Genomic DNA, 57,671 nt, shown 5'->3' with positions numbered 1-57,671 from the left:
TAACGCAAGCCTGCGAAAATCATCAACCGCCTGTCTGTTCGCATTCATAGTTTCAGTGATTGCGTTTCTGAGAGCAAACAAGGCTTCTTCGCTTTCCTCTTCGTCTTCGTTCACTACCTCCAAAATTCGCATAAGCATATTCCATCTCTGGAACGGAGGTATCTCTATCTCTTTAAGTTGAGATATATAACTCTCGATAAATTCGTTCGTCAGCGCCTCCTGCGATTTGCCGCCGCACCCCGAAAGAAGAACCAAACCGGTGAAAAAAACCAAAAAACCGATTACCCAAAATTGCTTTTTCATAAAGTCTCCTTAAAAAATTTACATATAAAATATGTTTTGCGCCTCCCTATGTTTGGATATTATTTATTTTTCGATGAAGAAATGGAGATTTTTACTTATAAGAGAAGACGAAAATTAAAGTTTTGCTACTTCTTTCCGAATAAGAAATTTACGCCAAGGTTTAAAGATAATTGCCTTAAACTAAACGGATAGCGTTCGATTATTTCTATCGGGGCACAGCCGGAAAAGCACTCGTAGTAATTATAACTCTCAACTAATTGTGATTTTTGATAACTGTAGCCCATTCCGACGTCAAACAAAACACTTCTGTTGCCAATAGAAATTCCAAACATCGGTTCAAAGAAAAATTCGCCGTCAAAAGAATAATCGGTAAAAATCGCATCCATTGTCAACGGAGACAATGACCCGCCCATTCTGAGACTAACAAACATTCGCAACAAATCTTCATATATCGGAAATTGCCCGCGGACTTCGCCGAAAATTGGGATGTAAAACATAGCGGTAGAAAAATCGTTATAACTCCCAAACTCATAAGAAACGTTTAATTTGCTTACACTTACCCCGCTTCCCAAGCCGAGAGACAGATATTCGTTAATATTATAACGAAGAACGAAAAGAACGCGACCGCCTTTGACGTTTGGGTCAAAATCGTAATCTTCGTGTTCTTCTCCGTCGAGGACTGCTTTTCCTGTTAAAAAAGAGTGTTCCCACAGAAGAGAAAACCCCGTTTTTGCCCAAGCGAATGATGCTGAAAATAGGATCAGCGTTAAGACTATTAGTGTTTTAGCGTTCATTGTTTGTTACTCCTTTTTTTTAATTTTCATATAAATCAATTGTTTCAAAGCTTAATCTTGATTCCTGCCTTCTTTGGTTTCTTGCTTCTGTTTTTTCCTAAAATTGAAAACCGATTTCAGTAAAAAACGGAAACTTAAACGAATCTACAACAACTTTATCGGCAAGTGAATCTCCTCTGTTTAGATGTCTTGCATTACCGCCTAATGTTGTTGTAATAGCACCACCGCCTTTTATAATGAAATTCCTTAATTTAAGACCGACAACAAGCGGAACGGATAAATCGGGAACCAATAAGTCGAATTTTTCATATTTATTATAACCGTGTGCGAAGTTTGCAGGGTCAAACATACCGCCGCCAAGTTTTCGATAATGAGTTAATGAGATTTGCGGACTTGTAAATAATTGAAAATAAGAATCGTTGTTTGTTTTTTTTCTTGTTCCTATGGCTACTCCGAGATAATAAGCGAAAAGGTCTTTGTCGGTTGCTGTGCGAAGATTAGCGTGGAGATTAGACCAGTCGTAACGAAATCTTCTGAACTCAAACTGAGCAAATGATGAAATCGCTATATTTCTAAACAGTCTATTTTCGCCTTTATTTATATGGTTAAATTTGGGGCGAATTTTAATATCACGGCGCAAAAAACCTAATAGTGAAACCGATAATTCTAATTTTTCGTTTGGAGCGCCAAATATTAAATAAGCGTCCATATAAGCAACGGGAAGAAATAGTGTCTCATATTCAAACGGTGTTAAATAAACGGTGCTTGAATACATAGAGTATCTATCTCCTGTTGCTGCCTTTTCATAGTGATGAATTACTGATAAGTCGTTATAAAATCCTCTCAAACGTAAAGATATGCCTCTATCTATGTAAGGAGAGACGTATGCTGTGTAAAGCGCAGAGTTGGCTGTACTGACAACAAGAAACAATAGCGCTGATAATATCTTCGCGTTCATAATCTACCATTTGCCTCTGCTATTGTGTATGTAAATCTCAGTTCCGCATTTTCTAAGCCATTACTAATCGGAAGAATTGTAAAAGTTCTGTCGCCACACTTAAACGAAGACTCTGCCCAATACTCAGGATTTCCTTTTACTAAAATTACCGGTTGTTCACTGAAAAAAGACGGAAGCATATAGCGATTTTCAAAACCACTATCCCACCACCATGGCGGACTTACAACTATCGGCATTCCGAATTTATACTTGGTTGCACTTAAAACCGGTTCATTATCTTGCAAGGGATTTATATACACGACGAGTCGAAAAGAATCTTGCCGATTTCTATATTTATCACCATAATTTGCAAAAACAGATAATCTGCGTCGAGTAGTTGCTTCATCAATATATTTAATCAATTCTTCCTTTGAAGAAATTTGTTTTTTTTGCACATCTATAATATCTCCAGTAAACAATACAGATTCAACGAATCCGTCGGGATATTTAATGTCGCCGCACCCAAAAAAAAATGTTGCGAAAATTAAGAAAACAAATATCTTCATTTAATTCCTCCTTCTTATGTGCAACTGATTACATCGGCGAAAAAACAAATGAGTTCTTTGAGACAAACACAAGGTTGTGAAAATACCGTGGATATAAACATTGCAAGCAAAAATAAGGCTAACGAAAAATTGGCGTTTTTCGCTGTCAAAGATTGCCTTTCCCGCTAAAAGCGAATATTCCGACAAAAGGGAAAACCCTGCTTTCGCCCAAGCGAGTGAAGCGGATAGCAGGATTATTGTCAAAGCAATCAGTTTTTTAGTGTTCATTGTTTGTTACTCCAATCGAATACTTCCTACTCTCATCATTGAAATTCCTGTTCTAACAACCGTATCGTCATTTTCTGTTAACAATATTGATAAATCATTGCTTTGAAGCGACAATATTGCATTGTCGTTATCTACAACTTTGAGAATTATTTCATAATCTATTCCGGGCAAAAGTCCTATGTCTATCAATTCTTGATATGTTCGGACTTCATTTGCGCCTGAAATATTTCCTTCCCAATTCGGATTAGTCAAAGAAATTGGGCTTAAAAAAGGATTGTTTCTATCTCTAACCCCCCAATAGTATGCTAAACTTCCGCCGACAATATCGTCTTCATCGGTCGCAGAAGCATAGAAATACATCGCTGTTTCTGCGTTTTCCGACGAAACAACTAATATAGTTTCTGTTTGCCCAACACGCCTTTCTGCTATTTCTCCGCTACATAAACATCTTGTCCCAATTTCAACCGAATCGATTCTCGGCGGCGCAAGAATAGGTAAAGGTATAGTGCCGATAACCGACGAATTTTCGTTGTCGGTTACCCTGTATCTTATCACATGATTTCGGTTTGGGCGTAAATTGTTGTGATATATAAAAGAATCAACGGGAGAATGAGTATTGTTCCAAGTAGAACTCAAATAATATGTGTTCGAATTGCCTTTTATTCTTCCGTTTTCTTCTGTAATCAACTTAAATGAAGATCTTAGAACAAATCTGTCTTCAAACCCGTCAAAGCCATGGCTATTAGGAAATCTTCGTGATTGGTTTATTCCGGGCAAAGCCCATTCAAATACTCCATTATTATAAATATCGTATTCAATTTTCACAATTTGGTCACTCTCATTTCCATCAGGATCCCAAGAGGGAAGTCCACAAATATAAAGCGGCTCAAAATCTGTAACGCCGCGAAATCCCGAATGAACACTATACCCATTAGCTTGTCTATGCTCTCCAAAGTCTTTTCTTTGAACGAGAAGGATGTGTGGATTGCTTATTCTTTGATTTCCTCTAAAAAATTGAAAATTCGCTTCAGGAAGACGGTTGAAAACGCTGATGTTTCGGGAAATGAAAGCGGTATCACCCTCATCGTCTTGGAATCGTGCCGTTATTGCAAATTGGCTGTTTTCAACTCTTATCGTAGTATTCAAAGTATTACCTGCTCCATCGCTTAATCGAACTCCGAGAAATCCGCTTTTCTTATCTTCTTCGCCTGTTATACCGGAAGAATCAATCACAGTCATTACCAATGAATCTGTTTTTGTTTGAACGCTCGGAAAGCGTACCGTATTGCCGTCTTTATCGGTTAACCGCCACTGATAAAACATGTCGTGCGCGTTAGGGTCGTGTTGAATTCTGTAACGCTTTGCAGGATCACTTTGAGTCCCGTCTCTTAATTCAAACCTTATGGCATCCGGGTCTCTTGCGAAAGCTGTAAATTTTAAACTTGCTCCATAATCCAAGCCGATGTTTGTAGCGCTTGGCGTTATCCTCATATCTTGTAGCGGCAAACGCGCCAGTATTGCGTCAATCATAATAAATCGACCGACTGCCATTGCGCTACGAGTTACACCATAGACAGGCTCTCCGTTGTGAAAAATTGTTCCGTTTCCATGTATAAGTGTCTGAAATTGGTCGTAATACGTAACCAAACAATTGGCTGTCCCAACAAAAGGTATAAAACATGGTTCACCCAAAGATGGTTTAGGAATGTTTATCCTAGCCCATTCAAGAGCCACTCGCGTTCTTTTTTCATAAAGATCTATCGCGTCATAAATTGTGCCGAGAAAATAAGTTGTCATTAAATTTTGACGATTAGATCTATTGGATATGGGGTTGTTTATATAATCACTTATTGCTAGTTCGTTTGCAAGTTCTCTTGCGTCAACATTACCACTAGCTTCCAGATAATCGCTTAATGCATGCCCAAAAGCTGTGCCTGCGTCTCCAATGTTGTGTATAATTTGGCGAAACGCTTTTTTTAAAGTTGTGGTATCTTTATAGTTTAAATATTCACGATAGAATTCATGGTTGCGCAAAGTCCTCATAGATTTATGAGTTCCTTTTTCTGTTACCATAAAAGTTTTCCAGGAGGAGTGAAGGTAGTCTTTAAAGCGAGAATTTATAAAAGCCTTTTCTCTTGAAAGCCCTACCGCTCTTAATGAAATGAATCCGAAAGGTAAGTGCCTCTTTACATAATGGCTAACAAAAGGATCATCTGATAACATATAACTTACTTGTATGTGTGATATAGGTGCCATTCGTACTGAACGAGAAGGAATAGGAATATCATAGTTATCGACAAGATGCCATACAAATTGCTCGTTGCTATTGACTTGATACGGCATTGTACCTTTGTCATCAAATTCGGCAAAATATTTTCTACCCTGAAACAATACAACCTCACCTGCATTATAATACGTATTTGCGTTCCAAGTGCAAATATTTGTTTCTTCTCCGAACAACAATGTCAACACGCACGTAATAACTGCCACAACTTCCTTAACTTTCATAACAAATCCTCCTCTTCTTGATTTAACTTCCACTCCTGCCTTCTCTGCTCTCTTCTCTCTCGCCTTTCTATGGCTCTTTTCTGCTTTAATTCTCTTTGCAATATTATTTCATCTCGATTTTCCATTTTTCTCTCTTTTCTTCTTTCCGGTATCGTACTATTTCCGAAATGAACGCCTATTTGCGCAAAAGCAGAAACACGAACACGAGAACTCTCAAACCATTTATCCGTAATATAACTACGGCTCCTCTCTCGAAAATCGTCGCTGATAGAAAAAACAATATCGTTTTTCGGCTCCAAATCCTTTTTAAGCGCGTCATTAGCAATAACAAGAGTTGGCGTTATTCCGCCGGTGAAAGAAAAACGTTGCGATTTTCCCCCTACCGCTCCGGAAATTACGCGACTTGCGACAGGAACGCTGATTTCGACTGTTTGGGCTATAATCTCTACAATGGGTGGTACGATATAATCCCCATTATATGACGGGTTGAGATTATCGTATATGTACCGAACAAAATTTAAAGACGGCGAAAAAAACAATTCACAAACATTGTTCGATTTCCTTCGAATTCTCGTCCCCAAAGAAGCACCAAAATATACTTGGCTTGTTGCCGCGCCTGTAAAAAAATTAAGTCGTGAAATTCCGCCAAATAACGACATTGCTGAATTGTCAAACAGTTTGACTCCGTCGCCTCTTTCATAAATACGAAAATTTATTATAAATTTATCCATAGGAGAATCGGCAAACGGAGCGAATGTTGCGGGAGGTATAGCTAAAGTAAAGAACCCCCATTCAAATCTATTATATCCAAAATTAAAGAACCCGCCGGGACGAAGCTGCGTCAAACCGACATTTATCATCTCGAAAAAGGTACTGTCGCCGGGTATAACTTCTGTATATGCATGCGAAAGTCCCAACCGATTCGATGGAAAAGTATAGCCGGCAGAAAAACTAATAGAAAAACCTTTTATAATATACGGCGAAACCACGGACTGCTCGGGAAATGTTGCAAATAAAAACGAGATATTTAACAGCAATAGCAATATAATGTTTTTGCAGTTAAAGCGCATTATCTTTCTCCCGAAGCATTAATATTAAAAGGGTATATTACCTTTATACTAAATGCAGAACGGCTATTGTCGGACGTTCTCGGACTTACCGGAAGAATTATGTGTCCTCTATACGAAGAATCTGCTAATTCAACGTGCCCCCATACAAGAATTAACGGCAGAACGTTTCTATAAACATTGCCGTTTCTCACAAGATTTACAGGCATTCCCAGCGAAAAAAGTTCTCGCGGCAATACCTCTTGTCCGTTGTAAAAAGTTTTTACGTGAACTAAAATATTATCTTGATCGGGTATCGGCGGATTTTCTAATATGATTTGCGCCAAACTGTCGAGAATACGGATTGCGTCCGTATTGCTTGAGTTTGCGTATCCTACTAAATCGTCTTTCGTTATTTCGGAATATGGTTTTTCCCAGTCAGAGGTTGAGACTATCCATCCACGAGTGAAAGTATAGACGGAATTTTGCTCGTCTTCAAAAAAAGAACAACTAAAAAACAAGAAAATCGGAACTACAAAGAATACTTTTTTCATAAAATTTTCTCCTTAAACTTTATTCATTTTCAAAAAACAATCAAATGAATTTCTTTGCCGCAAATCATCTCCCGCCTCCTTTGGCATGAAGTTGGTTCCATTGTTGAAAAGTTAAATGAACGTGATCGATGTTATTGTTTTCCGAACCGTCTCCATTTGTATTCATCAAATTATAATCGCTGTCTCCTTGCGAAACTCCCATTATGTGAGCAACTGCGTAAGAAAATCTTTTCAAGAAAGCGCCTTTTTCACGAGAATCGACTTTCCATGGCGGCACCGACGGATCATCATATTGATATTCCCAAACATACAAGCTACTGAAACGAAGATTCGCGGCAACGATTCTATTGCTACGATGCGGGTTGAAAATATTGCCTTCATCGTCTAAAAAATCTATGCTTCTTCTATGAACGCCGCTAACGTTTTGCCCTAAATTTATTCTGCAATCATATTCTTCTTCAGCCAATTCCAAACGAACTATCGCTTGATTAAAAACATTATCGTTAGCCCATTTTATAAGTTCGGCATAATCGTCTTTTTCGCCGCCTTCTATTCTCACTCTTATGGTTCTCCAAGTATAAGGAACAACAAAAACCGTATTTTCCCCTAAAAAATAGCGTTGCAAAGTATCTAATTGCAGTAATGTTCTTTCCGCTTCTTGTTCATCGGTAAAATGCTCTTTTGTAAAAGATATTAAAACAATGTTTTCTTGACGATAAGGTTTAAACTTGCCTCTTATACCTATTTGAAATACTTGTTCCTGATCACCGGTAACATTCATTTGCATATTTTCATTTGAGCCGTTCAGAAGCAATGAAAAGTCAGGAGAATCTCTGTAAGTCATAAGCATGAGATTAGACGTTCTTCGCTCCGGCGTTACAATTGCATCAAAATAGGTAGATACATTATCTTCATTTGCCGGAATGGATACTATGGCATACGTTCCTTCCGAAGCAAACCTAATTCTTGAAAAGCCATACCTTGTTCGGTTAGTGCCGGAAGTAATGTTTCGAAATACTATACCGTTATTATTTCCAACGCGAATCCTTTTATCGCTTCCTCTGTCTATGGTGCCCGACGAACAAGCCGCAAACAAAAATAAAACTGCAAAGCACAAAAAAAATCGCTCTTTCATATTTAATGTCTCCTTTTACTTAGTATGTAATTACTACGTGAATAGTCCCGGATATATATTCTTGGTCTGATGAAATATTGTCGGCGACCTTTAATACCCGAAACGGATCTCCGGGGTGAGCGTCAACATCTCCTGCAACCATAAATATAACGGGACCGACAACTCTGCCGTCCACAACTCTTCTTGAAGTAAATGCACGATGTGAAGATGTTTCAAGAGCCCTGTTGCGGAAAAATTGCACATCAATTCCTCTGCCGACATCTCTGCCGTTTTCATCTCTAAAAACTACTCTTGCCGTTCTGCTTTCAATATCCGTATGCTTGTTCTTTTCAACAAAAACACGAAGCGTAAGCGCTGACCTTGTGAAAATTTTTCGGTGTAAATCTCTTCGCGTCAATCCGACCATAATGTCCCCAATGCCTTCTCCGCGAATAAATTCGTTGTTGGAAGTTAAAATTCCAAAATCAACAGTTTGGTCGCCATCTTTAAATACGGGAACTTCAAACGCTCCCATATCAAATCCGTTTTCAAGCGGACGAGAGGTTTCAATAAAATCGTATAAAATATCAAGCATTTCTTTACCGGCGTCAATAGCCGGACTGTTTGTTTTTAAAGATAAACCATTATTTAGCCCTAACCAAAAACCGTCGCCCCCTTTAGGATTATCCACATTGACAAACAACGGGTCATCATCAATATTTCCCTCGCCCGCAAATCCGCCTCTCACTGCCGAAAACGAAACATCAAACCCGTCGCCTTCAAGTTCTCTGCCATCGTTCCAAAGAATGGTGTTGATAATTCTCACCCTCGAATTCTGCTCAGAATAAACCCCTGTCAAGTTTTTTACAAACGTGCAATGAAGCAAATCCAATCTCGAGTTTTCGGCAATAATTGCAGTATAGTTTCCGTAGAAAATTGAGTTTATGAAAGAAATACCCGTGTTTTGCAACAACAATCCATCTCCGGAATTTGTCGAGATTATCACCCTTTCAGCCCGTGTTTCTCTCGACGAAGTCGAAGCGCCACCGATATAAAACGCATTTCTTCCGCTGTTGTTTTCCACCAAAACCATGTGCATATCCTGAATGCCTCTCGGCGCGTAAATACCGGCGCCGCTTTCTGCCGTGAAGTTATTTTTGACGATAAGTTCTTCAAATTTTGGTATTACATTAGGGCTAAAAATTCCCGCGCCATTTTTTACAGAAACTCCGTCTTGAATTGTTATTCCCTTGATTTTCACTGATTTAGCGCCTGCAAAGCCGTTTATGGTTAGCGCACGGGATTTATTTCGTCCTGTAATTATTGTATTATACGGGCTTCCCGTCGGCTCTCCGTCTATTTCTCCGCCTAAAAATCCGCCGATAATTTTTGTTCCTTGTCCAATTTCAACGCCGTCGTAAGTTCCCTCGACTACTTGGATTCTTCGTCCCGTTATTTGGGCGATTTCCACTGCTTCTTTTAATGTTCTTACCGCCCTGTCCCAAGTTAAACCGTCGCCGCCGGCGCTTGCATTGCCGTTTACAAAAACCGCGGGGTTGAAAGAGCGTTCAAACTCAATAGTATAGTAAGAAACCAGATTGCTGACGGTGTCTTCTATCGCAAACAAATGCTTAAACCCGTTATTGGTTTCGGTAATTCTGAAGTTATCGAGGGCGTTTACTCTTACAAATTCTATTGTGGAGTTAATATCTATCATAGAGAAATAATCGTTTGTAAGTATATCAAAAGCAGGGGCAAAGTGATATTCGGAATGGAAAATGTCCGTTATATATGGAACACTGTTTATTACCGCACCGTTGATTACCTCTATCTCCCTTGCAAAAATCGCGCCGTTCACTATTGTGTTATTATTGACAACCACTCTCGCATTTGGAGCGGTAATTATCGCGTTAATTTCGGAGTGATCGTGAATAATTAAATCGTGTGTTTGATTTGTATGAATTCTGAAAGACATTGGAGCGGTATTTCCCGAGAAATTAATCTTTGTGCCACTTCCGAATTGAAGATTGTCTTGCACATTTAGCTGAATACTTTCTCCCGCGGCAATGTTTAAATAAATCGGAATATCGGCGCTATTTAAAGACAGCGACCTTAAGTTGTAAACTCCGCTTGAAAGTTCCAAAGCGCCGCCGTCGCTGACTGAAACATTACCGTAAGTTCCGGGGGCAAGAACTACTCTGCGTTGCCAAGCACCGGCTACATTTTGGCTTGAGGTAGAGATTGTTTTCGTCGCAACATTGAAATCAAATTCGTGGTCGATTATCAACGCGCCGTTGTGTTTTGCTTGCCAGCCGAGCTGTAAGGATTTTGCGAAAATATTACCGTTGATTACGGCTTCGGCGGTAGTCGAAACTGCGTGTTTGGAATAAATATCGCCGTTGACCATAGTTTTCCAGCCCGCCGCTATATCGCCGACCGAAACGCTACCATTTGCGCCGATGTTGCCGACGATTGTTATGCCGCTGTTGAGAAGTAGATTTTCTGTGGCAAAGAGTAAGAATTGCGATATGCTTTGCGCGGCTTGTCTTTCTTGAGGAGTGCTTAAGTCGATTATTATTTCTTCTTGACATTGACCTAAGGCTCGCCAACCACCCCAATTCTGAACTCCGGGGACTTCGCGAGTACTCCAATTGGCAACGAAATTTCTGCCGTTATGACTTACCTGAGAACCGGTGAAGTAGTCTCGGTTCGGCTCGAATGGCGGAAAGCAGGGTTGTGAAAAAATTTGTGCCGAAAACGCGAACATCACCATTAAAATCCAAAATACAATTTTCATAAGAACCAACCTTTTAAAAAATTTTCTCAAGCTTCAGATTTTTTTTGTGCAACCCCTAATAAAAAACATAGTAAATAAAATTCATTTTCGCTCATTTTTTTGGGTTTTGTTTGTTTTTTATATTTTTTCAAGAAAAACCTACAATTATATACTATATTTTATATGTAGGCTAAGTGAACTTTTTTATTTTAAAGGGTGGTTTTTTATGAAAAAATTATTTTTGTTAATCTGCTGTGTATTTACTGTTATTTTGGCGCTTCCGAACGAAATCATTATTCAAGAAGGCGAAGCTAGAATATTGCGAAATATGGTTTTTGAAGGGTTTTCAGGAGATTTTGTTATAACGAATCACGGAACTCTGATTGTGGAAAATTGCACCTTCCGAAACAATATTTTGGGAAGCACGGGCGACAGCGCTCAAATCGGCGTGGAAAAAGTTGTTGCACCGATTATAAATCACGGGAAATTGACTATTATTAACAGCGTATTTGGAAATAATTATTCGCGAAACACAGCTTTAACGGACAACTTTGTCGCGCAACCCGCCGCAGGGGCAGTGGTGAATTTCGGTGAACTCACTCTGTTTGATAACAATACTTTTCAAAATAATTTGCATCAACAAGGACATTTTGTGATTATTCGCAACGAAGGCGTTCAACGAATTGCGTATCTCGGAAACGATACTATTTTTAATTTGGGAACGGTTGAAAATATAGCACAAAACGCGGCGCAAAACAATGTCGTAAATACGCTTTTTGAAGCGGCTGTAATGGAAAATCCCGTATCGAATACCGCTCGAATTTTAGTAAACACAACCACGCCTGCAAATGTAAACATAGCAATCTTAAATCATACGGGAAGCGTGGTGTTTTCAACGAATGCGCAAGTGCAGAATTCGCGCATTTTTGAATGGGATTTGAGAAACACCGCAGGACAGCGCGTTCCGCCCGAAACGTATTTGGTGAGAATTCAAGCAGGTAATTTTATGGAAACATTACGACTTGGCGTAAGTTGGTAAGGAGAAAACTACTCGATTTATTAATTTAAGAAAATTGACTAACGAGCGGTATTTTATGCAATTCAGCGAAGCAAAAGAAGCATTTTTGAACAATCTCGAAAAGCAACGGGGCTATTCGATTAACACGACTGACGCATACAGGCGAGATTTAGACCAATTTGCCGAAGTTGTGCAAGTCAGCGAACAAACGGAAGTTGCCGACATTTTTGTAAAAGGAAATATCCGAAAATATGTATATTGGCTGAAAGAAAGCGGACAAAAATCCAAAAGCATAGCTCGAAAACGTTCTTGTCTGCTTTCTTTCGGAAAATTTTTGGTGAAAAGAGAAGCGCTGTCGTCAAATCCCGTGCGGCTTATTTATGCAATAAAAATTGATAAAAATATTCCCGCAATAATTACCCAGCCTCAAATGCAGGATTTGGGAGATGCTTACGAAGAACCAACGCCGCAAAATTCCGAAATCGAAAACATAAAACCCACGAGTGTGCGCGACAAACTTATTATAGAATTCCTTTACGGAAGCGGCATTCGCGTTTCGGAACTTAGCAATTTGATGAAAAGCAATATAAACAAACACAACCAAACTATGCGCGTAATCGGAAAGGGCAACAAGGAGCGGATTGTGCCGATTACAGATGCGGCTCTGGCGCTTTTGGAAGAATTTCTTAAAGAAAATCCGCGAGGCGTTTTTATATTTGACAGAACAGCGAAAAGCGGACGAAAAGAAAGCAAAAATTATGAAGCAATGTCAAAAAGCCGCAGAGACTTACGCAACAAAGAACGCTCGCTTTTGTCCATCAGACGAATTAGGCAAATCGTGGAAAGGGAACTAAGCGCAGTTTCGGCGGCAAAAAAAAGAAGTCCGCACATTTTGCGCCATTCTTTTGCCTCGCACCTGCTCGACAACGGCGCCGATATTCGCGTGGTAAAAGAAATGCTTGGACATTCGTCGCTTGCTTCCACACAGGTTTACACGCACGTAAATATAGAAAAAATGCTGAAATCTTTCAAACAGGCGCATCCTCGGTCGGGGCAATAGTATTTTGATGGCAAAAAGGAGCGATTATGCCGATTATTAACTTCATAAAAAGACGAATAGAAAGTGTACGATACGCGCTGAACGGCGTCTTTGTCATAATAAAAACGCAAAAAAACGCGTGGATCCACGCAATGATGACGTTTATAGTCGTCGCTTTGGGATTTTTTCTTAACGTATCTTCAAGCGATTGGAAGCTTCTTATTCTTGCAATGATGTCGGTCTGGGTAGCCGAGGCGCTAAACACCGCCTTAGAATGCTTAGGCGACGCTTTCTGCAAAGAATTTAATCCGCTTATAGGCAAGGCAAAAGACGTTGCCGCAGGCGCCGTTTTAATCGCGGCGACAGGAGCGACGATTATCGGGTGTATTATATTTCTGCCGAAGATTTTGGCGATGTTTTCGTGAAATTGCCTATAAATGCGGAAAACCGTTATTTACATTCGGGGTGAAATTTCTACTTTGTTGTCTCTTTTCTCAGATTTCGTATATTGTAGCGTAAAACCCTTTTCCATAAAATAATATTTGCCGCACGAAAAAAGTTAATATCAGACATTTTCTCTCTTTGCAACAAAAAAAGCACCAAATGTCAGCTGTTTTCAAAAAATCCCTCACATCACCGCGAACAAAATATTATTTTCTATACTAACAAGTAAATTAAAGGAAATAAAACACAGAAACAAAGCAGGCGTTGACCCGTTGCCCGAAAAAGATATGAGGTCGGTAAAGAAATTTATCAAAAAATATGCTATGAACATTGTAGATAAATGGGTTAAATATTTTATATTGAAAGAAAAAGTGAAAATTACAAAAATAACCGAAAGGATTTGATTATGCGCAGATTAAAAATAGTCAAAGCCGAATACAACGGCGAATACAAGGTTGAATTAACGTTCAACGATGCGGCAAAAAAAATTGTCGATTTCGGCGTTTTTCTTAAAGAGCATCCGCATCCTCAGCACAACAGATACAAAAAGCGGGAGAATTTCAAGAAATTCAAATTAGAAAGCGGAAACATTGTTTGGGGCAAAAACTGGGATTTGATTTTTCCGATTGAACAGCTATATGAAGGTAAAATCAACGCTTAGATTATTAAGGAAACCGTCGTTGAATTAGCGTAGCAGAGAGTTATTCAAACACAAAAAAAGCACCAAAACACCGCTGTTTTCAAAAACTTCCCATATTACCAAAAATAAATATTATTTTACCCACGCAACAAATAGTGTTTTGTCGGGATTATATCCTTGCAAATCACCCTTTTCTCTCAAGTAAATTTGAGAGAGCAACCTTATGTGTGAGATTGTTCTTGTTTTCTCTCTTTTTTACTTAAAGTTGGATGATAATCACTATTTGTTGCAAAATATGAATTATTTGGCAGAACAGCCTATTGCTGTTTTTGTCTTACATTAAATTTTGCAGGAGAAGGTAAACTCGCGAGTTTGCTCTTTTTTGTTTTAATAAAAACACCAAATTCAACATTTTCCCACTTTACAGCAAAGGCATAAATTATTTTTTAGCCAAAATAGAACTCCAACTTCTAATTTGTCCGAACAGGTGGTAAGTGTATGATTAACAGGTGTTTATCAAATGAAACATTAAAAGTTATTTATAGCGGAAAACAAAAACTAAATCGTTCTACCGTCTTTTCTCTCTCCCGTGAAAAAACTTAATCAACGGCTCAATATACCCCGTCTCTGTCGAAAGCGAAATCTGGTCTATTTTTTTTGCCAAAAAAGTTGCCGCTAAATCGTCTTTTCTTTTTTGTCTTTGCGATTTGTATTGCTCTCTAAACCTTTTACTTCCCGTATCTACAAGCATTCTGTCGCCTGTTTCGGCGTCGTATAATTCCAAAAGTCCGACGTTGACAAGTTCGTTTTCGCGGGGGTCGTCTATGCTTACGGCTATAAAATCGTGCCTTTTGGCGGTGGTCGAAAGAAGTTTTTCAAAGTTTTGTTCGCAGATGAAATCCGAAACGCAGAAGATTACCGCTTTTTTCTTTTGTATTTGGTTTATGTGCGCCAATGCTTGAGCGATGTCGGTTTTTTTGCTTGTGGATTTGTAGTAAAGCAGTTCGCGGATAAGCGCTAAAATTGCTTTTTTGCCTTTTTTCGGCGGGATAAATTTTTCGATTTTGTCGGAAAATAGCAAAAGTCCTACCCTGTCGTTATTTTTTATCGCCGAAAACGCCAAAAGCGCGGTAAGCTCGGCTATCATTTGGCTTTTGAACTGTTTTTTTGTCCCAAAATCGGAGGAAGCGGACATATCGACCATCAAAATAACCGTTAATTCGCGCTCTTCTATGTTGCGTTTTATGAACGGCTCGCCTGTTCTTGCGGTTACGTTCCAATCAATCATCCTGACGTCGTCGCCCTCAAAATACTTGCGCACATCGGCAAATTCCATTCCGTTGCCCTTAAAAACAGCTTTGTACTCACCCCCCATAATCGAGTTGATGATTTTCCCTGTTTTTATTTCGATACGTTTCACGGCTGAGAGGACTTCACTTGGTATCATTTTTATGCTCCTTTTGTATTTTTATAAGGTAAAATACGTTTTGCCGCAAATAAAAAGAGCCAAGGCATGCCTTGGCTCTACAAAATTAACCGAAAACAAAAATATTTTACTTGTTTACTCCAATTCTTGCCGAATACGAAAATCGTCTGCCGCTGATACTTGTTGCTTCCACCACAATCAGATAGGTGCCGTTGGCGACGTATCTGCCTGATTGGTTGGTTAAATTCCAGACAATTGCGTTATCTGCGGCGTTTGTATGGGCAGGTTTTAAACCCGCCCGTACGGTGGTTTCCGAAAATACAACATTGCCCAGATTATCTATAATTCGCAGGGTTATTGTTGCTGGTTCGGGGGTGATTACCGAGATTTTTGCCACATCGGAGACGATGGCGTTTTCGAGGAGAATGCCGTGGCGAGTGTCGCGAGAAGTGTTATTGCGAATAAAGGTTGCGTAGTTCTCTTCTACCGCAATTCTTATGTATATCCCGCCAATAAATTCTTGGGGGACGATTACGTTTTCGTCTGTTGCTTCCATTGTTAGGCGGTACAATCTGTATTCACCGGAGGAACGCGGAGCGTTTTGTGTTTGCGGCTCTATCGGAGTAAGCGTTATTTTTACCAAGTTTCTTGAAAATTCGTTTTCTTCGCCATCAAAAGTCAGATGCGAATACAAGAATTCTCGCAATTCATCTCGACTTGAGAATGTCTCGGTTTCTATAAACAACGGCTCTTCGATTGTGCCGTTTCCGCTTATTTCTTCTTCGTCGGAAAGGTCAAGGGCGACTACAAGAGGCGCAATAAAAGTAATTTCTCTTTTGCGCACAACCGAATTTCCCGAAGCGTCTTCCGCCATTATCCAAATTGTTCTATAATCTCCTGCTGTTTCTAATGGAACCACAATTCTGAATGTGTTGCTCGTGCTTGCTTGCTCTTCAAGCATTTCTGCGGAATTCCAAATGTTCCACGTATGGTCAAGCGTCCAACGAACTCGACCGTTTAATTCATTATCGGTCATAGCGACAATAAACGTACATCTTTGCACGGCAGGTCTTATGTCAATGTTGCTTATACGCGGATATATTTCATCAACCACTCCGCCCGGCAATTCTCTTCCACAGCCGACATCGGAATTTCGAGAAATAAGCAGAGCCGCGTCTCCTGCTATATTGAAACGTCGTTCAAACGGTAAATCTGCTTTAACCGTTCTTATTGCCGTCAGAAAATCGTAGCGAAAACTTATTGCATTTTCGCTGACCGTGCCCGTATTTGTCGGATTGGGTGCACGACCTCTTAAATGTTCGTGTGCGGCTATCAAATTATTCCAAATTCGTTGGCGAACTTCGCTGTAATCGTTGCCTGTTGCAGGGTCGTAATAATGCAAAAGTAAACCGCCGTCTCCTTGCGTTTCGACTGTTCCGTCCGTGCCAAAGAACATATCGAGCAACATATCAACCGTTATTTCAAAGTCGATAACTTGCGAATTTGTGCCGTTTTGCATAAAATCTTTTGACGCGTCTGTAAGCACTTGGGCTAAGTCGAGTATTTGATTACGATAATCAGAATGACCCACAGGAATTTGTTCTCTTGCATTTGGGTCGTTTATTATGTCGTCAATATTTGCATCGCTTAACAATTCCGCCATTTGTTCCATAAAACCGAGAGAAAATACTATTTGTTTTGGAGCACTGCGGTGGTTTGGTGGTTTTTTTTGCGGGATTTTGTGTTGTTTTTGTAAATAAAGAAAAGAAAAGCTTGACAAACAGATTGAAATATAGTATATTTCAGCGTTTATGAAAACACAAAGAGGAGGACTATGAAAAAACCTGTAATCTTTGCAAAAATCTTTTCGGCGATACTGATAATTGCCGGCGGCGTTGGGGCGCAAGAAATTATTATTGACCAATTCGGTTATCGCGAGCAGGCAAAGAAAATTGCCGTTATCCGTGGTTTGTCGTTGCAAGGCGGCGAGTTTAGCGTTATCGACGAGGCAACGGGAGATACGGTTTTTTCGGGTAGTCCCGTAATTTTTAACGATGGAATTGCCGACGTCGCTTCGGGCGACATACTTTGGCATTTTGATTTTTCGAGCGTGAATGCGGCGGGGCGCTATCATATAAGAGGCAACGGTAATATTCGCTCGTATTCTTTCCGAATAGGCAACGATATATATAACGATATTCTTAGAGCCGCGGTAAGAACTTTTTATTATCAGCGCGCGGGAATTGCCAAAACGGCGCAATTTGCAGGTGCAGAATGGGCAGACGGAATGGCATTTGAACAAGACAGGCGCACCCGCGACTTTTTTGCGCCGAACGACGCGTCGAGAGAACGGGATTTAAGCGGCGGTTGGTTTGACGCAGGCGACTACAATAAATACACAAAATGGACTGCCGACTACATCGCCGAAATGTTTTTTGCATACGAAGGAAATCCCCGCGCATTTACCGACGACTTCGGCATTCCCGAATCGGGCAACGGTATTCCCGACATAATCGACGAAGCAAAATGGGGACTTGACTGGCTTTTGCGAATGCAAAACGACGACGGCTCAATGCTTAGCGTGCAAGGGCTTGCTCACGCTTCTCCGCCGTCTGCCGCTACGGGGACAAGTTTCTACGGTCCGCCCAATGCAACTGCGGCTTTCGGCTCCGTTAAGGCGTTTGCCGTTGCGGCGCGCGTTTTACAAGAACGCGGATATGCGAATTCCGAATACATAAACCGATTAAGAACGGCGGCGATAAAAGCGTGGGAATGGGGTTTTGCGCACCCCGATTCTATGTTCGCCAACAACGTTGCTTCCAACAACTCAGTGGGACTTGCGGCAGGAAATCAAGAAATAATGGACGACGGCACGGGCGGCAGGTCGGAAAACTTGGCGGCGGCGGCTTTTTATCTTTACGAATTAACGGGCGCGGACTCTCTTTTAAGAATTGCGGAAACGGCAATGAGGAGATTACCGCTTTTTGCTTGGTATAGTTTTATGGATCATTACAGGCATTCGCAACATATTTTATTTATGGATTATTTGAAAAATCCGAGCGGCGACCCCCAATTTAAGAACGACATACGAAACGCTATGCGCACGGCTTTTGTAAGACCCGACGACTTTTACGGCGCCCACCGCACCGACGGCTACCGCGCATTTATCGCCGATTACAACTGGGGCTCCAATAAGGCAAAAGCGGACTACGGACTGACATTTTACAGGTGGCACGAGATTGACCCGTCGATAGACAGGCAAAAATTCCGCGAGATTGCCGAGGGTTATTTGCATTATCTTCACGGCGTAAATCCGTTTAATTGGGTTTATTTGACAAATATGGAGCGATACGGCGCCACAAGAAGCCAAAGAACATTTTATCACGCGTGGTTCAGCGAAAATTCGCCGAGATGGAGCATAACAACAGCCACAACTCCCGGTCCCGCGCCCGGTTTTTTGGTCGGCGGACCCAATTCCAGATATAAATGGGACGGCTGTTGTCCTTCGGCTTGTGGCTCGACACAAAACAATGCAAGGTGTTTTCTTGTGGAAATTCCCGACAGCAACATAACGCCGCCCGCAAGAATGTTCGTAGAAACAAACGTCTGTTGGCCCATAAACTCTTGGGAAATCACCGAAAACAGCAACGGCTACCAGATGTCGTATATCCGATTGCTCTCAAAATTCGTAAATCGCGCCGACAGTCCGATATCAATTACGCCTAACCGTCCGCAAAACTCTCAAACAACCGCAGGCGGCATTCGCTATCAAATTACACGCAGAGGCGTAGAGTTGCAAGTCAATCAAAAAGCGGAGGTCAGCATATTTTCAATAAACGGAAGAATGCTGAGCAAGCGCAATTTTTCGGCGGGCGCACACACCGTATCTTTGGCGCGGTTGCCGAAAGGTGTGTATATTGTCAGAATAAACGCCGACGGACACAAAAAGGATTTGCGGATATCGTGGGCGCAGTGATGAGAAAACTGTTTAGTTTTTTATTTTTCTGCAAGAATATCGTCTAACTTATATAAATACATATCCTTATCCCCATCAACCTGAATTCCCATTGATTTTTCTTTAATCTTCATCAATGGTTGCGGAAAATTAAACGGCGCTTTCAACAAATTTAAGGGACGGCAATCACCGTCAAGAATATCCCAATTATACAAAGTTTTTGAATAAGACGTAGTTAGCAAATACTTTGATTTTGATTTTTTGAAATTATTCAGCGCCTTAAACACGTTATCGTACGACAAATGTTGCAAACAATCCTTGCAGAATATCATATCGACCGTCGGCAATTCGTCCTTTGTTATATCGATTACCTTAAAGGATACGTTTTTGCCCGAATAATTTCTGTTATTTTGCTCTATCATTTCGCTGACAATATCGCCGCCGATATAAGTTATATCGCCTTTCTCGATTTCTTTCATCCAATTATAATCGCCGCAGGGTACGTCCAAAAACGTTTTAATTCCGTATTCTTTCCATAAAAGAGGAAGCTTTTTACGTATTGATTTTGTTGTCGATATAAGCGAGCCGCCGCCTGAAGCCGATTCTTTTGACAACCAAAAATTGTCGGTGTAAATTCGCGAAAAAACATTTTCCGTATTACCTTTATAAACAAAACTGTCTTTGTTAAAGAAAAATTTTTGCCACAATACCCGTTTCAGCCCCAAAGGCAGAGGGATTAGTTGCCATACAATTTGTTTTAATTTTCTTCCATTCATTTCAATTCTCCATTTACTCTCGATTTGCTTCACCGCACATTTTTTTAGTTTTTTTGTTGTTTGGATGGGAATATAATATTTGCCGCGAATAGAATTTGGTGAAAATTGCTTTTTTTCGTCGGAGGGAAATTTATTTACATAAAATCGAATTTACTGCCGATGTTAAGAAAAGCGGAAGTTCGTATTTGTCTGCATAGTGTCGAAAATTTTGCACTACTTCTTTTATTTCCGATAATATACCTTCCGTTTTCTTCACGCCGAATTTTTCTCCGACTGTTAACAGGTCTTCTTTTGTAAGAAGATTGTTTTTGCCGTTTATGTTAATGTTATGATTTTTGAGCCAAAAACTGTTAGGGTCGTAAGCAAAAATCAAATCGTAGGCAGGAGTAAGTCTCCATTTGTTATTGTCAAACATAAAAGAAAAGTTTTTTGTGTGGTCGTCGCGATTAAACGCAAGCACGTTAAAAACCATTCGTCTGAACAACTGCTCTTTTTCGGTATAATCCATATTCAATAAATTCAAAATCCTGAAAATATCTTCGTAGCCAATCAAATTCGGCAGTCTGAAATCAACGCCCGCCATTGCGCAAAGAGTTTGAATGTGAGTTTTTTTGCCGTTTTTTCTATCAAAGCGTTTCGTTAAAAAATGACTGCGCCCGTTTTCCGTAATTAACTTGCAATCCGTCATTTCTATTTTAGAGTCAATCGCCATTTTGTGATAAATATACTCCAAAATTCCGTATCCGTTCGGCTCAATTTCGCGCCCATCTTTGAGCCCGTCAAATTTTATTATATAATATTCAAAGTCTTCACCCTGCAAAATATCGCCCGCTTTTATTTCCTGCGTTTTTTCGTTTACGGCAATCAGCGCCTTTGCTCTTGCACCGCCGACGGAAGTTCCAATTCTCAACATTGTCGAAAGCGATTGATGATAATCGTTCAGCGGCAGAGTTTCGTTTTCTTTGCGGAAATATATCTCATTTGCCACATTCAACAAATCGGCAATATTTACGTTTTCATCGACTGTTTTTTGTTCAAAGGAAGGCTCGTATTCCAATGCACCCATTCCGCGCTTTCCTACATAACACAGTTTTTCGAGCGGATTTAGCGAATTTTGCGAAATATTATTTTTAATAAGCCATTGCAATAACATTTTATTTCCGAAATCGTCGGGCAAACTGTCGGCTATCATCGGCGGCAGTTTCTTGAAAGTGTCGAGACTATACGCCTTTTCGTCAAATTCAAAAACGCGGTTTTCCAAAGGCAACAATAAAGGCGAAAGTTCTGTGTTCGATTTCAAAAAGTCAGGCGAATATTGAAAAAAAACCTTGTTGCGCTCTTCGTCGAATTCGCAAATTCCCACAAAATTTTTGTTGTACATTACCCTCAAATTCTTCATTTTTTAACCCTTTTTCTTCCGATTTTCAGTTTTGCGGTTTTTTGTTCTATTTCGTATCTTTGCATTGGGGTTAATTCGGGATTTTCGTAAACGCCGAGCAATTGCTGTAAAAGCCCGAATTTGCGCGAAATAGCAACAAGGGTTGCAAGCGTTGTTTTTCCTGTGCGCTCAATTTTGGAAAGTTGGAACTTAGAAATTCCGACAGCCGCCGCAAATTCTTCCTGTGTAAAATTATTGTTTATACGCCTTTGTTTCAGCGTTTTTCCAAACTCTTTGAGTGTTTCCTCATCGGTCTTGGAATAAAGAGAATTCAGCATATATCACCTCACATAAATAGTTAAAAACAGCAATTTGCAAACATAAAACACTGATAACTTGTTAAAAATGCCTGCTTATTGTGGTTTCTGAGAAGAAAATACTATCTGCACCGATAAAGTGAGGCTTTTTTCTGAAAATTATCGCCAAAAGACCATTTTCCCAATTTTCATTTCTTGCAATAACGTATTTTTCGGCGACAAAATGAATTTGAATATATGAAAACGAGGTTATAAATGTTGCAAGAAAGCTATAAAAACGTTAAAAAAATCTTTGGGATATTGATTTTTATTTTTGCAAGTTCGTTAGCATCTTGCGCGCCTGTCGCCGAAACTGCGGACTATGTGGTTGCGCACGCGGACGGCGCGCTTGGAATGTATTACTTCGGTTCGGCTAATTGCAGGGATTGCATAGACTTAAAAAATTCGTTGCTCATACCGTTGTCGCGCGAATTTGAAGGGCAGATTAACCTTCGGTTTCACGACATCGACTATCCCGAAAGCTTTGCATTTTTATCGAAAATGGAAGAAATATACGGCGTTGTGAATTCTAATCCCATAACTTTGTTTTTTCCCGACACTGTGCTTTTGGGATATTGGGAAATCCGAGAAAACGCGCGCGACATTGTGCTGGAATTTCTTTTGGATCCGAGCCGCGCGCGAAATATAGAAGTAGAAGCGCTTGCCGACGAAGATATGGAAGCGATTTTGATAGAGCGATTTAACCGCGAATTAACTCTCGGGTTTTTAATTTCCGCGGCGCTTGTGGACAGCATAAATCCTTGTGCGATTTCGGTAATGATATTTTTGGTTTCGGTTTTGGCGGCGCAAAAACGCAGGCGTTCCGAAATTGTTATTATCGGCGTGTTATTTACCGCGACGGTGTTTTTGACTTATTTGGCTTTGTTGCTCGGTATGTTTAGCGCGCTTACTTTTTTGAGCAGTTTTGCGTGGCTTCAGCCTGTAATAAAATGGACGGCGATAATCTTTGCCGCGGGGCTCGGCGTAATTGCATATACCGACGCTTTCCGTTTCGGCAAAAGCGGAAATACCAAAGACATTACCTTGCAATTACCCAAATCGCTTAAAAAACTTACGCACACTATAATAACCAAATATATGAGCGGAAAACGCCTTGTTGTCGGCACGGTTATCGCCGCGTTTTTGGCAACGCTTGTGGACAGTATATGCACGGCGGAGGTCGCGCTACCGCTTTTACTTGTTATGAACAGAAGCGGAATAATGACAACCGCGCAAATTTTGCCTTATCTTATATTGTATTGCCTCATATTTGTGCTTCCGTTAATCGCCATAATGACCGCCGCATATTTTGGCATTACTTGGACAACGCTCGCCTCGATGACGCAGAAAAAGTTGGTGTTTATAAAAATTCTGTTCGGAACGCTTATGCTCGCAATGGCGTTTGCTTTGGCGTTTGTGCTTTAAATACACAAATGTCGCACGAACAATAGGGCGTATGCAATACGCCCCTACGGAAAATCATTCTACCTCACCTCACCCACCTCATCCCATACCACTCCTCGCCGAACGGTTTTTTTGCCGACGAAATTCGCAACTGGGTGAAAATCGCGTGAAGAGCATTATACCACTCCAACTTCAGCGGGGATTGCCATTTGGCGATTATTTCGGTGAAGAAATTGTCGGGGGAGAGGGTTTGGGGGAGCGTGTAATCTTGACGGTACGGCGACGAAATCAGGGGCAGGTATTCGAGTAGGTTTTGGGGAACGCCGAAGTTTGTTAGGACTGTTTTAATGTCGCATTCGCTCGGGTTTTTGTCTTTTAGCCACAAGTCGAAGTTTTCCAGAATTATTTCGTCGGTTATGGGTAAGCCTGTGCCGTTTAACAGAACGCCTGCGCATTGGTTTTTTATGAATTCGCGGTCGCGGGCGGCGTATTCTCCTGCGAAAATTCGGTTGGGGCAGTAGTCTATGCAGTAGAAATTATCCCAAATTACTATTTTTTTGCCGAAAAGTTTTATGGCGTGTTCCATAGTTTGGGCGTTTATTTTTTTAGAAATTGTGCTGTCGCCCGTCCATAGGTAGAGGATGTCGTCGGGAGCGCTTCTTTTAAGGTCGTCCAAGTAGTAGAGCGAAGTTTCGTCTATGAGGTCGGCGGCGTAAATTGTGGGGCAGAACAGAAGGCGTAAATTTGGGAAATCTTGCTTTATTCTGCACAAAAGTTCGCCGTGCTGAACGCCTAATTTTTTGCCTTCTACGGGGGAGATTGCGGGAATGTCGTCCATTGTAAGCGCGAAAGTGTTTGCGCCTAAGTTTACGAAAAACTTTATTTTCTTTTTAAGGAAGACGTAATCCGCTTCGTCGTAAAAGAAGGATAGCCCGGGAGCAAGCGCGGGAATGAACGTACTGCCGCAACTGTAGGCAAATTCTATGATTTGCGCAAACTTGTCGCGAAGGGGCGCAGGATAGTCCTCTTCCCAGCAAATTCTGTGATACTTGTCCTCTTTGGGGGCGTAAAGATAAGTGTTCATACCTTTGCTAAAAACTTTTTTTGCGATTGCTTCCCGAGTTTCCCAACTAAAAATTTTGCCGTAAAAACCCTCTATATATCCTGTTAATTCCATAAAAATTTCTCCCTTTTTTATTTTTTTATACGATTTTCAAAAAATCCTTGCGCGCCTCTGTGAAAATAAATTATATTTGCCCCCGTATGATATGCCGAAGTGGTGAAATGGTAGACACAGCGGATTCAAAATCCGCCGATAGCAATATTGTGCGAGTTCGAGTCTCGCCTTCGGTACCATCAAACAAAATCATCTTTTTCCCATCCCGTTAACAAGTAATTCTATCAGTAAGTTCGCTACTTCGTCGGTATCGCCGACTTTTTTGTTTTTTATCCAATCGTGAATAACGCCTAAGGTCATTCCGTCAATAATTCTGCAAAGAGTAAGGTCGTTGAACAAAGTTGTTATTTCGTTTTTGTCTTTCGCCCAGTTAAGTATAGGCACAATACTTTTCTTGAAAAGCTCTTCCTTAAAGTCGATATATCCGTGAAGAGACCCTTTTTGGATGTCTTCGCATTTGAAAATTTCCGCCAAATTCATCGACACGATAAAGTGAAAATGCTTTCTGGTATGTTCGAGGCGCAGAAGCAGGTATCGGCGCATATTTTCCTTGAACGGGAGGGTGGGCGAAACCGAAGTCTCGCCCGAGTTCATAAGAATATCTATAAAACGCTCGGCTTCCCGCATTGCCACCGCTAAAAATATTCTCTCCTTATCGGGAAAATAATTGTATAGCGACGCTTTTGAAAAGCCTGCTTCGCCCGCTATCTCCTCTAAGGTCGCCTCGGCAACTCCCCTGAGGGAGAATACCGTAAGCGCCGCGTCGAGAATTAACTCGCTCTTAAGGGCTTTGACCTTATCCGAGACCAAAGCCGCTTTTTCCTGTTTATCCAATTCCTGAGTTGTTTCAAGCATTTAACACCGCCTTTGCCGAATCCGAAAGAACGGGTTTTTCGGTTTTGGAAGCCGTCCATACGTAAAGCACGGGAATAAAGAAGAACGTAAGTCCCGTTGAGAAAATAACTCCCCCGATTGCCGTAATCGCAAAAGGCGCTCTGAACGCTCCGCCCGCGCCCATTCCCAAAGCCATAGGAAGCATTGAGAATACGATAGCGATGTTTGCCATAAGAATAACTCTCAACTTTGTACCCGCCGCTTTTACTATCGCGTCAATAGGCTTCATTTCGTTTTTCTTTCGGATTTGTCGGGCGTAGTCAATCATCAAAATCGCGTTGGTCGATACAAGTCCGATAAGCATAATTATGGACATCATAGAAATCATAGAAAGCGCGTTGCCTGTAATAAACAGCGCCCAAATAACCCCGATAAGTCCGAGCGGCAATGTTAAAAACACCACAAAGCCCAAACGAACGGATTCCAAAAGTCCTATAAGCACCATAATCGTTAAAAGAATAGCCATAGCCGCCGCAATAAGCAACTGTTCCATCATTTCGTCCGCCATATCCTGCATTCCCGCAGTGCGGAATTCGTAGCCTTCGGGAAGCGGTATTTGCTCTATGAGCGCCGCAAGAACCTGCGGAGTTTTTGTTCCCGCCGCAATATCGGTCGAAACAAGGTTTGCCGAAACGTCCAAGGCTCTCATTTTATTGATACGGGTAATCTGTGAAACGCCGTCCGCGTATTCCACATAGCAAAGCACTTCGAGCGGCACGGTGCCTCTCGGCGTTACAACGGGCATAGTCGCAATGTCGCGAATATCTCTGCGGGAATTTTCTTCCAGACGAACGCGAATCGGATACTCGTGGCTACCGTCTCTGAACACCGCCGACTCTTCGCCCGTAATGTTCAATCTGAGAAGCCCGCCGATTACCGCTCCCGTTATTGACGAGTTAATATTTCCCATAAGTCCGTAATGCTCCATAACTTCGCGGCGCGGACGGATTACGATTTCGGGTTTTGCGCCTTTCCACGACGAGTTAAAGTCGGTAAGGTCGGGGTCGGCGCGCATAACTTCGAGAGCTTTTTCCACAAGCATTGAAAGCGTGTCCATATTTGTGCCCAAAATGTTTATGGTAATATCCGAACTGCTTCCGCCCGCCATACCGCTGAGAGGCGCTACAATTATTCTTGCGTCGGGAATATCGGCAAGTTTGGGACGGATTTTTCGGGTTAATTGAAACACATCTATGCTACGTTCTCCGAGCGGCACAAATTCGAGACGAACTGTTCCGTTTTCCACCCCTGCGTTAAGTCCGCTGCCGCCGATAGAAGTCGATACCGCTTTAAGATACGGCAAAGTTTTCATTCTTTCTTCGATGTCGAGCAACACGCCTTCGGTAATCGCCATAGGCGTTCCTACGGGAAGTTCAAGCGAAACGGTAATAAAGCCTTCGTCGCTGGAGGGCATAAAGTCCACGCCTATTCGCGAAGCAATAACCGTAAGCGTAAATATAAGGAAAAATATTACGCCGAAAACAATTCCCAGCTTTCCGAACCTGCTTCTGAGCGCTTTGCCCAAAACTTTTTCGTAGCCGCGTTCCAATTTTCCTACAATTTTATCGACAATGGTGTCTTTTTGGTTTTCTTTTATTTTAAGAAGGCGCGAAGCCATAATCGGCACAAGCGTAAAGCTCAAAATAAGAGAGGCAACCGTAGCAAAAACAATGGTTAATCCGAGCTCTCTGAATATTGAGCCCGTAATACCCGTCGTGTTTGCCATAGGAATAAACACCGCCAAGTTTGTAAGCGTTCCCACCAAAACCGAAGTGAACATTTGCTCCGTTCCGTCGAGCGCGGCTTTGTAGGGTTCTTTGCCTAATTTCATTTGGCGCACAATGTTTTCGAGAACTAAAATTGCGTTTGTAACCAAGATACCGACAACAATCGCAAGCGACATCATTGTAACCATATTCATAGAAAATCCGAGCGCGTCCATTCCGATAAAGCCCATTATAAGTGAAACAGGCATTGTTATCGCGGCAATAAGAGTTACACGGAAATTTGCCAAAAACACAAGCAGAATAATGGCGGTAAGCAAAATTCCCTGAAAAAGGTTTGAGTATGTGTCGTTTACCGCTTCGCCGATGAAAATCGACTGGTCTTCAACAATGTCCAAACTCATTCCGGGAGGAAGTTGCCCTTCCATTTGAGCCATAACCCGTCTTACGCCTTTTGCCACTTCCACGGTATTTGCACCCCCCGCGCGGGTTATGGATATTTCGACCGATTCTCTTCCCTGAAATCTCGCTAAAGAACGAACTTCCGCATACGAGTCAATAACGGTTGCAATTTCGTTTAAGCGAATGTTATAGCCGCGCGGAGTAGGGATTTGTATGTTTGCAATTTCTTCCACCGTTCTGAATTGTCCGTCGAATTTCACTGCAAATTCACGCAAACTTCCCGTAATTGTTCCCGCGGGAATAAGAACGTTTTGAGCGGTTAAAGCAGGAAACACGCTGAAAATGGAAAGTCCGTGCGCCTGTAATTTTTCGGAGCTGAGAATAACGTGAATTTCGCGCTCGCGACCACCCAGCGCCGTAGCCTGAGCAACGCCCGAAATTCGGCTGAACCTTTCGTTCAAATATCTTTCCGCGTAATTTCGCAGTTCGACGGGCGACACCGTTTCGTCGCCCAAAAGCGCGACCGTCATTATGGGCATAGCGTTAAAGTCGAACTTCATAACGATAGGGTCTAAGACGTCGGACGGGAAATTCTGCTGTATTCGGCTTACGTTGTCTTTAACTTCGATAGCGGCAAAATCAGGCGAAATGTGCGACTCAAATTCCAAAACTATAATACCTGCGTTTTCCATAGAATACGATGTCATATTTTTTATTCCCGAAATTGTAGATACCGCGTCTTCCACGGGGCGCACCACGTTTGTTTCCACTTCCTCGGGACCCGCGCCGGGGTAAATAAGCTGCACCATAACGTAGGGCAACTCCATATTCGGCATTCGGTCGATAGGAAGACTTCTCCACGCCACCAAGCCGAAGAGCGCAATGGCGAGTATCACCATTATCATCATCAGCGGACGTTGAATACTTGTTTTTACAATGCTCATTTTCAGTTCCTCACATTAACTTTTACGCCGTCCGAAAGCAGGGTCATCCCCGCAATTACAACCACGTCTCCCTCTTGTAATCCCGATACAACTTCGACGTCGCTTCCGCTGAGTATTCCCATTTCTATCGGACGGAAAACCGCCGTTTGATTTTCAACGACATATACTCCCTGAACGCCGCTTTTGCTTACCACGATTTCTATCGGCACGGCTATTGCGTTCTGGCGTTCTTGAGTTATTACAAAAATTTCCTTAAATTCCCCTACGCGAAGAAGCTGGCGAGGGTTCGGGAACTCAAAGCGAACTCTGAAACTGTGAGTTTGCGCGTCGGCGCCCACCGCAACGCTTGTCGCTCTTCCCCAAACCGTATCGCTTTCCACAAGCGTAAACGCGCGTTGTCCGACGGCATAACTTCCTATATTCATCTGATTTATGCGCGCGTCAAATCGAACGGTCGAAAAATCCGCGATGTTTGCAATGTTTGTTCCGCCGCTGATACGAGTTCCGACTGCCGAAAACGTCTCCAAAACCACGCCTGCGAACGGCGCGGTAATAAATTCTGCGACATTTGCGCCTCTGAGACTGCGGCGAGCGTCTTCGAACTGTACGCGCGCGCCTTCTATTTGTTCTTGGGTTGCCGCGCCTTCTTCAAAAAGACGTTGAACTCGATTGTAAGTTGCTTCGGCGCGGTCAAAATTCGCTTGCGCAACGGTTCGGGGAGCGCCTTCTTCAAAAAACATCTGCGCAATAACTTCTCCCTCGCGAACTCTGTCGCCCGGGCGCACCATTATTCTCTGAAGCGTTCCGCTCGGTCCGTTTGATACCATCGACTGTCTTAAACCTTCCGCCGTTCCGCTTGTTCTTTCTATGCGACGGATTGTCTGCAATGTCGCGCCTTTTACTCTCACGGGAATTCCCTCAATCGCCTGAATTTCCTGAATTGTCATCGCTCTTTCCTGCTCTGCCGCTCTGCCGCAACCGAGTATCAATAATGACAGCGCAACCAACGCGCAAATCTTAGTCAATTTTTTCATTTTATTAAACCCTTTCATTAGTTATTTACCGAAATTAAACTTTTATCGCCCATCAATCTTTCAATGCTTACGACCGCCGAATTTATTTTTAAAACGGCGTTTTTAAACGCAAGCTGGGTCGTTCTTTGCATTTGTTCGCTGTTGTTAAGTTCCAACTGCGTTAATTGCCCAATCTCGAACGACAATTTTGAAATTCTGAAACCCTGCTCCGCCAAAACAATCATTTGCTCGACCTGCGCCAACTCCTGCTTTGCGACTTCAAACTGCTCAAACGCCGCGGTAAGCGCCAAACGAAGTCCGCGGTTTGCCTGCGCTTCGTTGCGTTCCGCCTCAAACTCCAGCAAGTGCGCCTGACTCATTCTGCTTCTTCTGCGCCCGCCGTCCCAAATCGGCACCTGAGCCCTTAATCCGATACGCGCGTCCCAACGAGCTCCGTCCGAAAATTCGTCGCCCGAGCTGAACGCATTGGTTTGTCCGAAACTCGCAAATGCCGCGACAGTCGGTCTGTAATCCGTGCGCGCCATATTTGTTTGCTCTTCCTGCATACTTCTTAATGTCGAAAGAAGCCTGATATTTGAATTGTTTTCCTGCATTCTTGCCCAAGCCTGTTCTTCGGTCATAGAAAATTGCGGAACGGTTAAACTGTCCAAAAGAACAATGTTGTCGTTTTCCATAGAAGCGGCGGTTGCAAGTTGTTTTAACGCAATGCGTTTTCCCATTTCCGCCTCGCGAAGCCGCAAAATCGCCTGTTGATGAGCAAGTCTTGTGTTTAAGGTATCAAGAGCGCTACCCCTTCCCGCAGAAAATCTCGCCAAAGCAATTCTGTGCGACTCTTCCGCAATGCCGAGCGCTTCGTTCTGAATACGCTTGTTTTGCTGAGCCATAAGCGCCCCGTTGTAAGCGTTGACAACGCTCTCCGCAAGTTCAAATTTAGCGCTTTCCAACCGCAAATCAACAATTTGAAGCGCTGTTTCTGCAATACGAAGCGCCGTGCGAATTTTCCCCTGAGCAAAAAGCACCTGCGTGGCATTAAGTTCCCATTGCAATGCGTTTTTTGGAGACATAGAGCCAAGCGCGCCGTAAATTCCGTCCAAACCTCCCGCCAAAATATGGTCATAAGGCGAAGCCGCCTCAGTCATCATTCCCGAAAAACTCGGCACATCGGGAGTGTCGTTCAAATCGGGCATAAACGCATAATTAAACGCCGCGTTTATTTGCGGAAACGCCGCGCTCTGGTGTTCGTTGCGCATAAGTTCCGTTCTTTTGCGCTCCGCCTGTAATTGCGCCAAGCTTTCCGAATTGTTAAACGCGTGTCTCAACACGTCGTTTCTGGTCATAGGCGTTTGAGCAAACGCTGCCGCAGTAAACAAAAGCAGTGATAATCCTACAAAAAAATTTCTTCTCACTCTTTGTCCCCCCACTCTTTAATTTTTACATATACCGCCACAACCGCTGCGATAATCAGCAAAATTTTAAGTCTTTTCATAACAAGCCCTCCTTATTTTACAATATATTTACGAACAAAATAATATATGTCGCCAACCGCGAGCGGAAAAATCTGACGCCGGAGTCAATTTTCTGTATCGCGTTCAAGTTATTTGACTTCGAGGGTATGTTGTTTGTTACATGGGGTGGGGGGAATTGTGGGTTTTTTGGGTGGAAATAAGTGTATTTATCCTTAACTTTCTATTGAAACTTGTTAAGGATAAAAAATATTGGGACAGATTTTCGAGTATTCGTGGTGTATGAATAGAATTGCGCGGGATGGTGAAGAGTGAGAAATTTCACCTTTTCCCTACCAATCCCTTACTATATCGATTTAGAATAATGCATAGTTCTTGCGGCAAGATAACCTTCAATTTTAACATTTTTAACAATTCCGCCTTTCACTTCCCTAAAAAACTGCCTTCCCATCGATAATTTTATACCTTTGGGAATATCGCGCCATTCGTCTTTCATTAAGGCGGAAAGCGCGAAAACAACGCCCGTCGGATACTTTCTGAGTTTTTTGATTAAATCGTCGTAAAATTTGGAAAACTGCAAAATCGCCTTAGATTTTGTAATTTCGGATTTACAATACATTGAAACGCTCATATTATCTTTCTTCGCTTCTTTTTGAATTTTTTCAAACTCCTTAGAAGACACGCTGAAAGAAATTATTTTACTGTTTTTCATAAAATTCTCCTTGTTTTATGGTTTTTAATTAAACAATTGTTTGTAATTAAACCACTTTTAATATACTAAATGCGCGGCTTGTGTGTCAAGGTGTGGGTTTAGAGGATGGCGCAAAACGTATTTTCCTCTAAAAACGTTCCAAATTTGGAATAAAAAGAGTTGTAAAGTGGAAATGTCTCCTAATATTTAAAGGCAAATAGTATTTTTCTCTCGAAAAATTAACATTGGAGCAAAAAATGGCGATAAACATACCAATTATCAAATTCGGGAGCAAAGAAGGCGACAAAATACTTGCAGAAATCCAAAACGGGCGAAAAAAACGAGACGGCGAAGTGGAAAAAGCAGTTCGCGAAGTGCTTGATAACGTCTCGCAAAACGGCGATAAGGCGCTTTTTGAATATTGCAAAAAATTCGACAATCGGGATTTGAGCGCGAAAAATGTGCGACTACAGAAGAAATACATAAGTTCGCAGGCGGGAAAAATCGACAACAAACTCGCGAAAACCATAAAAGAAGCCGCAAAAAGAATTTTTGAATATCACGAAAGACAAAAGTTTGATTTGGAGTTTTCTATGGAGACCAAAGAGGGCGTTTTAGGGCAAAAAGTCGTGCCACTCAAGCGCGTTGGGCTTTACATTCCCGGTGGGCATACCGTGTATTCTTCAACGGTTTTGATGGATGCAATTCCCGCAAAAATCGCAGGGGTAAAAGAAATTGTCGCCATAACGCCGTGCCGCGACGGAGACCTCGACCCCGCTATTGCGTTTGCTTTGGATTTGCTCGACATCGACGAAGTTTATCAGATTGGCGGCAGTCAGGCGATTGCGGCGTTGGCGTTCGGAACAAATTCGATAAAAGCGGTCGATAAAATTGTCGGACCGGGAAACAGCTACGTTGCGGCGGCAAAAAAAATGGTTTACGGCGCAGTCGATATTGATTGCATTGCAGGACCGAGCGACGTCGCAATTTGGGCGAACGATAACGCAAATCCCGTTTGGGTTGCGCTCGATTTGCTTTCGCAAGCAGAACACGGAAGCGGCGACGAAAGCGCGCACCTGATTACCGAAAGCGCAGATTTCGCGCAAAAAGTAAAAGCCGCCTTGCTCGACGAAATAGAAAAATCACCCGTGAAAAACACCTTTGAAAAGCTGTCGAAAAACGCGATTTGCCTATTTATCTGCGAAAACAAAGACCAATCGGCAACGCTCATAAACGAAATTGCACCAGAACACTTAGAAATAATGACCGAAAATCCAAGAGCCGATTTGGATAAAATAGAAAACGCCGCCGCCGTATTTTTGGGAGATTTTTCGCCCGTTCCCGTCGGTGATTATTTTGTCGGCACAAACCACGTTTTGCCTACAGGCGGCGCAGGAAGATACGCCTCTCCGCTCGGCGTGGACAGTTTCCGCAAGAAAATATCGGTCGCCGAAATCTCCAAAAAAGGACTTGCGGGCGCCGCCGAACACATTTCTCGTTTTGCAAGAGCGGAAGAATTTATCCATCACGCGTTAACGGTAGAGCGGAGGGTGGCTTCGACAGGCTCAGCCACCGAGGCGGTAATACTATGAATGCTGACCGAAGCAACAGTTCGGTCGCTGAGCTTGTCGAAGCGAGCAGGAGCTGAAGCCAATGGAAAAAATAGAAATCACCGCAAACGAAGCGCCGCAAAGAATTGACAGGTTTTTGAGCAAATATTTAAACGGTGCGCCAAATTCCGTTATCTATCGACTTTTGCGCAAAAATATTGTTAGAGTCAATTCAAAAAGAGTAAAAGAAAACGCTGTTTTGCAAGTCGGCGATATTGTTTCTATTTCGCTTTCTGCGATGCAAATTACAGAATTGCAAAGAGAAAAACCACAAATTGCCGCCGAAGAATTAAACCTAAACATTGTTTACGAAGACGACGAAATTTTAGTCGCCGACAAACCCGTCGGAATTTTAACGCATCCCGACAAATCCGAATACAAAAACACGCTTGCAACGCAGGTTCAGATGTATCTCGCTCATATTTGCACAAAAACGTTTCGTCCTGCGCCAATTCAGCGGCTCGACAAAAACACGAGCGGGCTTGTTTTGTTTGCAAAAACTTATAATGCGCTTCAATTCTACAACGAACAAATGCGAAATCGCGCAATAGAAAAAAAATATTTGGCAGTCGTTGAGGGAAAAGTAGCGAAATCGGGAGAAGTCAAAGGTTTTTTAGAAAAAGACGAGAAAAAAAACAAGGTGTTTTTATCGCAAAACTCGACCGATACTTCCAAATTTGTACATACGGAATACGCTGTAAAAGATACGAAAAACAATTTTTCCCTGCTCGAAATAACGCTACACACGGGACGTTCGCACCAAATTCGCGTATCGATGGAGTATATCGGGCATCCGATTGTCGGGGATAGAAAATATAACAGGAATTTGAGCGAAACAGAAAAGCACCAACTGCTTCACGCATACAAAATTACGCTTCCTTGCGGAAAGGTGATTGAGTCGAAGTCGGAGCGGATATTTGAGTTTTGGGGGAAAACTTAAATATATTACAATTTTATCTTTAGGTCATTATACAACTTAGACACCAATGGAAAATAGTCTTTGCTTACAAAAACAACACCTTCGGACAATACATTTTCGTCGTAAGTGTGGCTTGCTATATTTCTTTTTTGCACGGCATTAAGCCAACCCTCAGCATTTTCTATAAGCCCTGCTTGAAAAGCCGTTCTTATTACTTGTTTACTTCCCGCAAGATTATCAAACCCTTCAAATTCAAGGTAATCTTTCATTGTATTCCAAGCTAATTCGTACGTAAATTCAAAGGATTGGATAAGCGCCATTTCTACGGCTTCGTCGTTAGGCGTTAGCTTTTTTCTTTCCATCATACGAACTAAAACATTATAAGCGTTTTCAAAATTTTGAAATCTTTGCTTCCAACGCAAGTTATCGGACATTTTTCACCTCATTTGTTCTTTCCCACAAAGTAATGCCTTTTGTGTTTATATGCTCTTTAAGTTTTTGGTTTTTAATAACCGAATACGCTACAACGTCAAAAAAGTAAGGAATAACTGTTTCCTCTTCTATTTCGTATTTTACTGCACCTGCAAGACCGGCATTAACATTTTTTCCAAAAAGCGCAATATCAACATCAGACGCTCTTTTATGTTTTTCCATTGCTCGCGACCCAAAAAGCACCACTTTATCGACATCTTTAAATTTATCGATAACGCTTAAAAAATCTCGTGTATATTCGTCTTTTAGTCCGTATTTCACTAAATATTCCTCCTGACTTTATACAAAAATACTATCTGCCACCAACAAAAAGAGGCGACTTGAAAATCGCCTTTAAAAAAACAAATGCTTTGCAAATCTCAAAAATTTCTGTTCAGCAAATCTGTTCAAATTATGCCGCAAAACACAGTTTTTCAACTGAGATTATCCAAAAGCAAGTTCGGTCTTGCGCGGCGATTTGCAATTAATGTATTTTTAACGAAAGGCGGTAAATTATGACGATAGATTTTTTAACAAGCCCAATGGCTATAATTGGCATACCGGCGGCTATATTTGGCGCATTATTAACTATCTTTGCTAAGACGGAGCAGTTTTGGCGCAAATTAGCAACAGTTAATTAACTCGACGTGTGGCACTCGCATAAAAAAAAGAGGCGACTTGAAAATCGCCTCCGAAAAACACCCAAATCAACTTAAACACATCATTGTTTTGTTTTCTTTAAGCACGTTTAATCTTATGTCGAGCGCTTTCAATATTTTAACAACGTTGAAGAAATTTATATTTTGCGGTTGCCGCTCAAATTTTGAAATTTGCGCCAAGGGAACTTCTGCTTTTATGCTGAGGGCTTCTTTGCTTATGTTTTCTTTCTTCATTATCTGTTGCACGACATCGCTGAGCATATCCAATTGGAATTTCTCTTCATAAACATTTCTTTGCGCCGTTCCGATTTTTCCGATAAACTCGTCTTCCATTTCCGACAACGAATACATTTTCATATTTATTACCCTCCTTTTTCCTCAAAATACTTTTTGCGAATGCCTTCCGCCTTGCTTATTTCTGTTTTGGGGGACGTAAATTTTCTTTAGTCATAATTCCTCTGTATTTACAGATTACCAATACTTTTCAGGTACTCAGCTATTTTATCAAGAAAATATTCGGCGTCTTCTATATAATGCTCGACAATTTCCGCCGTTGTAGAAAAACTTGTGTCATAATCGCACCCTATTCTGTCATTAAATAGCTCACCTATAATAACCGAAAGCCGCTTATCCAGTTTTCCTGTTTTTATATAATTTTCTCTGAATTTCGATATTACTCCCGAATGTTTCTTAAAATCCAAATCTTCATTTGCAAGCAGTGCTCGCGCACAGTAAAACACACAATAGTAAAGACGATTTACCGCTCCGCCAAAGTCGTCGTCGTTTAACAAAACATGCGCCGAAGCCAAACTTCTTTTGGCGTTTTGGATATTTTTCAAGACTATGTCTTCTGTTTCATCTGTCATACAATACCTTTCCGTCTTTCATTACGTTTCTGTAAAAATTAGACACTTTTAAGTTATTAAAAAAGAATCTGTCGTTATTCAACATCATTGATACAAAAATGTTGTTTTCAAGTCCAACATCGTTTGATACTTGGTAAACTTGCGGACGATAATGCGGTATGCTCTCGCGCTCAATATCCGCTAAAACCATAAAGTCAATATCGGATTCCGCGTCGTAGTCGCCTCTGGCGTAAGAGCCGTAGAGAATAACTTTTTTAAGTTTTTTCCCGAAAATGTTTTTAACGCTCAAAACAACTTCTTTTGCAACTTTATCTTTGACATTCATAGCCGTCTCCTTTTTCTTGTTATGTCTTTATCCCCATAAAAATACTATCTGCCACCACCAAAAAGAGGCGACTTGAAAATCGCCGCAAAAAACAAAAAAAATTTAATTTTGCTTAACGCCTTTTTTACAAGTTTAAGAAAAACGAAGCAAACTCTTGCGTGAAACAGCGCAAAGAAAGTATTTTTTCTAAGAGAAAGGAGAGTTTCTTTTTTTATGGAGATTTTTACAAAAGATAAACGCGACGTTTTAAGCAATTTGTGTGTTGCTTCTTTTGGCGCCTCGTTGGTCGGCGGTGTTATGTTTAATACTTTGGGAATTGGAGAAAATACAGATAATGCTATCGTCGGCGGTATTCTTGCGGTGTTTTCCGGTATAATGGCTTTTTTAGTGAAAGGCGGTAAATAATGGAAGGATTTTTTATAGCAGTGGCTTTTTTAGCAGTTATTACCTTTTTGGTAAAACTTGAAGATTTCGGAATAATCCGCGGTAAGATAAAAACCGTTTAATCAAATAGGCGTGAGAAGCGTACTATTGCCACCAACAAAAAGAGGCGACTTGAAAATCGCCTCTGAAAAAATAAATTTTTGCAAATCTCAAAAACTTCTGTTTAACAATTCTGTTCTTACTCTCTCTTCAGGAATTCGTCGAAGCTCAGGAATTCCGCCGCCGCCACCACCGCCATTGTCTGGGTCGCAATTAACATTTGGCACAAAAACACCAAGGTCAGCAATTTCGCATATCACTTGTTGGTTATAGTTTACAGTTATTCTTCCTACTTGACCAGTTCCCAACACAATCCTTGAGTTTGCTGTTTCCGGAGCATTATAAAACGAGCCATTTACTATCCAACCGGCACCTGTGGCGGCAGATAAGTTAATCTGTGCGTCTGGCGAAGCATTGTAAAACATTCCGCGGAAATTTCCTTGAATTTCAGCATACGACCAAGTGCCTGCAAAATTTTGTGGAAAGAAAAGTAATACGTTGGCGCTATCTCCCATATTAAAAAGACTACCGCCTGTGCCTGTGTTTCCTGTAGTGCCAGGTCTAACAATAATAACAGCTCTGTGATTAAACGTGCCTCCTGGATTTATTGCTATTATATTTGGATTCCCTACTTCTAGTATCAACCACTCTCTTCCGGCTCTGTCTGTGTATTTTGTATTGTTTTCCCACAAATTATTTAACGTACTTCCGTTTATGGTTTCAGAATGATGTCTTGGTATAAGATGCTCTATATTCATTCCAACGGCAGGAGGATTTCTGTCGGTAATTCCTAATGAGTCAGATATTTGATCGAGTGTCATATTGTTAATGATTTCTACATTGCCAGGACTTGCACACCAATTTGGACACGAGAGTGGACCTGTATAATACTGAACATCAGTATTATTACGGCGTATTAGTGCTGTATTAGTTCCTCTAAACCGAAGACCGCTACCTATTATGGAACTTGGAGCATGACCAGGATCGGTGATACCACCAGCAGGAGGCCACGGATCAACGGGGTGATTTTGCAATCTATCCGCAAAAGTGCCTGATAGCATAACCAAGTTTCTTCGAGCAGCAGTTCCGTTCTCTATTTCTGCATCGGCACCAACTGCTGTAAACGTAGAGCTTCCGCCAAAACGACCGTGAAAACGACTATTTGCGTTAGTAAAATGTACCTGACCGCCTTCAAATAGGGCAGAACTCATAAAGTCAATATTCATAATTAGCGATTGTTCGGCATCGGCTGGCTGAACTAATACAAATTCACCATTGAACATACTTGTTTGAGCAGGTACGTTAATTGCTATTAGTCCACCGGCAACAGCAGTTCTTCCTCCGACAAATGCAGGTCCATTTATGGTTACAGGAGTATGTATCCACAAATTTCCGCCGCCTGAAAACAGCGCGTGTCGAGGAATATTTTGCATTTCTACTGCCATTTCCTCAGGCTCAAATCCGAAAACAGTATAAAACCCCAAATTGCTTGCTCGGCTTCCGCTTCTGTCTATTGCCTCGCTTCTTATTAATACAGTTATTCTGGAATTTTGGATAGGAGCGACTTGCGTAAATAAATTATTTGGATCATTAGTATTTACTTGGGCTACAGGTATTATATTTGGAACGGGGTCTGTAGGACGAGGAAACATAAACCTGAATGTACCATTATCGTTTACCACTCTGCGAGTTATTCGGCGCATTTGACTAAAATCTACATTTACTATTTGTACTCTAACTCTCATACCGTCTAATTGTTCGTATGCGTTAGCGTTTCCTGTAAGCCATCGAGTGGGTTCTTCATCATTGTCTATTTGATGTTCTCGCCAACTTAACAAAATATTTAAAACGTTGTCGTCATTATTGGCATCGGCAAGCCAGCTTACTGCGTAATTCAATCCCGACGTCGCCGCAAAGCGCGCCATTTCCGAAGATGCTCGCAGAGAAGCATCGATAGTTTCCTTTCTTGAGGAGTTAAGAACGAGCATTGCAATAGCTCCGACAAAAACAAGTGTGATAAGCACATACACAAGCGATGCGCCTTTGTTGCCTTTTAGGCAACGAGACATTTTTCCCATAAGATACAACCTTTCCCAAAAGTTTAACGATTAAAGCAAAAACAGCAAAAGGCTGTTCTGCCAAAAATCATAATTTTTACCAGAAAGTATGAAGATGTTCTTTAATTTGAAACCCACGAACGAAAGACAGAACAACCTGCAAAGGCTGTTTGTCGTGGGGCTAGATTAAAATTAAAGAGCTCTATGAAAAGCGAGAAATATTCACACTCTTCATACTTTCTGGTATTGGGAAAATAATATTTGTTTTATGTTGTGGGGGAAAAATTTGTGTTTTTGTGGAAATTCAATAAAAAACAGAGCGGATATTCTTTTTTAGAATAATTCCGCTCTGTTTTCAAAAAAACTGTTTTTTACCCGTCTCTTCTTGCCAGCATTCTTCGTAAGTCTTCGTTCCAGCGGATGTAGCGGCGGTTGTTCGGGTCTATTGCCAATGCTTGTTCCAAGCGGACTAATGCCAATTCGTATAAGCCTTGCTCCATCAATAGTTCGTGGCGGAAAGCGCGCGAACGCTCGTCCCACGGGAATAGGGCGACGCATCTGTCCATAGAGTTTATCGCTTCGTCTATGAGAGATTGTCTTTGCTCTCTTAATTGCTCGATTTGTTTGCTTAGTTCCGCTGTTTTCTCAACATCTGTTATTTCCGCTTTTTGGTTTTCCAAAACGGCAATTTCTGCATTTTGGTCGTTTGCTCTTACTCTTAAAGCGTGTGCGAACTGAATGAACGTTATCGAGTAGTTAAACATTGTTCTGCGCGCCGTTTGGCTTAACGGGGTCGAATTATCGCCAAGGTTTTTGAACTGATAGACTTCGTTCAACAGAAATCTTGTGCGCTCAAAATTTATGGCGGTTTCTTCATTCACAGGTTCGGGCATTACTCTGTTTACCATTCCTTGGAACTGCAAAAACGGTCCGAAGCCCACAAAGTTGTCGGGACCTACCGTTGACGAGAAGTAAATCGGACGTTCCCAATTATTCGCGTCTATAATGTTTACAACCATCAAATCCTGAACCCGCAATATGGGAAGTTCGCGCGCCGACGGAAACATTATCTCAATTCCAGCCTGCGGAAGCCTGTATCTTGTAGGATTTGGGAATGGGTTTCTCGAATGCGTTATCTCGCCCGATTGAATTTGCTCAAGCGTGAAACTCATCGGGATTTTCGGCTCGAGGCGCACAAGTTGGCTTATATACCAAGGCGTGTTCACTAAACTCAAATTCACAATTCTTACGTCTCGCCTTATGCCCTCTGCTTCCTGCAAAAACCACAGCGGGAAGGTGTCGTTGTCGCCCGCGGTAAAGAGTATGCCGTTTTTGGACACGCTCATTAGCAAATTAAAGGCGTAATTATACGGTATCCAGTCGTTTGAGCGATTGTTTGCGTTAAAATTCTGCGACATCGGAATTGCGGGCGAAGCGATAAACAATACTGCCAAAATCGGCGTAAGTCTTCTGCGAACTCCCACTCTTTTGGACGTAAAGCCTTTGTGCAAAAGCGCGCCCGCCGCAAATCCTATCCAAAGCCCGAAAAACATAAAGCCGGGGGTGAAGAAGTAGTCGCGCACGCGTACCTCTCTGTGAACGGTGGGCATTGCGCCTTGTCGTCCGCCTTGTACCCAACGCTCGTAATCGAACCTTTCTGCGCGGGTTCCGTCGGCGAAGTTCATATAAAAAACAACCGCTATTGTTGTAATAAGGAAGAGCGTTGCAAAGAAAATCGCCTTTTCTTTGTCTCTGGAATACCAATATTTCCAACCCCAAAGCATAAAGAATGTGGGAATTAGGTAAATAAGCAGTATCCAACCCCTCTTAAACGGATTGCTTTCGCCCAAAATTGTGTTGTATTGGTCGGCGGTGCGGTCACTGTCAATGCTTTCGCCGAAATGGAAAAACTGCGTAATGTGGAAGCCGCCGTAGCCCATGTGTTCGTCAATTCCGAATTGCGTACTCCACGCGCCGCGCCTGTGGAACATTCGGGTTATCATAGACTCGGTGCCGTATTGTCTTCTTTCTAAAAAGCCGCGGAATGCGTCCCACTCAACGCGACCGTTTTCCCACTCTACAACAGGGTGGTTTTTGTCTATCATCGGCTCCAAAAACGAACGTATCGGGATAAATGCGTGCACCGAAAATCCAATAAGCGAAACAAGAACGACCAAGAAAGCAAACATCCATTTCGGTTGCGATTGTTTGTCGTTGCTTGCGCCGTTTATTATCGAAATAACAATAATCGCAAGAGCAATAAGCCCGATTGTCTGAATATCGTCGCATCTTTGACACATTACGTGAGCAAATTCACCGCAACCGCGCGCGTGGTCGGCAACTACAAGCAATCTGTAAAGCGCCCAAAGCGTGATACCGCCCGCGAATGGCGCAATGATTTTCGCCTCTTTGTTAGGCGCAAACGAGTATATCGCCGTCATAACCAAAAGCACGGGAGTTACAAAGAAAAACATAGCCATACTGTACATTACCGAGCCCAACAAAAGCGCCACGCTCCAAAGCCGCCAGTCTGTGCGTTTTGTTTTATCGATAAGCAAAATATACAAGAAAATCGGCATCAGCGCAAACATCGCCATCATGTGGAGACCTATGCCCAAAAACGCCAGATAAGCGAACAAAAGCAACCATCTGTCGCGGTTCGGCTCTTTGGATTTCGCCCAAATAAGCACAACATAAACGTTAAGAACAATGGTTAATATGGCGGGAATATAAACAGACGTTTCCACCGCGGAAAACCAAAAAGTGTAGTTGAAAACTCCGAAAAGCGCGCCAACAAATCCCGCAATATTCACGGTTGCGACTTTCCAATATTCGTCAAGCGCTCCAACCCAGTCTTTCATTGAAAAAACTACTATTTTGTGCAGGAAAAACGCCGTTGCCGCCGCCGTTATGACAGAAAGCAAGTTAGTTCTAAACGCAACCTGCTCCGTCCAGAAAAACAATATGGTAAAAAGGCGACCGACCAGCACATAAAGCGGGTTGCCCGGCGGGTGCGGAATACCTAAAATATAACTTGTCGCAATATATTCCCCGCAATCCCAAAACGACACCGTGGGCGCCATTGTAAGGAAAAACGTGATAAACGCGATGAAAAAAACCAATGCTCCGACAATTCTTTCGATTAGTGTTGCGTTCTTTACCATAAAAATTTACTCCTGTTTTTATTTTCTTTTTTGAGTTTCTATTTTTTGCTTTTTCTTTTGCTTCTTAGTTTTTCACTTCTCTTTTTCGGTTTTTACCTTGTCCAAAATCGCGTTTACAAACTTTGCGGAATCGTCCGTGCCGAATATTTTTGCGATTTCGATTGCTTCATTTATCACGACTTTCGGCGGAACGTCGAATTTTTCATCCAATTCCGCAATGGCAATCCTCAGCAAATTTCTGTCTATCGTGCTAATTCTGTCAAACGACCAATTTGTCGAGAGTTTTGTGAGCGTTTCGTCTGCGTCTTTACGGTTTTCGGCGGCGTTTTCTACCAATGCAAGCGCGTAGCATTTAACGTCTTCGCTTAAATCCGACGGACTGTCGGCGTCGGCGATTTTCCACGCTTTATCTATTGTGCTGTTAGGGTCGGGAATGATTAAATCATTTATTTCAACGTCTTCGTCAATCTCCGAAAAATTGGCTATTTTGTTGAAAATATCGTCTATTTCACCTTCAAACTTCTGTTGTTCAAAAGAGAAAAATACTTGCAACGCTAAAATTCGCGCCTGCCGTTTTTCGTCTTTGTTCATAATTATAATTTCCCTGCCAAGTCTGCCATTTCGATTGCCGTCATTGCCGCGTCAAAGCCTTTATTGCCCGACTTTGTTCCCGCGCGCTCAATAGCCTGCTCAATGCTGTCGGTCGTAAGAACGCCGAAAATCACGGGAACGCCGCTGTCTAAAGAAACCGAAGCAACACCCTTAGAAATTTCCGCGCAAACCAAATCGTAATGCGAAGTGCTTCCGCGAATTATCGCCGAAAGCGCAATTACAGCGTCGTATTTTGAGGACTCCGCCAATTTCTTTGCGACAAGCGGAATTTCAAACGCACCCGGCGCCCAAACAACAGTAATATCGTCCGATTTCACTCCGTGGCGAACTAAGCCGTCAGTCGCTCCGTCCAAAAGTTTTCGCGTGATTAACTCGTTAAATCTGCTGACCGTTATAGCAAATTTCTTCCCTTTTCCGTCCAACATCCCTTCAATTATTTTAGGCATAACTTCTCCCTTTTTATCAAAATTTGGAGTAAATATAATAAATATCCAAAGAGAGGGGCGGTAATATCTTAAACTATAAAGAAAAAATTGAGATTTAGGGGTGTTTTTAAGAAATTAAATTTCCAATCACAATCTTATTTCTCGGATGTTTCGTCGCCAAAAATTTCTTTTGCTTTTAGTAAAGATAAAGAAATTATATTGATAATTATTTGTTTTTTCTTGTTTTCAACCGTCGCTTTTAACTTTTGGCAAAACGTATTTTTAAGCCGAAAAGCAAGGAAATTGTAATTACGAACGCATGCGTTCGCAATCACGAAATAAGAGAGTAATATGAGTAAATTAGAGAAAAATAAATCCGTTTTCTTGTCAGATATGCGGAATATTATACAAGAAGCGCGCAATAGTGCTGTTCGCGGCGTGGAATATACACGACTTATAATGTATTGGCATTTAGGCGAGCGTTTTTTTATTGAGGAGCAGTGCCAAAAAGACCGTGCGGACTATGGCGCACATCTTACAAAAAACGTTGCCGCAGATCTCGAAGAAGAATTTGGTAGCGGCTTTTCTGTTCGCCAATTGGAACTTTGCAGGCAGTTTTATCGCATGTATCCGATTATTGACAATGTGCGCCCGCAATTGAATTGGGCTCAATATCGACTGTTGATACGCATTGACGACGAATATAAGCGCGAATATTACGAACTTGAGGCGTCAAATAATGCTTGGACAGGGCGTGAAATGGAGCGTCAGATAAATTCGCTTTTATATGAACGCTTGCTGATGAGTAGCGACAAAGAAGCGGTGCTCGCTATTGCCCGCAAGGAGCGTATTCCTGAAAAACCGTCCGAAATCATAAAAGACCCGATGTGTTTGGAATTTCTCGGCTTGAAACATGAAACCAAATATTACGAAGAAGACATTGAGGTAGCGCTTATAACACATTTACAAGATTTTTTGCTTGAACTCGGCAACGGCTTTGCTTTTGTGGCTCGCCAAAAACGCATTTTACTTGAAGATGACGAGTTTTTCGCGGATTTGGTTTTTTACAACCGCTTACTTCGCTGTTTCGTAATCATAGAGATAAAAACCCATAAACTCACTCACGCAGATTTGGGACAATTGCAGATGTACGTCAATTATTATGATCGCTTTGAGAAACTTCCCGACGAAAGTCCCACCGTTGGAATATTGCTTTGCACGGCAAAGAATGAATTGTTGGCAAAAGTTACTCTTCCCGAAAACAATACGCAAATTTTGACGAGTAAATATCAACTTTACATCCCCACGGAAAATAAATTGGTTGAAGAAATTGAAAAACTGTTGAATGATACAAAGAAATAGATTGAAACCGAAAATTAAATTCTCGCGACAGTGTTGCGAGAATTTAGAATAGTTTTCCGGCTCTTTTCCATATTGCTTTCACTCTTTTTTATATTCCGAAAGCGCCCTTATAACATCTTTTTTTTCGATTTGCACCTCCTGCTCCCTCGACCTTTTTGATGCTTAAAATGGTTAATAAATTTGCCTGCGAATCGGTTTCCCATAGTGAAACTCCTTTTTTTGTTTTGATGATTATACTTGACTTTTAAAAGGGGTTTTATTCCGATTTTTTGAAAGTGCGAGGGGTTTTGAGGGGGGAAAAAGCTAATTAAAATTGGCTGACTTTGTTAAACAAACAAAGGATAACCTTATATTATCATCCTTCGGTCATAATCTTATTTCTTGGATGTTTTGTTGCTAAAACTTTCTTTTGCTTGAATGGTCGAAACGATTGTATAAGATAAGTTACCAAACAGGATTTTTTAGGAATTTTAAACAAGCGCAATATTTTAAGTTGTTCATTTTCAATGTCAAACAAAAGAAGCTCTATTGTTTTTGTTATATTGCCATATTCTTCTTCGACTGGCTTGTTGCCATTGAAACCCGGATATGAGGCAATACGCGCTATATTTGTTAATTTTACAAGATATTCTCTCAATTTTTTAATATTCGTTGAGATAGAAATTGATAACGGAATCTGATTGTCAGTATCCATAAAAAAGTTAATGAACTTTTCAACAAAATCGTCAAATTCATTTATTTCATCTTCACTAGGTATAATGATATTATCACGATTTTGTTCCAAGCAATCATTGCTATATTTTTTCAATAACGGAGTATAATTACAGCTACCAAGTTTTTTTTTTAAAGAGAGCAAGTACATAACGAGCCGTGAATAAAAATTAAATATCGAGTCATTACGCTTTTCTTTTAACTTTGAGACATAATTATTTGCCATTTTTAACCCAACCGCAAGTATTATTACTGATATAACAGTAGCAATATCTGATAGTAATTCTGTAAAAGTTTTTACCAAAACAATATCTATACATCCCATATTTTATACCTATTACCCATCGCTTTATTTTCTTCCGTTAATCTCTATCGCAGGATTATTGATATTTTTGTCTGCTTTCTCAAGTTGGTCAAAATAAATCCTAATAGTATCCTTATACATACTGTAGTATTCTTTGCCAAAATATCGATGATCTTGACCTTCAGATGACGATTTCAAATTATTAATTTCTTCGAATCGTTTTACATATTCGTGAATATTTTGAAGAACATGTTTTATTAAATCATCGTATCGATTATTTTCATTTTCATTAATTAAAAATAATCTATAACTATTCAGGTAACCTATTTGCTTGTTTATTGTAGCGGCAATATGCGTTTGCTCTTTTCCGTTGATTTTAGGAACAACATACCTTATTGTATCATCATTGCTAAATTGAGCCTCATAATAATAAACATCTTTACCACCTGCTGAAATTCGAAGTCGATTTTGATCTGCAAGGAGAATATTATTAATACATTTTAAAACATATTTTTTTACCTCTTTTAGCGTTTTTATTGCATTATCCTTATTTGCTGCAAAAAGAGGTAAACTTTCAGGACAATATCGACAAGAATAATATTCAAAATCAGAACAAAATCTAACAAATGCACGCCCAGCATCTGTTATCTTTATCTTAAAATTACCTTCAGATGTATTATTGGTATCTAAAATAATAAGTTGACACCAACGAGTACTTTCAATTTGAGAATCATTTAACACATTAATGATATTCCCAATATCAGCTTTTATATCTGCAGGAACTTGCATTTGGGGTAAAACAGGAGATCTAAAAACATTATCAAGTATTTCTTTAAATTCTACATAAATTTCATGTTCCAGATCAACAGGATATTTATTAGAAAGATAAGTTAGTATTTTTCGCGCATAACCAAATCCCAAGCAAGTATCGTCAGAATGAACAGATTGAATTCTTTGAAAATATCCGATATTGTTTTTATTGTCTTTTTGTTGTATAAAATCATATAACAAACGAAGTATAATTTGTCTCGCACCATGTTTAATAGCGCCTTTAGTTTCTGTATGCGCAATATGCTTCGCTTTTTCCATTAAATTGCGATAGGTAATAGCTACATTCCGATACATGCTTATAGTTTTATATAAATATTTTAAAATTCGTCGCTTGTTATTATTGAACATAGCCCAAATTTGACATTTTAATGTTTTATCGCTTAGAATTACATCAATAATTTCAAGCAAGAGTTTGTTCTCAAGTATAATATCACAGCTTTTGCTTTCGAAAAATTCACACTTTTTCGAAATAATTTCATTGATATCATAAAAATTTGATACATCAATGCATGATTCGGGAAAATCTTCATTGTGACGAACAGAACTTGATATAATTTGATAGCTAGCATCTCTAACAGCAAATATTGTTTTGAAAGAACTTGAATATGATAGTTCTTCATCGTCAATTGCCTCAAAAAGATCGTCTATCGTTTCGCAGGAGTTTTTAATTGTTTCAACTACATTTGTTATATCACAATCCAAAATATCCACGGATTCATGCATAGTTATTAGCATATAGTATTCAATATTGTCGAAAAGAGCAAAATGTTTTATATCTTTTCCATTTTTGCATACATAATAAACGTATATTAGTTTCAATAAATTCCTTACCGAAGTCCTACCATTATCATCTTCATCAAAAGAGATAAGCTTAGTAACAGCATTATACATATTGTGGCGAAATGTTGCAAGAGCAGTATCTGAGTCGGAAGTTACATATTTTGAAATTATTGAAAAAATATTTATGATGTCTTGGTCAGGCAATTCTGAAAATAAATCTTCAAAATTATGATATAAGTGCTTTAATATATTTTTATACTCTATTTCACTTATCTTGTTTTTCTTGGTTTTATTAAAATGTATGTCGTCTGCAAAATGCTTTAAGAGAATAGAGCAAACTTTAAAAAGCATAAATTTAAATTTTTTATTAACCCAATTAGTGCCAAACAGATATACTTCCTCCCTACTTTCTTGAAAATTAAAAACAATCCTCTGGTACTTGTTAGGAGCATTTCGATTGAGTTCAAATAAAAGTGATTGTATGAATGTTGTTTTTCCTGAACCGGAATATCCACGTATAAACAATGGTGTTGAATTATTGGATTTCAACTTGGATTTGAATAGCTCAATATCACTTGTTTCTTTTTCGAAACATTCAATTTGTTTATCCGTAAAATGTTCTTTTAGTAATTCTTTCTTTGTATCATCATCAATCGCAATATTATTATGTGGCTTAGCAAGAAGATGGTCAGAGAAGATTTCTTCTGTCAAATCAAAAATACCATGATCAATATTTTTCATATCTCTACCAAAACGTTTCTCATAAGGAGTACACAGTAAAAGATCTTCTAGTGTAATTTTATCCTTGATTTTCATTTAGGTTCATCTCCCATATCCTGTTTTACGCTAACCTTATATATCAATATACTATCCGCCATCCACCCAAAACAAGAAAATCACCGAAATTTATCACTTTTCAAGTTTTTCTCGCAGTTTAACGGAGGAATAACGTATTTTTGTCTCATTAAACAGATACGCTAAGCGAGAGCAAATATCGTATTTTGTATGGAGGTTGTTTTGAGAAGATTAAGAAAATCTAAAATGTGCAATATGCAAAATAATAAAAATCGTTATGATCCGATTGGTGCCGTACGCTATCATTTCACACAATTCAACGTATGGACGGCATTTTTCATAGTTATAAATGGCGGTTTGTTGGTTGCTTATGGAGAATTGGCAAAACTTAATTCTGCTTTTTGTTGTTCTGATTTTTCTACAAAAAAATTGTTGATACCATTATTAGGTTATATTGTTGCTTTTTTGTGTTTTTGTCTCTGTGTATGTTATAAACGATGTATCAAAAAATTATCTACACTAATAGAGAAAGACTTTAAAATAAATAACCCTCGATATATAGAGTTTTGTAGCCCATTAGGACAGACAAAAATATTAACAACAATAATAGTCATGTTGTTAGCTTTTGCTTTAACTTGTGCTTGGGGAACACTATTTGTTTTGAATCTTTTCGAAAAAATGGAGAATTTGTATTTACTCTGCAAAGCTATTGCGGGAGCATTCGTAACGGCTTTTTTACTTTTTCTTGCAGATAAATATTTACAATACTATTTTAACAAGATAGCTAACCCTGAATTAAAACAGAGTGCCTAGCTACTTAAACTTACTCAACTCAGGAGGTAGATATGGAAAACTTTAAAGATTATACTATCATTGCTGGCAATATAGTTATTTGTTTTACCGGTATTGTTGCTACATGGAAGTTGTGGGTAATGAGAAAGAGCTTTCTCGCTGACCACGAACGAAGAAAAAAACAAGCCACTGTAGAATTTTTTCACAACATCGACAATGAATGTGATTTGCTACTAAATAAAATAGACGAAAAGTTTCCAGATGGTAGAATAATTAATGTTTGCGATGTTGAAAATGATACTACTATGCTAACCACTATAATTGACTATTTAACTCGTATGGAAAGATTAGCCGTTGGTGTCAACACGGGTATTTATGATATTGCTGTCTTTGACAGGATGGCTGGAGAGTTTACAATAAAATGGTTTGATAGAGTTTATCAAATTATAATCTATCGTAGGAAGTTTCGTAATGCTTCTCATGCATATATGGATTTCGAAGATTTGGTTTTTAAATTAAGGGAAGTCCGAAAGAAAAGATTCCCAAGGCACGACAAGGATTTCGCAAAAATGAAATACTATGTCTGAATGATTTTTTAATCAAGGAGAACTTTTTTTATGGGCAAAAAAAATTTACCTAAAATTAATTTTCGCAAAATACGGATAATTATGCTTTGCATTCTCTATTTATCAATAAATAAGAATTTTTTTTTCAAGAAACTATCAAAGATTACGTTTGTCTTAAAAAAAAGAAGAAACACTTTTTACAAAAAACTTGCACGGTTTGTACAGAAATACCTGTTGTAGCGTTGGGGCATGACTTGGACGACGGCGCAACAACAACCGAGCCAACTTGCACACAAGACGGTGTGAAAACTTTCACTTGCAAACGAAATAATATCCACACTCGCACCGAAGCAATCCCTGCGACAAGACACACTTGGCAACCGACAACAACTCCCGCAACCTGCACAACCACAGGCGAAGAAGCCGACGTCTGCTCAATTTGCGGCGAAACAAGAGGAACTCAAACAATTGGCGCGCAACCTTGCAATGAGCAGACTTGCCCGATTTGCAATTCCGTATCTATTCGTGATAGACAGCAAGAAAATCGAAACTACGGAATTTTTGTTTCCGAAAACCCTGTAACGGGTAGTTTCGCCGAAATTTCTGTTCGCACCCCCGAACAGGCATCGGCAACTGTCCGAATTCTCGACAATCTCGGCAATGTTGTTTGGATGGCAAGCGATGTACAAACAAATAATCATTTACCATTGCAGTGGGATTTACGGAATTCGGCAGGCAGAGAAATTGCAAGCGGTACTTATTTGATTGTTGTTGAGGCGACAAGTATAAGCGGAAGAAGGTTTACGTATTCGACAAAGGTTGGAGTGAGTAGGTAATATAATTTACGATTGTTTTTCAAAAAGGCAAATCTTTTTGGGTTTGCCTTTTTGTTTTGTGGCATTTAGTATATTTTCGACGAAACAGAAGTTCGACTTCTAATCTGTCATAGCAGGTGGTAAGCGTATAATAGTTTAACAACAAAGCTTGCGGTTGGCAGAATTAAATTCCAAATAAATCCGACAATTTGCTTTCTCCAAACGTATCTACAACTACTTGCTGAACATCGTAAGGACTGATTGTTTTTTCTAAAACCATTTTTTACCTCCCAATATTTTATAAAGAAAATACCATTTGCCAAAATGAAAAATCAACTAATTTTCAAAACTTTTGCCACACCAACGCAAGTATAAATTATTTTACCGGTGCTAAAAACAGTGAATAGTGGAGATATTGCCTCTGCTATTCAATAGTATTTTCAACTAACTCACAAACAAAACCAAAGGGACATAATGGACAGGAATAAAACAGCCTACTCCCCAAAAAGAAACGCTAAAGAAAAACTTTTAACGATACTTGGAAAAAGCATAAAAAGCAAAGACGGAACAGAAGCGCGAATATCAAGCAATTCTATCGGAAAAATGCTTCACGGTTTAGACAACACACTGAGAAACGGATACACCGCCGAACAACATTATGCGGCAGTTTTGATTATTGAAGAATTATTTTCCAAAGCGCTTACTTTATTGACGCATAAAAGCAACAAGCGCGGCGATAATTCCAATATTATTAGGTTAGCCGCACCATTTTAATGGCAATGATGAAACTGTCGTGTATATAACGGTAAGAGAAGAGATAGACCCTAATCAAGCAGGAAAAAGAATATATTCAATTGAGTTAACGGAAAGAAGTAGATTAGGGAGACACTTGGAAGCAGTTGAGTATAACCCCGCCGAATTCCCATCCCCCACTATCTACAAAGATAATATAAATAATATCACCAATAAAAGTCAATAGCAAATCGCAAAAACGGCAAAATTGTTTGCTTTTATTCGATTATTTGCAATAAAAAGATTTGCTAAAAAAATTCACACGCCCTACTTTCTCTCGTCCTTTTTGGGCTTTTTAATATCTCTTCCCATAACTTCGTATTTCCCCGAATACTCATTTTTCTGCAAATAAAAATAATATTCTTCGTCCAATTCGGGAACGCAGGAGTTTTTGTAGCCTTTATCACGGGCGAGTTCTAAAAACTCTTCGGCGGCGCCTTTTTCTCCGTGGACTAAAAACAACTTTTTAATATCGTGAGGCGACGAAAACGAGAGGTATTCTTCTAAACCCGCTTTGTCGGCGTGGGCGGAAAACGAGTCCAAAATCTGCGTTTTGCATTTTACTTTGTATGGCTCGCCGTAAATTTTTATGTCTTTTACGCCGTCCATAATGTAGCGGGCGAGCGTGTATTGCGCCGCGTATCCGACAAACAAAAGCGTTGTTCTCGGGTCTTCCACGTGATTTGCGAGGTGATGCAAAATTCTGCCACCCTCCATCATTCCCGCCGACGAAATTATTATGCGCGGCTCTACTTTTACGGTTTTGCTACTGAGATTTTTCGACTCCTCGGCACTTTTAACGTAATGCAAACCGTCGAATTCAAAGGGGTCAACGCCGTGGTCAATAAATACGCGGTGCGATTCGCGGTCTAAAATATCCAAGTTGGCGCGGAAAACGTTTGTTGCATTCAATCCAAGCGGCGAATCCACAAAAATCGGGATGTCGCGCAAAAGTCCGCGGTCGCGAAGTTTATGCAAAATATAAACCAAAAGTTGCATTCGACCGACCGAAAACGCAGGGATTAAAATAGTTCCGCTTTGCTTTGCTATGGCGTCGGTTATTGCGTTTGCAAGTCTGTCTTGCGCCCCGCTGAATTCCGAAGAGTGATTGCGATTTCCGTAGGTTGTTTCGAGCACCAAAAAGTCCAGTTCGCGTAAAAAATCGGGGTCGTTTATGAGCGGAATGTTGGGACGACCGACATCGCCCGAAAAGCCGAAGCGCACGGGTTTTTCGCCTTCGCCCAAGTAAAAAATTACGCCTGCGCTTCCCAGAATATGCCCTGCGTCGCGAAATTTTATTTTTATGTTGTCAAAAAGGGTTATGGTTTCTTCGTATTTGTGAGGGACAAAAAGTTTCATTGTTTCATCGACGTCTTCGTTTGTGTAGAGCGGGGCAAAAAGCGCCTGCTTGTTTTTTTCGCGGATTTTATTGACGATTTTAAGGTCGGCGCTCTGCAAATATGCCGAGTCTGCAAGCAGGTGTTTGCAAAGCTGAACAGTGGGCGCCGTCGCGTGTATTTCGCCGCGAAACCCTTGATTTACGAGCGTGGGCAAGTTTCCGCTGTGGTCAATGTGGGCGTGAGTGATAACGACTACGTCAATGTCGGCAGGTTTTATGCCGTCGGGAAATCTGAAATTTTTGTTTAATTCGTACGATTCTTTTCGTTTTCCCTGCACAAGTCCGCATTCCACGAGTATTTTTTTATCTTCGACCTGCAACAAAAACTGCGAGCCCGTAACCGTTTTTGCCGCGCCGTGAAAACTGATTTTTACATTCATAATTCCCTCCGAGTTGTTGAAAATCGCGTATATTCAAAAGAAAATATACAATAAGCGCGCTCGCAAATGCCAATTTTTTTGCTGTTTGAAGCGAATTTGGTGAAAATAACCGAATTTTTTTGAAATTTCTCAAAATGTACTTGACAATATATATTACAAGATGTATTATTTAGCGAAAACTTTTATTTTTATTGAACATTTATGGAGAAATTTATGGAAAATATATCGAAAGAAGCCTTGAAATCTGCTAACGAGCGCATTGACTTGTTAAGGGGGTATCTTTGACATTGACGAACGTTTAAGCGAGACAGAAAAATTAGAAGAACAAACGAGCGGCGCAAATTTTTGGGATGACGCAAGCGCGGCGCAGAAAGTTTTGAAGCATATAAAAGCGTTGAAAGATATAACTGCTCCGTGGCAGGACGCAAAATCCGACTTCGACAACTTGCAAGAATTTTTTGATATGGCAATCAGCGAAAAAGACGACGAAATGCTTGCACAAATCAGCGTTAGTTTTGCCGACCTCGAAAAGAAAATTGACAAACTCGAATTTATGCGAAAACTTTCGGGCGAGGACGATAAGTGCGACGCCATACTCACCATTCACAGCGGCGCGGGCGGCACGGAGTCTTGCGATTGGGCGGATATGCTTTACAGAATGTACTCGCGTTGGATAGAGCGCAAAGGCTTCAAGTCGGAAGTTTTGGAATATAGCGAGGGCGACGAAGCGGGAATAAAAAGCGCAACAATAGAGGTAAAAGGCGAATATGTTTACGGACACATAAAAGCCGAAATCGGAGTGCATCGCCTTGTGCGAATATCTCCTTTTGATTCGAGCGCGCGCCGACATACTTCATTTGTCAGCGTTTATGCTTACCCGATTTTTGAAGATGTCGATGATTACGAACTTGACGAAAAAGACATAAAAACGGACACATACCGTGCAAGCGGCGCAGGAGGTCAGCACGTAAATAAAACGGACTCGGCAGTGCGGATGACCCACATTCCGACCAACATTGTGGTGCAGTGCCAAAACGAGCGCTCGCAAATAAAAAACAGAGAAGCGTGTATGAAAATGTTGAAAGCTCGCGTTCGACAATACTACAAAGAAGAAGAAGAAAGAAAGCGCGCCGACAAACTTGAAGACAAGAAAAAAATTGAGTGGGGAAGCCAAATCCGCAGTTATGTTTTGCACCCGTATAATATGGTGAAAGACCACAGGACAGATTACGAAACCTCAAACACATCGGCAGTGCTTGACGGCGACATTGACGGTTTTATAGAAAAATATTTGTTGGAATTTTCATAAAAGAAAGTTCCTGAAGGGCAACAAAAAAAGGGGTTGTTAAAATGTGGGCAAAAGAAAATGAAGAAAAATACGAAATCTTCGAACTTCGCAAACAAATAGCGACAAATTCGCAGATAAGTGAGTTTATTTCAGATATATACAATGCAAAAGAATTTGCTTACGTATTCAAATCTTTGATAACGCGCCTTTCTCGGATGGCTTTTTCCAATAAATTTTTGTTTTTGGATTTAGACTGTGAAACCGCCGAATTAAAAGCAAATTTTTCGTACGGATTTAAGCAAGAAGAGCGTCCGTATTTTACTTTTAATATATTTGAAATACACGACAACGAAATTATCTCAACTATTTTTGAAAGAGAAGTCAAAATTGTATCGAACGGATTTGAGTCAGCCAACGAGTTATCGCTTCGTTTGGATATGGATAATTACGTGATGATACCTCTTGTTTATCAAGCCGACAACGATGTTAATATTGACTCCGACGAAAATGACGCTGACGAAAATGATACAGACGATGAAGCAGAAACGGAAGAATTCTGCGACGAAAAGAAAATTCTCAAAGACCCTTATTTCCCCGTTTCGGGAATTTTTGTTTTCGGCTACGATAATTTGAGTGATTTTGACATAAACGAAAATATCCCGACCACCGAACAGCTTATACATATTGCGGGAATTACGATGAACAATATTCTGGTGTCGAACAAACTGCGTCAGGTAAACGAGAAATACAAAGCCGAACTTTTGCGGGCGCGAGCAGTCCAGAAAAAACTTCTTCCGGAAAATCTTCCGAGCGATTACTTTTTGCAGGCTTTCGCATTTTACAAACCCGTTGACGAAATAGGCGGCGACTACTACGATTTATTTTTGTTGGATAAGGGAATTTATGCGATATTTATAGCCGATGTTGCCGGACACGGAGCAAGCGCGGCGCTTATTATGGCGGCGACAAAAACTGCGCTGAAAGCCATTGCTTCAGTAAATCTGGAACCTGCGCAAACTCTTAAAAAAATGAACGACACATTGGTAAACAGCGTAAATGCAGGGAGACACTTGACGGCGTTTTATGCAATTATTGATACAAATCAGAGCAAAATCACATACGCCAACGCAGGACATTGCCCAACTTTGGTTTTTAACAAAATCAGCGGAGAATATCAAATGTTTCAAAGTGGCGGATTTTATATAGGAACATTTTTGGAACTTGACCCTCAAAATTACGAATATAATTACCAAAAAGATGAAAACCGACTTATCTTATACACCGACGGAATAACCGACTGTCAAAACAGAGACGGAGCGATGTACGGACTTGTTCGCTTACAATCCGCCGTTGTTAAAACATTAGACAAATCGCCTGAAAGTGCAAGCAAATCAATTGCAAAAGAACTGAAATATTTCAAAGGTTGCACTGAAACAAAAGACGACCAAACTCTACTCATAGTGGATTTCTGACGATGTTTTTTGCTTTCGGCGCACAAACAAGGCAAATTGTTTCGACGTTTATTTTGGTTTTTTTATTAAGTGTTTGCGCTTTCGCAAAAACGCTTACCGTAGCGACATACAACGTCCATAATCTCTTCGACTTAAACCACGACGGAACGGAATACGATATTTTTGTTCCGGGTGTTTGGAATTTGACGTCTTACAGAATAAAACTGCAAAATATATCGTATGTAATCTCGCGCTTAAACGCCGACATAATAGCCCTGCAAGAAGTAGAAAGCCAACAAGCCCTCGACGATTTAAGCGCTACCTTGCGAAGAATGGGCTTTCGATATTACGGCGCGTTTGCGAAAAATCCTCGACAAGCAATAGGTTTAGCGATTTTGTCGCGCTACCCGATAGCCGATGTTTTGCAATATCCCGTCCCGAATTCCCGCCCGATTTTACGCGCCGACATAGCGATTGACGACGACACATTGAGCGTCTTCAGCGTGCATTTTCCCTCAAAAAGGTCTCCCGAAAGCCGCCGAATACAAGCGGCAAACGTTTTGAGAAGAGCGATAGATACACTCGTCGTAAATCAGAATTTTGAATATATTATTATGGGCGATTTCAACAGCGATTTTGACGAATTTGCCCGCGCGCTTTCGCAAGAAACAGACAATACAAGCGGTCGCACAGGCATAAATCACGTTCTGCGAACAGTGCGAAGTAAAGTAGGAGAAAAACCCGAATTCAGCATTCCTCCTCTAAACGACGGCGAGCATTTTAACCCTTGGACGGAAGTTTCCGCCGCAAACCGTTGGTCATACATTTTCAGAGGAAACAGAAACACGCTCGACCACATTTTATTTCCTGCAAATATGACCGACACAATCGGCTGGCGCTTTGTTCACGGCTCAAAAACGCATTTTACCGACCCCAAAATTATCAAAGACGGTAAACCATACGAATGGCAACATAACAGAAGCACAGGCGTTCATTACAACAGCGGATTTTCCGACCATTTGGCGGTCGTTGCGCAAATTACAAATCAAAATATTTCGCAAAATCCCGCCCCCCGCGATTTGGACGGCTTAAACGGTTGGATAACAAATCACGGACTTGCTCGCATAAATTTCGTACAAAACACAGAGCAGGGTTTCCCCGTTTTTGAATTAAGCACAAACGGCAATATTCCAAGCACGGCAACCGTGGCAAAACTAATCGCAGTAGCCGACAAAAATTACGCCCCGCTTCAAATGGCAATAAGAGGCGCAGGAACAATTTCGGTAAGAAGCCGCATAAAATCAGGCGAAGAACAAGTCCGCTGGAGCAACGCTTCCCCCGCAACAAAAGAGATAACAGGACAAGCAAGATACCACGAATTCCGCTCGCAAAACTGGACGAATTTCCCGCTTTTACCAAACGTCTCGGCAGGCGACACCGTAGAAATAGAAATCCGCGCCCAAGGCGGAAGCTCGCTGAATATTCAATTTTGCGTGGAAAATTTGAGCGGCTGGCATCGACATTCGAGGAGGGGGAGACGGTGAAAATCGCAAAATATACATTAAAGAGCAGGTTTTCTTGCTTTTTATGCTCTGCAAAGCATATTTTATGCTGTGTGCAAATCTAAAAAAAGGTGTAATTATGATTAAAACAGATTTTTTTGCGACAGGAATGCCGTCTGCGTTGAGCATATCGTTGCTCGAATTTGGAACAAATTTGCAAACTGCTCGCAAAAGGCGTAAATTGTCTTTGCAACAAGTCGCCGACAAACTTAATATTGGCGTACGCTCAATTGCGGATGCAGAAAAGGGCAAGCCCACAACGGCTGTTTCAACGTATTTTGGCTTGCTTTGGGTTTACGGAATGTTAGACGGCATAAAAGATGTTGCCAATCCGCTGAAAGATATTGAAGGTATGCGCTTAGACGCAGTGCGTAAAAAGAAACCTGTAAAATCGGAGTATGATAATGACTTCTAAAAATAATTCTTGTTTTGTGTATATCACGCTTCCAAACGAAACGAAACCCATCACAGCCGGAAAATTTATCATTGAAAACGAAGCAAAAGGGGCGGTCGGCAGGTTTTTTTACGGAAAAAACTACCTTGCCCGTCCTGACGCAGTTGCAATTGACCCTGTGGAGCTAAAACTTACCGACCAAATTTATGAAACAGAGGTAATGGGCGG

At 40.8% G+C, this 57,671-nt stretch carries 53 protein-coding genes and 1 tRNA gene (1 of these 54 running past the window's edge); 21 read left to right on the top strand and 33 right to left on the bottom strand.

Annotated elements, in window-relative coordinates; all coding sequences use genetic code 11:
- The 10 genes from FWE23_00270 to FWE23_00225 form a co-directional block, all read right to left on the bottom strand.
- Nucleotides 1-303 carry the 5' portion of a hypothetical protein gene (locus tag FWE23_00270; GenBank protein MCL2843881.1) on the bottom strand. Its footprint begins 351 nt before the window's first position, so 303 of the gene's 654 nt are visible here — the first part of the coding sequence; its start codon is at nt 301-303; its stop codon lies beyond the left edge, outside the window.
- A 125-nt stretch (nt 304-428) separates the two neighbouring features.
- Entirely contained in the window at nt 429-1,097 is a 669-nt protein-coding gene (locus FWE23_00265; protein MCL2843880.1) for a hypothetical protein, read from the bottom strand.
- A gap of 97 nt (nt 1,098-1,194) precedes the next feature.
- Nucleotides 1,195-2,055, bottom strand: coding sequence for a hypothetical protein (locus FWE23_00260; protein MCL2843879.1), 861 nt, complete (start codon nt 2,053-2,055; stop codon nt 1,195-1,197).
- Complete coding sequence (locus FWE23_00255; protein MCL2843878.1) at nt 2,052-2,600, bottom strand: hypothetical protein; 549 nt, start codon at nt 2,598-2,600, stop codon at nt 2,052-2,054. Before FWE23_00255 ends, FWE23_00260 begins: the two co-directional genes overlap by 4 nt.
- Nucleotides 2,601-2,867 carry a hypothetical protein gene (locus tag FWE23_00250; protein MCL2843877.1) on the bottom strand — a complete coding sequence of 89 codons (267 nt, stop codon included), beginning with the start codon at nt 2,865-2,867 and terminating at the stop codon, nt 2,601-2,603.
- Between the two features lie 6 nt (nt 2,868-2,873).
- Nucleotides 2,874-5,375 carry a hypothetical protein gene (locus FWE23_00245; protein MCL2843876.1) on the bottom strand — a complete coding sequence of 834 codons (2,502 nt, stop codon included), beginning with the start codon at nt 5,373-5,375 and terminating at the stop codon, nt 2,874-2,876.
- The gene (locus FWE23_00240) at nt 5,372-6,445 is read right to left on the bottom strand and encodes a hypothetical protein (protein MCL2843875.1); all 1,074 of its coding nucleotides are present in this window, start codon (nt 6,443-6,445) and stop codon (nt 5,372-5,374) included. The genes FWE23_00245 and FWE23_00240 overlap by 4 nt, the downstream gene beginning before the upstream one ends.
- A complete protein-coding gene (locus FWE23_00235; protein ID MCL2843874.1) occupies nt 6,445-6,975 on the bottom strand; it encodes a hypothetical protein in 531 nt (176 codons plus the stop codon). The genes FWE23_00240 and FWE23_00235 overlap by 1 nt, the downstream gene beginning before the upstream one ends.
- A gap of 64 nt (nt 6,976-7,039) precedes the next feature.
- Entirely contained in the window at nt 7,040-8,110 is a 1,071-nt protein-coding gene (locus FWE23_00230; GenBank protein MCL2843873.1) for a hypothetical protein, read from the bottom strand.
- Between the two features lie 19 nt (nt 8,111-8,129).
- Nucleotides 8,130-10,886, bottom strand: a complete 2,757-nt coding sequence (locus tag FWE23_00225; GenBank protein MCL2843872.1) for a hypothetical protein — start codon at nt 10,884-10,886, stop codon at nt 8,130-8,132.
- Between the two features lie 205 nt (nt 10,887-11,091).
- Here FWE23_00225 and FWE23_00220 point away from each other — a divergent pair, with 205 nt between their 5' ends.
- From FWE23_00220 to FWE23_00205, 4 genes are all read left to right on the top strand, one after another.
- Nucleotides 11,092-11,904 (top strand): hypothetical protein, encoded by an 813-nt coding sequence (locus FWE23_00220; protein MCL2843871.1) that lies wholly within the window; start codon nt 11,092-11,094, stop codon nt 11,902-11,904.
- Between the two features lie 55 nt (nt 11,905-11,959).
- Nucleotides 11,960-12,943, top strand: coding sequence for a tyrosine-type recombinase/integrase (locus FWE23_00215; protein MCL2843870.1), 984 nt, complete (start codon nt 11,960-11,962; stop codon nt 12,941-12,943).
- Between the two features lie 26 nt (nt 12,944-12,969).
- Nucleotides 12,970-13,347: a diacylglycerol kinase family protein gene (locus FWE23_00210; GenBank protein MCL2843869.1), complete on the top strand. Its 378-nt coding sequence runs from the start codon at nt 12,970-12,972 to the stop codon at nt 13,345-13,347.
- A 425-nt stretch (nt 13,348-13,772) separates the two neighbouring features.
- Nucleotides 13,773-14,027 (top strand): DUF2442 domain-containing protein, encoded by a 255-nt coding sequence (locus tag FWE23_00205; GenBank protein ID MCL2843868.1) that lies wholly within the window; start codon nt 13,773-13,775, stop codon nt 14,025-14,027.
- A gap of 547 nt (nt 14,028-14,574) precedes the next feature.
- Here FWE23_00205 and FWE23_00200 read toward each other — a convergent pair.
- Both FWE23_00200 and FWE23_00195 read right to left on the bottom strand, forming a co-directional pair.
- Entirely contained in the window at nt 14,575-15,453 is an 879-nt protein-coding gene (locus tag FWE23_00200; protein MCL2843867.1) for a DUF58 domain-containing protein, read from the bottom strand.
- Nucleotides 15,454-15,559: 106 nt separating this feature from the next.
- Nucleotides 15,560-17,095: a hypothetical protein gene (locus tag FWE23_00195; protein MCL2843866.1), complete on the bottom strand. Its 1,536-nt coding sequence runs from the start codon at nt 17,093-17,095 to the stop codon at nt 15,560-15,562.
- Nucleotides 17,096-17,266: 171 nt separating this feature from the next.
- Between FWE23_00195 and FWE23_00190 the strand changes: the two genes are divergently transcribed.
- A complete protein-coding gene (locus FWE23_00190; GenBank protein ID MCL2843865.1) occupies nt 17,267-19,408 on the top strand; it encodes a glycoside hydrolase family 9 protein in 2,142 nt (713 codons plus the stop codon).
- Between the two features lie 20 nt (nt 19,409-19,428).
- Here FWE23_00190 and FWE23_00185 read toward each other — a convergent pair whose 3' ends face one another.
- The 3 genes from FWE23_00185 to FWE23_00175 form a co-directional block, all read right to left on the bottom strand.
- The gene (locus FWE23_00185) at nt 19,429-20,163 is read right to left on the bottom strand and encodes a class I SAM-dependent methyltransferase (protein ID MCL2843864.1); all 735 of its coding nucleotides are present in this window, start codon (nt 20,161-20,163) and stop codon (nt 19,429-19,431) included.
- Nucleotides 20,164-20,293: 130 nt separating this feature from the next.
- Nucleotides 20,294-21,562, bottom strand: coding sequence for a type II toxin-antitoxin system HipA family toxin (locus FWE23_00180; GenBank protein ID MCL2843863.1), 1,269 nt, complete (start codon nt 21,560-21,562; stop codon nt 20,294-20,296).
- A complete protein-coding gene (locus tag FWE23_00175; protein ID MCL2843862.1) occupies nt 21,559-21,879 on the bottom strand; it encodes a helix-turn-helix domain-containing protein in 321 nt (106 codons plus the stop codon). The genes FWE23_00180 and FWE23_00175 overlap by 4 nt, the downstream gene beginning before the upstream one ends.
- 234 nt (nt 21,880-22,113) lie before the next feature.
- On the opposite strand from FWE23_00175, the gene FWE23_00170 reads away from it, so the two are divergent.
- Nucleotides 22,114-23,322 (top strand): hypothetical protein, encoded by a 1,209-nt coding sequence (locus FWE23_00170; GenBank protein MCL2843861.1) that lies wholly within the window; start codon nt 22,114-22,116, stop codon nt 23,320-23,322.
- 64 nt (nt 23,323-23,386) lie between these two features.
- Here the strand turns inward: FWE23_00170 and FWE23_00165 are convergent, their stop codons facing one another.
- Entirely contained in the window at nt 23,387-24,478 is a 1,092-nt protein-coding gene (locus FWE23_00165) for a protein O-GlcNAcase (GenBank protein MCL2843860.1), read from the bottom strand.
- 93 nt (nt 24,479-24,571) lie between these two features.
- Between FWE23_00165 and FWE23_00160 the strand changes: the two genes are divergently transcribed.
- Nucleotides 24,572-24,657 (top strand) — tRNA-Leu (locus tag FWE23_00160).
- Nucleotides 24,658-24,667: 10 nt separating this feature from the next.
- Here FWE23_00160 and FWE23_00155 read toward each other — a convergent pair.
- The 5 genes from FWE23_00155 to FWE23_00135 all read right to left on the bottom strand — a co-directional run bounded on the left by FWE23_00155 (nt 24,668) and on the right by FWE23_00135 (nt 31,651).
- Nucleotides 24,668-25,333: a TetR/AcrR family transcriptional regulator gene (locus FWE23_00155; protein MCL2843859.1), complete on the bottom strand. Its 666-nt coding sequence runs from the start codon at nt 25,331-25,333 to the stop codon at nt 24,668-24,670.
- Complete coding sequence (locus FWE23_00150; GenBank protein MCL2843858.1) at nt 25,326-28,442, bottom strand: efflux RND transporter permease subunit; 3,117 nt, start codon at nt 28,440-28,442, stop codon at nt 25,326-25,328. Before FWE23_00150 ends, FWE23_00155 begins: the two co-directional genes overlap by 8 nt.
- Nucleotides 28,443-28,444: 2 nt before the next feature.
- The gene (locus FWE23_00145; GenBank protein ID MCL2843857.1) at nt 28,445-29,476 is read right to left on the bottom strand and encodes an efflux RND transporter periplasmic adaptor subunit; all 1,032 of its coding nucleotides are present in this window, start codon (nt 29,474-29,476) and stop codon (nt 28,445-28,447) included.
- 17 nt (nt 29,477-29,493) lie between these two features.
- Nucleotides 29,494-30,882: a TolC family protein gene (locus FWE23_00140; GenBank protein MCL2843856.1), complete on the bottom strand. Its 1,389-nt coding sequence runs from the start codon at nt 30,880-30,882 to the stop codon at nt 29,494-29,496.
- Between the two features lie 403 nt (nt 30,883-31,285).
- Complete coding sequence (locus tag FWE23_00135) at nt 31,286-31,651, bottom strand: single-stranded DNA-binding protein (GenBank protein ID MCL2843855.1); 366 nt, start codon at nt 31,649-31,651, stop codon at nt 31,286-31,288.
- A gap of 236 nt (nt 31,652-31,887) precedes the next feature.
- Between FWE23_00135 and hisD the strand changes: the two genes are divergently transcribed.
- Together hisD and FWE23_00125 are read left to right on the top strand one after the other, a co-directional pair.
- Nucleotides 31,888-33,222, top strand: coding sequence for a histidinol dehydrogenase (hisD, locus tag FWE23_00130; GenBank protein ID MCL2843854.1), 1,335 nt, complete (start codon nt 31,888-31,890; stop codon nt 33,220-33,222).
- Between the two features lie 61 nt (nt 33,223-33,283).
- The gene (locus tag FWE23_00125) at nt 33,284-34,180 is read left to right on the top strand and encodes an RluA family pseudouridine synthase (GenBank protein ID MCL2843853.1); all 897 of its coding nucleotides are present in this window, start codon (nt 33,284-33,286) and stop codon (nt 34,178-34,180) included.
- Nucleotides 34,181-34,185: 5 nt separating this feature from the next.
- Here FWE23_00125 and FWE23_00120 read toward each other — a convergent pair whose 3' ends face one another.
- The 5 genes from FWE23_00120 to FWE23_00100 form a co-directional block, all read right to left on the bottom strand.
- Entirely contained in the window at nt 34,186-34,593 is a 408-nt protein-coding gene (locus FWE23_00120) for a nucleotidyltransferase substrate binding protein (GenBank protein MCL2843852.1), read from the bottom strand.
- On the bottom strand, nt 34,583-34,912 hold the full coding sequence (locus FWE23_00115) for a nucleotidyltransferase domain-containing protein (protein ID MCL2843851.1): 330 nt from the start codon (nt 34,910-34,912) through the stop codon (nt 34,583-34,585). The genes FWE23_00120 and FWE23_00115 overlap by 11 nt, the downstream gene beginning before the upstream one ends.
- A gap of 425 nt (nt 34,913-35,337) precedes the next feature.
- On the bottom strand, nt 35,338-35,646 hold the full coding sequence (locus tag FWE23_00110; GenBank protein ID MCL2843850.1) for a helix-turn-helix domain-containing protein: 309 nt from the start codon (nt 35,644-35,646) through the stop codon (nt 35,338-35,340).
- A gap of 107 nt (nt 35,647-35,753) precedes the next feature.
- Nucleotides 35,754-36,155 carry a HEPN domain-containing protein gene (locus tag FWE23_00105; protein MCL2843849.1) on the bottom strand — a complete coding sequence of 134 codons (402 nt, stop codon included), beginning with the start codon at nt 36,153-36,155 and terminating at the stop codon, nt 35,754-35,756.
- Nucleotides 36,145-36,480: a nucleotidyltransferase domain-containing protein gene (locus FWE23_00100; GenBank protein MCL2843848.1), complete on the bottom strand. Its 336-nt coding sequence runs from the start codon at nt 36,478-36,480 to the stop codon at nt 36,145-36,147. Before FWE23_00100 ends, FWE23_00105 begins: the two co-directional genes overlap by 11 nt.
- Before the next feature lie 213 nt (nt 36,481-36,693).
- Here FWE23_00100 and FWE23_00095 point away from each other — a divergent pair, with 213 nt between their 5' ends.
- On the top strand, nt 36,694-36,885 hold the full coding sequence (locus FWE23_00095) for a hypothetical protein (protein ID MCL2843847.1): 192 nt from the start codon (nt 36,694-36,696) through the stop codon (nt 36,883-36,885).
- 188 nt (nt 36,886-37,073) lie between these two features.
- On the opposite strand, the gene FWE23_00090 is transcribed toward FWE23_00095, so the two are convergent.
- The 4 genes from FWE23_00090 to ribE form a co-directional block, all read right to left on the bottom strand.
- Entirely contained in the window at nt 37,074-39,041 is a 1,968-nt protein-coding gene (locus FWE23_00090; protein MCL2843846.1) for a hypothetical protein, read from the bottom strand.
- A gap of 350 nt (nt 39,042-39,391) precedes the next feature.
- Complete coding sequence (locus FWE23_00085) at nt 39,392-42,184, bottom strand: DUF2723 domain-containing protein (GenBank protein MCL2843845.1); 2,793 nt, start codon at nt 42,182-42,184, stop codon at nt 39,392-39,394.
- Nucleotides 42,185-42,256: 72 nt separating this feature from the next.
- Complete coding sequence (gene nusB / locus FWE23_00080; GenBank protein ID MCL2843844.1) at nt 42,257-42,775, bottom strand: transcription antitermination factor NusB; 519 nt, start codon at nt 42,773-42,775, stop codon at nt 42,257-42,259.
- Between the two features lie 2 nt (nt 42,776-42,777).
- A complete protein-coding gene (gene ribE / locus FWE23_00075) occupies nt 42,778-43,242 on the bottom strand; it encodes a 6,7-dimethyl-8-ribityllumazine synthase (protein ID MCL2843843.1) in 465 nt (154 codons plus the stop codon).
- Nucleotides 43,243-43,572: 330 nt separating this feature from the next.
- On the opposite strand from ribE, the gene FWE23_00070 reads away from it, so the two are divergent.
- A complete protein-coding gene (locus tag FWE23_00070) occupies nt 43,573-44,583 on the top strand; it encodes a PDDEXK nuclease domain-containing protein (GenBank protein MCL2843842.1) in 1,011 nt (336 codons plus the stop codon).
- A 355-nt stretch (nt 44,584-44,938) separates the two neighbouring features.
- Here FWE23_00070 and FWE23_00065 read toward each other — a convergent pair whose 3' ends face one another.
- Both FWE23_00065 and FWE23_00060 read right to left on the bottom strand, forming a co-directional pair.
- A complete protein-coding gene (locus FWE23_00065; protein ID MCL2843841.1) occupies nt 44,939-45,619 on the bottom strand; it encodes a hypothetical protein in 681 nt (226 codons plus the stop codon).
- A 24-nt stretch (nt 45,620-45,643) separates the two neighbouring features.
- Entirely contained in the window at nt 45,644-48,025 is a 2,382-nt protein-coding gene (locus tag FWE23_00060) for a hypothetical protein (GenBank protein MCL2843840.1), read from the bottom strand.
- A gap of 201 nt (nt 48,026-48,226) precedes the next feature.
- Between FWE23_00060 and FWE23_00055 the strand changes: the two genes are divergently transcribed.
- The 5 genes from FWE23_00055 (at nt 48,227) to FWE23_00035 (ending at nt 51,156) form a co-directional block, all read left to right on the top strand.
- Nucleotides 48,227-48,817 (top strand): hypothetical protein, encoded by a 591-nt coding sequence (locus FWE23_00055; GenBank protein ID MCL2843839.1) that lies wholly within the window; start codon nt 48,227-48,229, stop codon nt 48,815-48,817.
- Nucleotides 48,818-48,849: 32 nt separating this feature from the next.
- Nucleotides 48,850-49,383: a DUF4760 domain-containing protein gene (locus FWE23_00050; protein MCL2843838.1), complete on the top strand. Its 534-nt coding sequence runs from the start codon at nt 48,850-48,852 to the stop codon at nt 49,381-49,383.
- Nucleotides 49,384-49,616: 233 nt separating this feature from the next.
- Entirely contained in the window at nt 49,617-50,198 is a 582-nt protein-coding gene (locus FWE23_00045) for a hypothetical protein (protein MCL2843837.1), read from the top strand.
- 453 nt (nt 50,199-50,651) lie between these two features.
- A complete protein-coding gene (locus FWE23_00040) occupies nt 50,652-50,951 on the top strand; it encodes a hypothetical protein (GenBank protein ID MCL2843836.1) in 300 nt (99 codons plus the stop codon).
- A 19-nt stretch (nt 50,952-50,970) separates the two neighbouring features.
- Complete coding sequence (locus FWE23_00035; protein ID MCL2843835.1) at nt 50,971-51,156, top strand: hypothetical protein; 186 nt, start codon at nt 50,971-50,973, stop codon at nt 51,154-51,156.
- Nucleotides 51,157-51,236: 80 nt separating this feature from the next.
- Here FWE23_00035 and FWE23_00030 read toward each other — a convergent pair whose 3' ends face one another.
- Nucleotides 51,237-52,748, bottom strand: coding sequence for an MBL fold metallo-hydrolase (locus FWE23_00030; protein ID MCL2843834.1), 1,512 nt, complete (start codon nt 52,746-52,748; stop codon nt 51,237-51,239).
- Nucleotides 52,749-52,961: 213 nt separating this feature from the next.
- Here FWE23_00030 and prfB point away from each other — a divergent pair.
- From prfB to FWE23_00005, 5 genes are all read left to right on the top strand, one after another.
- Nucleotides 52,962-54,057, top strand: a protein-coding gene (gene prfB, locus FWE23_00025) for a peptide chain release factor 2 (protein ID MCL2843833.1) whose coding sequence is annotated in 2 segments (ribosomal slippage) — nt 52,962-53,018 and nt 53,020-54,057 — 1,095 coding nt in all. Because the reading frame shifts where the segments join, the coding sequence is not laid out codon by codon here.
- A 41-nt stretch (nt 54,058-54,098) separates the two neighbouring features.
- Nucleotides 54,099-55,508 carry a serine/threonine-protein phosphatase gene (locus tag FWE23_00020; GenBank protein MCL2843832.1) on the top strand — a complete coding sequence of 470 codons (1,410 nt, stop codon included), beginning with the start codon at nt 54,099-54,101 and terminating at the stop codon, nt 55,506-55,508.
- Nucleotides 55,509-55,510: 2 nt separating this feature from the next.
- On the top strand, nt 55,511-57,031 hold the full coding sequence (locus FWE23_00015) for an endonuclease/exonuclease/phosphatase family protein (protein ID MCL2843831.1): 1,521 nt from the start codon (nt 55,511-55,513) through the stop codon (nt 57,029-57,031).
- Between the two features lie 97 nt (nt 57,032-57,128).
- Nucleotides 57,129-57,464 (top strand): helix-turn-helix domain-containing protein, encoded by a 336-nt coding sequence (locus FWE23_00010; GenBank protein ID MCL2843830.1) that lies wholly within the window; start codon nt 57,129-57,131, stop codon nt 57,462-57,464.
- A partial coding sequence (locus FWE23_00005) for a type II toxin-antitoxin system HipA family toxin (protein MCL2843829.1) occupies nt 57,454-57,671 on the top strand: 218 nt, incomplete at its 3' end. The genes FWE23_00010 and FWE23_00005, both read left to right, overlap by 11 nt.

The sequence above is a fragment of the Chitinivibrionia bacterium genome, assembly GCA_009779925.1.
Lineage (GTDB): Bacteria > Fibrobacterota > Chitinivibrionia > Chitinivibrionales > Chitinivibrionaceae > WRFX01.
The sequence above is the reverse complement of the archived record's forward strand: the minus strand, read 5'-3'. Positions and strand labels throughout refer to the sequence as shown.

Coding starts and splice junctions, on each gene's coding strand:
- FWE23_00265 (MCL2843880.1), bottom strand. CDS start 1,097: ATGAACGCTAAAACACTAATAGTCTTAACGCTGATCCTATTTTCAGCA.
- FWE23_00260 (MCL2843879.1), bottom strand. CDS start 2,055: ATGAACGCGAAGATATTATCAGCGCTATTGTTTCTTGTTGTCAGTACA.
- FWE23_00255 (MCL2843878.1), bottom strand. CDS start 2,600: ATGAAGATATTTGTTTTCTTAATTTTCGCAACATTTTTTTTTGGGTGC.
- FWE23_00250 (MCL2843877.1), bottom strand. CDS start 2,867: ATGAACACTAAAAAACTGATTGCTTTGACAATAATCCTGCTATCCGCT.
- FWE23_00245 (MCL2843876.1), bottom strand. CDS start 5,375: ATGAAAGTTAAGGAAGTTGTGGCAGTTATTACGTGCGTGTTGACATTG.
- FWE23_00240 (MCL2843875.1), bottom strand. CDS start 6,445: ATGCGCTTTAACTGCAAAAACATTATATTGCTATTGCTGTTAAATATC.
- FWE23_00235 (MCL2843874.1), bottom strand. CDS start 6,975: ATGAAAAAAGTATTCTTTGTAGTTCCGATTTTCTTGTTTTTTAGTTGT.
- FWE23_00230 (MCL2843873.1), bottom strand. CDS start 8,110: ATGAAAGAGCGATTTTTTTTGTGCTTTGCAGTTTTATTTTTGTTTGCG.
- FWE23_00225 (MCL2843872.1), bottom strand. CDS start 10,886: ATGAAAATTGTATTTTGGATTTTAATGGTGATGTTCGCGTTTTCGGCA.
- FWE23_00220 (MCL2843871.1), top strand. CDS start 11,092: ATGAAAAAATTATTTTTGTTAATCTGCTGTGTATTTACTGTTATTTTG.
- FWE23_00215 (MCL2843870.1), top strand. CDS start 11,960: ATGCAATTCAGCGAAGCAAAAGAAGCATTTTTGAACAATCTCGAAAAG.
- FWE23_00210 (MCL2843869.1), top strand. CDS start 12,970: ATGCCGATTATTAACTTCATAAAAAGACGAATAGAAAGTGTACGATAC.
- FWE23_00205 (MCL2843868.1), top strand. CDS start 13,773: ATGCGCAGATTAAAAATAGTCAAAGCCGAATACAACGGCGAATACAAG.
- FWE23_00200 (MCL2843867.1), bottom strand. CDS start 15,453: ATGATACCAAGTGAAGTCCTCTCAGCCGTGAAACGTATCGAAATAAAA.
- FWE23_00195 (MCL2843866.1), bottom strand. CDS start 17,095: ATGGCGGAATTGTTAAGCGATGCAAATATTGACGACATAATAAACGAC.
- FWE23_00190 (MCL2843865.1), top strand. CDS start 17,267: ATGAAAAAACCTGTAATCTTTGCAAAAATCTTTTCGGCGATACTGATA.
- FWE23_00185 (MCL2843864.1), bottom strand. CDS start 20,163: ATGAATGGAAGAAAATTAAAACAAATTGTATGGCAACTAATCCCTCTG.
- FWE23_00180 (MCL2843863.1), bottom strand. CDS start 21,562: ATGAAGAATTTGAGGGTAATGTACAACAAAAATTTTGTGGGAATTTGC.
- FWE23_00175 (MCL2843862.1), bottom strand. CDS start 21,879: ATGCTGAATTCTCTTTATTCCAAGACCGATGAGGAAACACTCAAAGAG.
- FWE23_00170 (MCL2843861.1), top strand. CDS start 22,114: ATGTTGCAAGAAAGCTATAAAAACGTTAAAAAAATCTTTGGGATATTG.
- FWE23_00165 (MCL2843860.1), bottom strand. CDS start 24,478: ATGGAATTAACAGGATATATAGAGGGTTTTTACGGCAAAATTTTTAGT.
- FWE23_00155 (MCL2843859.1), bottom strand. CDS start 25,333: ATGCTTGAAACAACTCAGGAATTGGATAAACAGGAAAAAGCGGCTTTG.
- FWE23_00150 (MCL2843858.1), bottom strand. CDS start 28,442: ATGAGCATTGTAAAAACAAGTATTCAACGTCCGCTGATGATGATAATG.
- FWE23_00145 (MCL2843857.1), bottom strand. CDS start 29,476: ATGAAAAAATTGACTAAGATTTGCGCGTTGGTTGCGCTGTCATTATTG.
- FWE23_00135 (MCL2843855.1), bottom strand. CDS start 31,651: ATGAAAAACAGTAAAATAATTTCTTTCAGCGTGTCTTCTAAGGAGTTT.
- hisD (MCL2843854.1), top strand. CDS start 31,888: ATGGCGATAAACATACCAATTATCAAATTCGGGAGCAAAGAAGGCGAC.
- FWE23_00125 (MCL2843853.1), top strand. CDS start 33,284: ATGGAAAAAATAGAAATCACCGCAAACGAAGCGCCGCAAAGAATTGAC.
- FWE23_00120 (MCL2843852.1), bottom strand. CDS start 34,593: ATGTCCGATAACTTGCGTTGGAAGCAAAGATTTCAAAATTTTGAAAAC.
- FWE23_00110 (MCL2843850.1), bottom strand. CDS start 35,646: ATGAAAATGTATTCGTTGTCGGAAATGGAAGACGAGTTTATCGGAAAA.
- FWE23_00105 (MCL2843849.1), bottom strand. CDS start 36,155: ATGACAGATGAAACAGAAGACATAGTCTTGAAAAATATCCAAAACGCC.
- FWE23_00100 (MCL2843848.1), bottom strand. CDS start 36,480: ATGAATGTCAAAGATAAAGTTGCAAAAGAAGTTGTTTTGAGCGTTAAA.
- FWE23_00095 (MCL2843847.1), top strand. CDS start 36,694: ATGGAGATTTTTACAAAAGATAAACGCGACGTTTTAAGCAATTTGTGT.
- FWE23_00090 (MCL2843846.1), bottom strand. CDS start 39,041: ATGGGAAAAATGTCTCGTTGCCTAAAAGGCAACAAAGGCGCATCGCTT.
- FWE23_00085 (MCL2843845.1), bottom strand. CDS start 42,184: ATGGTAAAGAACGCAACACTAATCGAAAGAATTGTCGGAGCATTGGTT.
- nusB (MCL2843844.1), bottom strand. CDS start 42,775: ATGAACAAAGACGAAAAACGGCAGGCGCGAATTTTAGCGTTGCAAGTA.
- ribE (MCL2843843.1), bottom strand. CDS start 43,242: ATGCCTAAAATAATTGAAGGGATGTTGGACGGAAAAGGGAAGAAATTT.
- FWE23_00070 (MCL2843842.1), top strand. CDS start 43,573: ATGAGTAAATTAGAGAAAAATAAATCCGTTTTCTTGTCAGATATGCGG.
- FWE23_00065 (MCL2843841.1), bottom strand. CDS start 45,619: ATGGGATGTATAGATATTGTTTTGGTAAAAACTTTTACAGAATTACTA.
- FWE23_00060 (MCL2843840.1), bottom strand. CDS start 48,025: ATGAAAATCAAGGATAAAATTACACTAGAAGATCTTTTACTGTGTACT.
- FWE23_00050 (MCL2843838.1), top strand. CDS start 48,850: ATGGAAAACTTTAAAGATTATACTATCATTGCTGGCAATATAGTTATT.
- FWE23_00040 (MCL2843836.1), top strand. CDS start 50,652: ATGGACAGGAATAAAACAGCCTACTCCCCAAAAAGAAACGCTAAAGAA.
- FWE23_00030 (MCL2843834.1), bottom strand. CDS start 52,748: ATGAATGTAAAAATCAGTTTTCACGGCGCGGCAAAAACGGTTACGGGC.
- FWE23_00020 (MCL2843832.1), top strand. CDS start 54,099: ATGTGGGCAAAAGAAAATGAAGAAAAATACGAAATCTTCGAACTTCGC.
- FWE23_00015 (MCL2843831.1), top strand. CDS start 55,511: ATGTTTTTTGCTTTCGGCGCACAAACAAGGCAAATTGTTTCGACGTTT.
- FWE23_00010 (MCL2843830.1), top strand. CDS start 57,129: ATGATTAAAACAGATTTTTTTGCGACAGGAATGCCGTCTGCGTTGAGC.